64 protein-coding genes (2 of these 64 only partly in view) are annotated in these 54,217 nt (G+C 70.5%); 12 read left to right on the top strand and 52 right to left on the bottom strand.

The window, feature by feature from the left end; all coding sequences use genetic code 11:
• The 4 genes from ACYQ1K_RS02410 to ACYQ1K_RS02395 all read left to right on the top strand — a co-directional run.
• Positions 1-363, top strand: partial view of a class I SAM-dependent methyltransferase gene (locus ACYQ1K_RS02410; RefSeq protein WP_459981056.1) — the 3' end only. It extends 849 nt beyond the left edge of the window; the window shows 363 of its 1,212 coding nt (coding positions 850-1,212); its start codon lies beyond the left edge, outside the window; it ends in the stop codon at positions 361-363.
• A gap of 47 nt (positions 364-410) precedes the next feature.
• Positions 411-1,325, top strand: a complete 915-nt coding sequence (locus ACYQ1K_RS02405; RefSeq protein ID WP_459981054.1) for a hypothetical protein — start codon at positions 411-413, stop codon at positions 1,323-1,325.
• Positions 1,326-1,427: 102 nt separating this feature from the next.
• The gene (locus ACYQ1K_RS02400; RefSeq protein ID WP_459981052.1) at positions 1,428-1,991 is read left to right on the top strand and encodes a SigE family RNA polymerase sigma factor; all 564 of its coding nucleotides are present in this window, start codon (positions 1,428-1,430) and stop codon (positions 1,989-1,991) included.
• Positions 1,988-3,199, top strand: coding sequence for a hypothetical protein (locus ACYQ1K_RS02395; RefSeq protein WP_459981050.1), 1,212 nt, complete (start codon positions 1,988-1,990; stop codon positions 3,197-3,199). The genes ACYQ1K_RS02400 and ACYQ1K_RS02395 overlap by 4 nt, the downstream gene beginning before the upstream one ends.
• Before the next feature lie 212 nt (positions 3,200-3,411).
• On the opposite strand, the gene tsaD is transcribed toward ACYQ1K_RS02395, so the two are convergent.
• The 9 genes from tsaD to glmS form a co-directional block, all read right to left on the bottom strand.
• Positions 3,412-4,461 (bottom strand): tRNA (adenosine(37)-N6)-threonylcarbamoyltransferase complex transferase subunit TsaD, encoded by a 1,050-nt coding sequence (gene tsaD / locus ACYQ1K_RS02390; protein ID WP_459981048.1) that lies wholly within the window; start codon positions 4,459-4,461, stop codon positions 3,412-3,414.
• Between the two features lie 117 nt (positions 4,462-4,578).
• A complete protein-coding gene (gene rimI, locus ACYQ1K_RS02385) occupies positions 4,579-5,025 on the bottom strand; it encodes a ribosomal protein S18-alanine N-acetyltransferase (protein ID WP_459981046.1) in 447 nt (148 codons plus the stop codon).
• 10 nt (positions 5,026-5,035) lie between these two features.
• On the bottom strand, positions 5,036-5,659 hold the full coding sequence (gene tsaB, locus ACYQ1K_RS02380; protein ID WP_459981044.1) for a tRNA (adenosine(37)-N6)-threonylcarbamoyltransferase complex dimerization subunit type 1 TsaB: 624 nt from the start codon (positions 5,657-5,659) through the stop codon (positions 5,036-5,038).
• A gap of 157 nt (positions 5,660-5,816) precedes the next feature.
• The gene (gene tsaE / locus ACYQ1K_RS02375; protein ID WP_459981042.1) at positions 5,817-6,830 is read right to left on the bottom strand and encodes a tRNA (adenosine(37)-N6)-threonylcarbamoyltransferase complex ATPase subunit type 1 TsaE; all 1,014 of its coding nucleotides are present in this window, start codon (positions 6,828-6,830) and stop codon (positions 5,817-5,819) included.
• Complete coding sequence (locus ACYQ1K_RS02370; RefSeq protein WP_459981039.1) at positions 6,827-7,867, bottom strand: alpha/beta fold hydrolase; 1,041 nt, start codon at positions 7,865-7,867, stop codon at positions 6,827-6,829. Before ACYQ1K_RS02370 ends, tsaE begins: the two co-directional genes overlap by 4 nt.
• Positions 7,868-7,870: 3 nt before the next feature.
• On the bottom strand, positions 7,871-9,025 hold the full coding sequence (gene alr / locus ACYQ1K_RS02365; RefSeq protein ID WP_459981037.1) for an alanine racemase: 1,155 nt from the start codon (positions 9,023-9,025) through the stop codon (positions 7,871-7,873).
• Positions 9,022-11,043, bottom strand: coding sequence for an NAD(P)H-hydrate dehydratase (locus ACYQ1K_RS02360; protein WP_459981035.1), 2,022 nt, complete (start codon positions 11,041-11,043; stop codon positions 9,022-9,024). Before ACYQ1K_RS02360 ends, alr begins: the two co-directional genes overlap by 4 nt.
• 136 nt (positions 11,044-11,179) lie before the next feature.
• Positions 11,180-11,530, bottom strand: a complete 351-nt coding sequence (locus ACYQ1K_RS02355; protein ID WP_459981032.1) for a holo-ACP synthase — start codon at positions 11,528-11,530, stop codon at positions 11,180-11,182.
• Positions 11,527-13,371 (bottom strand): glutamine--fructose-6-phosphate transaminase (isomerizing), encoded by a 1,845-nt coding sequence (gene glmS / locus ACYQ1K_RS02350; RefSeq protein WP_459981029.1) that lies wholly within the window; start codon positions 13,369-13,371, stop codon positions 11,527-11,529. The genes ACYQ1K_RS02355 and glmS overlap by 4 nt, the downstream gene beginning before the upstream one ends.
• A 63-nt stretch (positions 13,372-13,434) precedes the next feature.
• Here glmS and coaA point away from each other — a divergent pair, with 63 nt between their 5' ends.
• Positions 13,435-14,430 (top strand): type I pantothenate kinase, encoded by a 996-nt coding sequence (gene coaA, locus ACYQ1K_RS02345; protein ID WP_459981027.1) that lies wholly within the window; start codon positions 13,435-13,437, stop codon positions 14,428-14,430.
• Positions 14,431-14,475: 45 nt separating this feature from the next.
• Here coaA and glmM read toward each other — a convergent pair whose 3' ends face one another.
• Genes glmM through rplM form a run of 3 tightly spaced genes read right to left on the bottom strand, consistent with a single transcriptional unit; the run spans position 14,476 to position 16,817 of the window.
• Positions 14,476-15,837 carry a phosphoglucosamine mutase gene (gene glmM, locus ACYQ1K_RS02340; RefSeq protein ID WP_459981025.1) on the bottom strand — a complete coding sequence of 454 codons (1,362 nt, stop codon included), beginning with the start codon at positions 15,835-15,837 and terminating at the stop codon, positions 14,476-14,478.
• Between the two features lie 12 nt (positions 15,838-15,849).
• Positions 15,850-16,350, bottom strand: a complete 501-nt coding sequence (gene rpsI / locus ACYQ1K_RS02335; protein WP_459981024.1) for a 30S ribosomal protein S9 — start codon at positions 16,348-16,350, stop codon at positions 15,850-15,852.
• Positions 16,351-16,373: 23 nt separating this feature from the next.
• Positions 16,374-16,817 (bottom strand): 50S ribosomal protein L13, encoded by a 444-nt coding sequence (gene rplM / locus ACYQ1K_RS02330; RefSeq protein ID WP_459981022.1) that lies wholly within the window; start codon positions 16,815-16,817, stop codon positions 16,374-16,376.
• A 294-nt stretch (positions 16,818-17,111) separates the two neighbouring features.
• Between rplM and ACYQ1K_RS02325 the strand changes: the two genes are divergently transcribed.
• Positions 17,112-18,401 (top strand): citrate synthase, encoded by a 1,290-nt coding sequence (locus tag ACYQ1K_RS02325; RefSeq protein ID WP_459981020.1) that lies wholly within the window; start codon positions 17,112-17,114, stop codon positions 18,399-18,401.
• Positions 18,402-18,495: 94 nt separating this feature from the next.
• Here ACYQ1K_RS02325 and ACYQ1K_RS02320 read toward each other — a convergent pair whose 3' ends face one another.
• The 3 genes from ACYQ1K_RS02320 to ACYQ1K_RS02310 all read right to left on the bottom strand — a co-directional run bounded on the left by ACYQ1K_RS02320 (position 18,496) and on the right by ACYQ1K_RS02310 (position 23,826).
• A complete protein-coding gene (locus ACYQ1K_RS02320) occupies positions 18,496-19,800 on the bottom strand; it encodes a M1 family metallopeptidase (RefSeq protein WP_459981018.1) in 1,305 nt (434 codons plus the stop codon).
• Positions 19,797-23,630, bottom strand: coding sequence for a Pls/PosA family non-ribosomal peptide synthetase (locus ACYQ1K_RS02315; protein ID WP_459981016.1), 3,834 nt, complete (start codon positions 23,628-23,630; stop codon positions 19,797-19,799). The genes ACYQ1K_RS02320 and ACYQ1K_RS02315 overlap by 4 nt, the downstream gene beginning before the upstream one ends.
• Positions 23,631-23,691: 61 nt before the next feature.
• On the bottom strand, positions 23,692-23,826 hold the full coding sequence (locus ACYQ1K_RS02310) for a hypothetical protein (RefSeq protein ID WP_459981014.1): 135 nt from the start codon (positions 23,824-23,826) through the stop codon (positions 23,692-23,694).
• A 117-nt stretch (positions 23,827-23,943) separates the two neighbouring features.
• Here ACYQ1K_RS02310 and ACYQ1K_RS02305 point away from each other — a divergent pair, with 117 nt between their 5' ends.
• Positions 23,944-25,395: a S1C family serine protease gene (locus tag ACYQ1K_RS02305; RefSeq protein ID WP_459981012.1), complete on the top strand. Its 1,452-nt coding sequence runs from the start codon at positions 23,944-23,946 to the stop codon at positions 25,393-25,395.
• A gap of 96 nt (positions 25,396-25,491) precedes the next feature.
• On the opposite strand, the gene ACYQ1K_RS02300 is transcribed toward ACYQ1K_RS02305, so the two are convergent.
• The gene (locus tag ACYQ1K_RS02300; RefSeq protein WP_459981010.1) at positions 25,492-26,508 is read right to left on the bottom strand and encodes a GNAT family N-acetyltransferase; all 1,017 of its coding nucleotides are present in this window, start codon (positions 26,506-26,508) and stop codon (positions 25,492-25,494) included.
• A complete protein-coding gene (locus ACYQ1K_RS02295; RefSeq protein WP_459981008.1) occupies positions 26,508-28,211 on the bottom strand; it encodes an ABC-F family ATP-binding cassette domain-containing protein in 1,704 nt (567 codons plus the stop codon). The genes ACYQ1K_RS02300 and ACYQ1K_RS02295 overlap by 1 nt, the downstream gene beginning before the upstream one ends.
• A gap of 414 nt (positions 28,212-28,625) precedes the next feature.
• Here ACYQ1K_RS02295 and ACYQ1K_RS02290 point away from each other — a divergent pair, with 414 nt between their 5' ends.
• Positions 28,626-29,924 carry a cytochrome P450 gene (locus tag ACYQ1K_RS02290; protein ID WP_459981006.1) on the top strand — a complete coding sequence of 433 codons (1,299 nt, stop codon included), beginning with the start codon at positions 28,626-28,628 and terminating at the stop codon, positions 29,922-29,924.
• Positions 29,925-29,970: 46 nt separating this feature from the next.
• Here ACYQ1K_RS02290 and ACYQ1K_RS02285 read toward each other — a convergent pair whose 3' ends face one another.
• Together ACYQ1K_RS02285 and truA are read right to left on the bottom strand one after the other, a co-directional pair.
• Positions 29,971-30,567 (bottom strand): class I SAM-dependent methyltransferase, encoded by a 597-nt coding sequence (locus tag ACYQ1K_RS02285; RefSeq protein WP_459981004.1) that lies wholly within the window; start codon positions 30,565-30,567, stop codon positions 29,971-29,973.
• Positions 30,560-31,405, bottom strand: a complete 846-nt coding sequence (truA, locus tag ACYQ1K_RS02280) for a tRNA pseudouridine(38-40) synthase TruA (protein WP_459981179.1) — start codon at positions 31,403-31,405, stop codon at positions 30,560-30,562. Before truA ends, ACYQ1K_RS02285 begins: the two co-directional genes overlap by 8 nt.
• A gap of 37 nt (positions 31,406-31,442) precedes the next feature.
• On the opposite strand from truA, the gene ACYQ1K_RS02275 reads away from it, so the two are divergent.
• Complete coding sequence (locus ACYQ1K_RS02275) at positions 31,443-32,174, top strand: DUF72 domain-containing protein (RefSeq protein ID WP_459981002.1); 732 nt, start codon at positions 31,443-31,445, stop codon at positions 32,172-32,174.
• A 55-nt stretch (positions 32,175-32,229) separates the two neighbouring features.
• On the opposite strand, the gene rplQ is transcribed toward ACYQ1K_RS02275, so the two are convergent.
• The 33 genes from rplQ to rpsJ all read right to left on the bottom strand — a co-directional run bounded on the left by rplQ (position 32,230) and on the right by rpsJ (position 50,784).
• Positions 32,230-32,847 carry a 50S ribosomal protein L17 gene (gene rplQ / locus ACYQ1K_RS02270; RefSeq protein ID WP_459981000.1) on the bottom strand — a complete coding sequence of 206 codons (618 nt, stop codon included), beginning with the start codon at positions 32,845-32,847 and terminating at the stop codon, positions 32,230-32,232.
• A gap of 135 nt (positions 32,848-32,982) precedes the next feature.
• On the bottom strand, positions 32,983-33,999 hold the full coding sequence (locus tag ACYQ1K_RS02265; RefSeq protein ID WP_459980999.1) for a DNA-directed RNA polymerase subunit alpha: 1,017 nt from the start codon (positions 33,997-33,999) through the stop codon (positions 32,983-32,985).
• A gap of 118 nt (positions 34,000-34,117) precedes the next feature.
• Positions 34,118-34,726 (bottom strand): 30S ribosomal protein S4, encoded by a 609-nt coding sequence (rpsD, locus tag ACYQ1K_RS02260; RefSeq protein WP_459980997.1) that lies wholly within the window; start codon positions 34,724-34,726, stop codon positions 34,118-34,120.
• A gap of 33 nt (positions 34,727-34,759) precedes the next feature.
• Complete coding sequence (rpsK, locus tag ACYQ1K_RS02255; RefSeq protein WP_325573739.1) at positions 34,760-35,167, bottom strand: 30S ribosomal protein S11; 408 nt, start codon at positions 35,165-35,167, stop codon at positions 34,760-34,762.
• 124 nt (positions 35,168-35,291) lie between these two features.
• Complete coding sequence (gene rpsM / locus ACYQ1K_RS02250; RefSeq protein WP_192679434.1) at positions 35,292-35,669, bottom strand: 30S ribosomal protein S13; 378 nt, start codon at positions 35,667-35,669, stop codon at positions 35,292-35,294.
• Between the two features lie 158 nt (positions 35,670-35,827).
• A complete protein-coding gene (rpmJ, locus tag ACYQ1K_RS02245) occupies positions 35,828-35,941 on the bottom strand; it encodes a 50S ribosomal protein L36 (protein WP_004008316.1) in 114 nt (37 codons plus the stop codon).
• A 57-nt stretch (positions 35,942-35,998) separates the two neighbouring features.
• Positions 35,999-36,220, bottom strand: coding sequence for a translation initiation factor IF-1 (infA, locus tag ACYQ1K_RS02240; RefSeq protein WP_011757309.1), 222 nt, complete (start codon positions 36,218-36,220; stop codon positions 35,999-36,001).
• Positions 36,221-36,451: 231 nt separating this feature from the next.
• The gene (locus tag ACYQ1K_RS02235; RefSeq protein WP_459980993.1) at positions 36,452-37,486 is read right to left on the bottom strand and encodes an LLM class flavin-dependent oxidoreductase; all 1,035 of its coding nucleotides are present in this window, start codon (positions 37,484-37,486) and stop codon (positions 36,452-36,454) included.
• Between the two features lie 67 nt (positions 37,487-37,553).
• Positions 37,554-38,186: a 4'-phosphopantetheinyl transferase family protein gene (locus ACYQ1K_RS02230; protein WP_459980991.1), complete on the bottom strand. Its 633-nt coding sequence runs from the start codon at positions 38,184-38,186 to the stop codon at positions 37,554-37,556.
• Positions 38,187-38,203: 17 nt separating this feature from the next.
• On the bottom strand, positions 38,204-39,037 hold the full coding sequence (gene map, locus ACYQ1K_RS02225; protein WP_459980989.1) for a type I methionyl aminopeptidase: 834 nt from the start codon (positions 39,035-39,037) through the stop codon (positions 38,204-38,206).
• Positions 39,038-39,055: 18 nt separating this feature from the next.
• On the bottom strand, positions 39,056-39,631 hold the full coding sequence (locus ACYQ1K_RS02220) for an adenylate kinase (protein WP_459980987.1): 576 nt from the start codon (positions 39,629-39,631) through the stop codon (positions 39,056-39,058).
• Positions 39,628-40,929, bottom strand: a complete 1,302-nt coding sequence (gene secY / locus ACYQ1K_RS02215; protein WP_459980984.1) for a preprotein translocase subunit SecY — start codon at positions 40,927-40,929, stop codon at positions 39,628-39,630. Before secY ends, ACYQ1K_RS02220 begins: the two co-directional genes overlap by 4 nt.
• A gap of 156 nt (positions 40,930-41,085) precedes the next feature.
• Positions 41,086-41,526, bottom strand: coding sequence for a 50S ribosomal protein L15 (gene rplO / locus ACYQ1K_RS02210; protein WP_459980982.1), 441 nt, complete (start codon positions 41,524-41,526; stop codon positions 41,086-41,088).
• 1 nt (position 41,527) lies between these two features.
• Positions 41,528-41,710, bottom strand: a complete 183-nt coding sequence (rpmD, locus tag ACYQ1K_RS02205; RefSeq protein WP_091125777.1) for a 50S ribosomal protein L30 — start codon at positions 41,708-41,710, stop codon at positions 41,528-41,530.
• Positions 41,710-42,330 carry a 30S ribosomal protein S5 gene (gene rpsE, locus ACYQ1K_RS02200; protein ID WP_459980978.1) on the bottom strand — a complete coding sequence of 207 codons (621 nt, stop codon included), beginning with the start codon at positions 42,328-42,330 and terminating at the stop codon, positions 41,710-41,712. The genes rpmD and rpsE overlap by 1 nt, the downstream gene beginning before the upstream one ends.
• Before the next feature lie 34 nt (positions 42,331-42,364).
• Positions 42,365-42,748: a 50S ribosomal protein L18 gene (gene rplR / locus ACYQ1K_RS02195; protein WP_459981178.1), complete on the bottom strand. Its 384-nt coding sequence runs from the start codon at positions 42,746-42,748 to the stop codon at positions 42,365-42,367.
• A 2-nt stretch (positions 42,749-42,750) separates the two neighbouring features.
• Entirely contained in the window at positions 42,751-43,293 is a 543-nt protein-coding gene (gene rplF / locus ACYQ1K_RS02190) for a 50S ribosomal protein L6 (protein WP_459981175.1), read from the bottom strand.
• A gap of 20 nt (positions 43,294-43,313) precedes the next feature.
• Positions 43,314-43,733, bottom strand: a complete 420-nt coding sequence (rpsH, locus tag ACYQ1K_RS02185) for a 30S ribosomal protein S8 (protein ID WP_459980976.1) — start codon at positions 43,731-43,733, stop codon at positions 43,314-43,316.
• Positions 43,734-43,801: 68 nt separating this feature from the next.
• Positions 43,802-43,987, bottom strand: a complete 186-nt coding sequence (locus ACYQ1K_RS02180) for a type Z 30S ribosomal protein S14 (RefSeq protein ID WP_008361020.1) — start codon at positions 43,985-43,987, stop codon at positions 43,802-43,804.
• A 1-nt stretch (position 43,988) separates the two neighbouring features.
• Complete coding sequence (gene rplE / locus ACYQ1K_RS02175; protein WP_459980972.1) at positions 43,989-44,570, bottom strand: 50S ribosomal protein L5; 582 nt, start codon at positions 44,568-44,570, stop codon at positions 43,989-43,991.
• A 1-nt stretch (position 44,571) separates the two neighbouring features.
• Positions 44,572-44,934: a 50S ribosomal protein L24 gene (gene rplX / locus ACYQ1K_RS02170; RefSeq protein WP_459980969.1), complete on the bottom strand. Its 363-nt coding sequence runs from the start codon at positions 44,932-44,934 to the stop codon at positions 44,572-44,574.
• Positions 44,934-45,302 carry a 50S ribosomal protein L14 gene (rplN, locus tag ACYQ1K_RS02165; protein ID WP_011757324.1) on the bottom strand — a complete coding sequence of 123 codons (369 nt, stop codon included), beginning with the start codon at positions 45,300-45,302 and terminating at the stop codon, positions 44,934-44,936. Before rplN ends, rplX begins: the two co-directional genes overlap by 1 nt.
• Positions 45,303-45,454: 152 nt before the next feature.
• Complete coding sequence (gene rpsQ / locus ACYQ1K_RS02160; protein ID WP_459980966.1) at positions 45,455-45,736, bottom strand: 30S ribosomal protein S17; 282 nt, start codon at positions 45,734-45,736, stop codon at positions 45,455-45,457.
• A gap of 2 nt (positions 45,737-45,738) precedes the next feature.
• On the bottom strand, positions 45,739-45,990 hold the full coding sequence (rpmC, locus tag ACYQ1K_RS02155) for a 50S ribosomal protein L29 (RefSeq protein ID WP_459980963.1): 252 nt from the start codon (positions 45,988-45,990) through the stop codon (positions 45,739-45,741).
• Complete coding sequence (gene rplP / locus ACYQ1K_RS02150) at positions 45,990-46,409, bottom strand: 50S ribosomal protein L16 (RefSeq protein ID WP_459980960.1); 420 nt, start codon at positions 46,407-46,409, stop codon at positions 45,990-45,992. Before rplP ends, rpmC begins: the two co-directional genes overlap by 1 nt.
• 3 nt (positions 46,410-46,412) lie before the next feature.
• A complete protein-coding gene (rpsC, locus tag ACYQ1K_RS02145) occupies positions 46,413-47,243 on the bottom strand; it encodes a 30S ribosomal protein S3 (protein WP_459980958.1) in 831 nt (276 codons plus the stop codon).
• A 3-nt stretch (positions 47,244-47,246) separates the two neighbouring features.
• A complete protein-coding gene (gene rplV / locus ACYQ1K_RS02140; RefSeq protein ID WP_459980956.1) occupies positions 47,247-47,669 on the bottom strand; it encodes a 50S ribosomal protein L22 in 423 nt (140 codons plus the stop codon).
• Between the two features lie 42 nt (positions 47,670-47,711).
• Positions 47,712-47,993, bottom strand: coding sequence for a 30S ribosomal protein S19 (gene rpsS / locus ACYQ1K_RS02135; RefSeq protein ID WP_192679450.1), 282 nt, complete (start codon positions 47,991-47,993; stop codon positions 47,712-47,714).
• A gap of 17 nt (positions 47,994-48,010) precedes the next feature.
• Complete coding sequence (gene rplB, locus ACYQ1K_RS02130) at positions 48,011-48,847, bottom strand: 50S ribosomal protein L2 (protein WP_459980952.1); 837 nt, start codon at positions 48,845-48,847, stop codon at positions 48,011-48,013.
• 26 nt (positions 48,848-48,873) lie between these two features.
• The gene (gene rplW / locus ACYQ1K_RS02125) at positions 48,874-49,179 is read right to left on the bottom strand and encodes a 50S ribosomal protein L23 (protein ID WP_459980950.1); all 306 of its coding nucleotides are present in this window, start codon (positions 49,177-49,179) and stop codon (positions 48,874-48,876) included.
• Positions 49,176-49,805, bottom strand: coding sequence for a 50S ribosomal protein L4 (gene rplD / locus ACYQ1K_RS02120; protein WP_459980949.1), 630 nt, complete (start codon positions 49,803-49,805; stop codon positions 49,176-49,178). The genes rplW and rplD overlap by 4 nt, the downstream gene beginning before the upstream one ends.
• A 2-nt stretch (positions 49,806-49,807) precedes the next feature.
• A complete protein-coding gene (rplC, locus tag ACYQ1K_RS02115) occupies positions 49,808-50,464 on the bottom strand; it encodes a 50S ribosomal protein L3 (protein ID WP_459980947.1) in 657 nt (218 codons plus the stop codon).
• Positions 50,465-50,475: 11 nt separating this feature from the next.
• Positions 50,476-50,784, bottom strand: a complete 309-nt coding sequence (gene rpsJ, locus ACYQ1K_RS02110; protein ID WP_008360994.1) for a 30S ribosomal protein S10 — start codon at positions 50,782-50,784, stop codon at positions 50,476-50,478.
• A gap of 739 nt (positions 50,785-51,523) precedes the next feature.
• Between rpsJ and ACYQ1K_RS02105 the strand changes: the two genes are divergently transcribed.
• The 3 genes from ACYQ1K_RS02105 to ACYQ1K_RS02095 all read left to right on the top strand — a co-directional run.
• Positions 51,524-52,906 carry an ABC transporter substrate-binding protein gene (locus ACYQ1K_RS02105; protein WP_459980945.1) on the top strand — a complete coding sequence of 461 codons (1,383 nt, stop codon included), beginning with the start codon at positions 51,524-51,526 and terminating at the stop codon, positions 52,904-52,906.
• 103 nt (positions 52,907-53,009) lie between these two features.
• The gene (locus ACYQ1K_RS02100; protein WP_459980943.1) at positions 53,010-53,951 is read left to right on the top strand and encodes a carbohydrate ABC transporter permease; all 942 of its coding nucleotides are present in this window, start codon (positions 53,010-53,012) and stop codon (positions 53,949-53,951) included.
• Between the two features lie 70 nt (positions 53,952-54,021).
• On the top strand, positions 54,022-54,217 hold the beginning of the coding sequence (locus ACYQ1K_RS02095) for a carbohydrate ABC transporter permease (RefSeq protein ID WP_459980941.1). 719 nt of this gene lie beyond the right edge of the window; only the first 196 of its 915 coding nucleotides appear in the window; its start codon is at positions 54,022-54,024; its stop codon lies off the right edge, out of view.

Raw genomic sequence — 54,217 nt, 5'->3', positions numbered from 1 at the left:
TACGAGCCCGACGGCGCCGTGATCCGCGCCGGACTCGTCACCGCGGTCGCGGCAGGGGTCGGCGGGGGCCTGCTCGACGAGCACATCGCCTACGTGACCTCCGACGAGGCGTTCCGCACCCCGTTCGCCAGCGGCTACGAGGTGGTGGAGGAGCTGCCCTACCGCGAGCGTGCCCTGCGGGCGGCGCTGCGCGAGCGCGGCGTGGGTCGGCTGACCATCAAGAAGCGCGGCGTCGCCGTCGTCCCCGAGCAGCTGCGTCGCGCACTCTCCCTTCAGGGCCCGAATGAGGCGACAATCGTGATGACACGGGTCGCCGGCGAGGGAGCCTGCCTGCTGGTGAGGCCCCTGCGGGAGGCACGCTGAGAGGCACGGAGAGAAGCACGACGACACACTGAGACAAGCCAGAGCCGATGACCGAGGAGCAGCTCGTCCTGGGACGCCCGCCACGCCCGCCGAGGCGAGGGCGCTGGGGCGGTCGTGCGCCGCGTCTCGTCCTGGCGTCCGCGCTTCTCGTGCTCGTCGGGTGGGCGCTGTGGCACGCCATCCTCGACCAGCCGGGCGCCACGCCGCACCCCTCCTCGACTCCGACGCCGTCCCTGCCGAGGGGCGGGGAGAGCGGCTACGTGGCCCACGAGCCGCCCGCCGTTCCCTACCTCCGGTCGGGCACCCTCGTCCCGCCCGACGGTGAGCCCCGCGGGATCCCCGACGGCTCCTGGACCGGCTTCAGCCTTCTCGCCGACGGTCGAGTCGTGCTGGTGCAGGACGGCAGCGTGGTCGTGCTCGGCCCTGGAACGCAGCGCCACGGCTATCCCGCCGTCGGCGACCTGTCCGCGCGGCCCGACGGCACGGCCGTGGCGTGGACCGGCGGCGACGGACACCTGCTCCGGCTCCGGACCGGCCGGGCGGAGCCCGAGCGCGTGGTCGGCGCCCGCCAGCTGAGGCCGGCGTGTCGTGGGATCCGGGTCGACGGCACCGCCTCAGCGGGCTGGGCGACCTGCGACCGGGACGGTCATCTGCTCAGCCCCGATGGCACCTACTTCGCCTCGATCGGGTCCGTCTCGGTGACGCTGGCGCCGCGCGCCGACATCACCGCCGGAGCCTCCGTCGCCTTCCTCGGCAGCATCGTCGACGCCGCGTGGGAGGACCCCTACCATCTGCTGGTCGTCATCGGGATCGCCGACGAGCTGCACCTCGAGCGGATCGGCGTCGGAGGGGAGTCTGAGGACCTCCTCGTGCTCCATGGCATCAACGACCGCCGGAGCCCGCCCTTGGTGCTTCCGGTGACCGCCGGCCCGAGCGGCACCACGATCACGATGCAACCCTGAGGGGCCGGTTCGCGTCCTGTTCTCGACAAGCACGACGCCGAAGCGGGCCCGCCCGTCGCGTCGGCCGCGAGATCCGTCGGTTCGGAGCAGCAGGAGGACACCATGGACCCCACGGCACTGGCCCACGGGATCGACCGGGGAGGAGGCAGGCGCTTGGCCGCTGACACGCGGGATGCCGACTTCGCGGCATACATGCGAGCCCGCCAGCCTGCGCTCCTGCGCACGGCCTACCTCCTGACCGGCGATGCGCACACCGCCGAGGACGTCGTCTCGACGGCGTTGGCCAAGCTCTACCTCGCCTGGGACAAGGTCCGTGAGCGTGAGTCGGTCGACGGCTACGTGCGGCGGATCATCGCGAACGAGACGACCTCCCTGTGGCGACGCCCGTGGCGACGGAGGGAGGTCGCCGCCGACGTGCTGCCCGACCGCGGACGCGCCGACAGCTACGACGACGGGCGTGCGGCGCTGCTGTGGCGGGCGGTGTCCTCGCTGCCCCCGCGCCAGCGAGCCGTCATCGTGCTGCGCTACTACGAGGAGCTCACAGAGGCCGAGATCGCCGACGTGCTCGGCATCTCCCCCGGCACCGTGAAGTCCCAGGCCAGCCGCGCGCTGGCCACCCTCCGCACGAACAACCCGACCCTCGCCTCAGGGCTGGAGGAGCGATGAACGCCATCAAGGACGCGCTCAGCAAGATCGCAGACGCCGGCGCTCCAGCACCGATCGGGCTCGACCAGGTACGCGGTCGGGCGCGGCAGATCCGCCGCCGCCGCGCGGCGACCGCCATCCTGGGCTCGGCTGCGGCCGTCGCGGCGATCGCCGGGCTCGGTGTGGCCGTGATGCCGTCCGGCTCGAACGACGACAGCCGCCCACCGATCGCCAAGACCCCGACCGCGCCGGTCTCGCCGACGCAGCCGACGCAGCCGGCCGGTGCGGACGAGGTGGGCCCGGTCCACCACGTGCGGCTCGACGTGGCCGCCGAGCAGACGTTCGGCGACGAGGCGCATGTGCCGTACTGGTCGGACGGCGCCATCATCGACGTCGACGGCACCGCCACGCCGCTTCGGGACCGGCCGTTCACGTTCGCGAAGGACCCCGAGAAGGGTGGCTGGGCCGTGGTGCGGCCGGGCGAGGCGCACGCCGAGCTGCTGCGGGTCAAGGCTGACGGTGCTGTCACCGACGGCCCCGTCCCGACCTTCCCCGAGGGTCTCGCGGTCGGCCCGCAAGGGCAGGTCGCCACGCTCTCCGACGCGGGTGCCGGCTGGTCGATGACATCCGGTGGCCGGAGCGTCTCGCTCGGCCGGAGCCTGGAGTGGGCGGCCATCGACGGCTTCGACCCGAACGGCGACGTCGTCGTGACGGTCGACGGCGCCGTGAAGGTCGTGGACGTCTTCTCCGGCGCCGTGACCGATCTGCACGGCGCCACGGCGGCCGTGCCCTCCGCCGTCCTGCCGCTGACCGCGATCGGCAAGGACGACGGCACCTGGCAGCTGGAGGACCGCAGCGGCGACGTGCGATGGAGCCTCGACTGGGCCGGTGTGAGCTCCTTCAGCCCCAACGGCAGGTACGTCGCGCTGACCGGTGACCGCGATCATCGCATCCCGGGCAGCGTCGACTGGGACAGCGAGCACGCGACGGGCACCATCTGGATCCGCACGTCGACCGACCTGCTGCCGGTCGCCGCCTTCACGGCGCCCGACAACGGCTACTTCGGTGGCTGGACCTGGGACGGCGACACCCTGCTCGCGACCGTCTACAGCCGCGACAGCGGACAGTGGTCGCTCGTGCGCCTCTCCGCCGACGGGTTCACCGTCGGCCGGGCCACCGGCAAGCCGGGCGGCGGGGAGGAGCCGGCGTACGTCTTCGCCGCGCAGTAGGCCGCGCCCGGCCCCGCCCCGGGCCCCGGGACGTCCGACGGGGTGGCTGCCTCGGCGACCAGGTCGCAGGACGTCCGCCCGACCCCGGGACGTCATGCGGGGTGGCTGCCTCGGCGACCAGGTCGCAGGACGTCCGCCCGACCCCGGGACGTCATGCGGGGTGGCTGCCTCGGCGACCAGCCCGCATGACGTCCGCCCGAACCGCGGGTCGGTCAGACGAGGACCTCGGTGATCGGCTGCGAGGAGTCGGCCGGCAGGTCGAGAGCCGAAGGGGTGCGCCCGCGGGCCACCATCTCGGCGCCGAGGGCCGCCACCATGGCGCCGTTGTCGGTGCACAGCTGGGGTCGGGGCACGCGCACGCGGATGCCCAGCCTGGCGGCGCGCTCCTCGGCCAGGACCCGCAGGCGGGAGTTCGCCGCGACGCCACCACCGATGACCAGGTCCTCGATGCTCTCCGACGAGGCTGCGTCGAGCGCCTTCCTGACCAGCACGTCGCAGACCGCCTCCTGGAACGACGCGGCGACGTCGGCCACGGGCACGGGCTCGCCGGACCGCTCGCGCGCCTCGACCCACCGGGCCACGGCGGTCTTCAGGCCGGAGAAGGAGAAGTCGAAGCGGTGGCGCTCCAGGTCGTGCCGGGCGGTGAGACCGCGCGGGAAGTCGATCGCGACCGACGACCCGGAGCGAGCCTCCCGGTCGATGACCGGGCCGCCGGGGAAGCCGAGCCCCAGCAGCCGGGCGACCTTGTCGAAGGCCTCCCCTGCCGCGTCGTCGATGGTGGCGCCCATCGGGTCGACGCCGGTCGTCACGTCGGTGACCCGCAGGAGCGAGGAGTGGCCACCGCTGACCAGCATGGCGATCGCCGGCTCGGGCAGCGGGCCGTGCTCGAGCTGGTCGACCGCGACGTGCGCGGCCAGGTGGTTGACGCCGTAGATCGGCTTCCCGAGCGCGAAGGCCAGCGCCTTGGCGGCGGCGACGCCGACGAGGAGGGCCCCGGCGAGACCGGGGCCGCTGGTGACGGCGATCGCATCGACGTCGTACGGCTTGATGCCCGCCGTCTCGCACGCCCGGTCGATCGTCGGGACCATCGCCTCCAGGTGTGCGCGGGACGCCACCTCCGGCACAACGCCACCGAAGCGGGCGTGCTCGTCGACGCTGCTCGCGATGGCGTCGGCGAGCAGCTCATGGCCGCGGACGATGCCGACGCCCGTCTCGTCACAGGAGGTCTCGATGCCGAGGACGAGGGGGGCGTCGGCGGTCATGGAGCCCATTGTGCCGTGACGCCACAGCGGGGTCGGGACCGGCGGCTCTCGCGACCGCCCACTGTCCCGGCGGAGGGGCGCGAGCGGCGGTGTCGCCTACGGCGCCAGCGGCAGCGCCTACGGCCCCAGCGGCAGCTCGAGCACGATCCCGTCGGTGCCGTCGCGGTAGTAGCGGGCTCGCCGGTCGATCTCGGCGAAGCCGGCGCTGGCGTAGAACGCGAGCGCGGGCGCGTTGGTCTCGCGGACCTCGAGCAGCAGGCGCTCGGCCCCCTCTGCGGCCGCCTGGTCGACCACCGTCGCCAGCAACGCACGCGCGTGCCCGTGCCGGCGGTACGACGAGCCGACGGCGATCCGCTGCAGCTCGGCGACCTCGAAGACGACGCTGAGGATCGCGTGTCCGACGATCTGCCCGCCGTGCTCGGCCACCAACAGCCGCACCGTGGGCAGCTCCCCCGTGACCGCGAGCCGCAGGTAGTCAGCCGTCCAGGCGTCGCCAGGGAAGCTGTCGAGCTCGAGCAGGGCGACCGCCTCGACGTCCTCGAGCGTCGCGGCGCGCACCGGCACGGGCGGCGGCCTAGGCCTGCCGCGCGACCGCGTCGGGCCGGCGCAGGTAGAGCGGCTCGGGATCGAGCAGTTCGGCCCGCTCCTCGGCGACCGTCCGCGCCAGCCAGCCGGCGCTGGGCCTGGCCGGCCCGACCGCGCGGGGGAAGTCAGCCGGATAGAGGAGCGCCCCCTCCCCCACGACCGGCTCGTCGGTGGCGAGTGAGGCCGGCTTGTCGACGACCGGGCCGGTCAGTCGCTCGCCTGCGGAGGTGTAGGTCGCGTGGTAGACCTCCTTGCGGCGGGCGTCCGTCGCGACGACGAACGGCCCGGTGACAGCGCCGGTCTCGACCGCCTCGATGGCCAGCACGTCGAGGGTGCAGACGGCGTAGACGGGAATCTGCAGCGCATATCCGAGCGTCCGTGCCGTCACGAGCCCGACGCGCAGACCGGTGAACGGACCTGGGCCGGCGCCGACCGCCACGGCGGACACGTCGTGCCGCTCCGCCTCGGCATCGCGCAGCACGCGCTCGATGAGGGGCGCGAGCTGCTCGCCGTGGCTCATGGTCCGCTCGGAGACCCGCTCGGCGACGACGTCGGTCTCGTCGTAGAGCGCGACGGTCACCTGCGGGGTGGCGGTGTCGAAGGCGAGCAGCATGGTCGATGTCTCCTTACTTCTCGCCGTCGCGAGCGGCGTCCAGCCCGTGCGCTGCCAAGGCGGAGGGGGCCGTGGCGGAGCCACGGCGACTGACGACGACGCAGCCAGCGTGCGTGATGGGCGCCGCGCAGCAGGCGATGGAGGAAGGAGACATGGCCTAGTGGGTGGCTCCCTCATGGCGCAGACCGGCGTCGACGGCCGGCCAGTCGACGTCGTGCCAGCGCGGGCCGACGGGCGTGATCTCCACGCGGCGCGGGTCGAGGTCGTCGGTGAGCTCGTCCACGGTCAGCGCCCGCAGGATCCGCACCTCCAGGCGCGACTCGGCGAGCCCCTCGGCGAGCCCCTCACCCCACTCCACGACGGTGACCGCGCGGTCGAGCTCGGCGTCGAGGTCGAGGTCGTCGAGCTCGGCCCGCGGGTCCCCACCACGAGATCCGGCGACGCCCAGCCGGTAGGCGTCGACGTGCACGAGGTCGGGACCGCCCACCTGCGAGGGGTGGACCCGCGCGATGACGAAGGTCGGCGACGTGACGGCGCCGCGGACGCCCAGGCCGGCGCCGAGCCCTTGGGTGAAGGTCGTCTTGCCCGCCCCCAGCTCGCCGGTGAGCACCAGCAGGTCGCCGGCCTGCAGCTGCGCAGCCAGCCGTTCACCGAGACCTCGCATGTCGTCCGGCTGCGGCACTTCCACGACGTGGGTGCGCAGCGGACGCCGCAGCTCGATGTTGGGACGACGACGGGCGATCTCGTGGAAGCCCTGGCGCTGCCAGAACCGCACGTTGCTCGGCAGCTCCTCGCGGGCGATGACGGTGAGATCGGCGAACTCCCCGTCGCGCCCGGCATGCTCGACCGCGGCGGCCACCATCGCGTGGGCGACACCGTGTCGCTGCACCTGGGGGCGGACGGCGAAGCGCCGCAGGTAGACCGTCCGTCCGACCGGGTCCATCACCAGCGTGCCCACCGGCCGGCCGTCCACGCTCGCGAGGAGGCCGCCGTACGGCGCGAGCCTGGCCGCCATCGTCTCCTCGGTCTCCGCCAGCGCGTCCGCCGGCGGATCGAGGGCCGGGCGTGCCCCGAACGCCTCCCGCACGATGTCGAGGACCGTGGGCGCCTCCTCCGGTCCGATCCGCCGGACGGTGACCGTCCCGAGGTCGGTCCCGACGTCGGCGCTCATCGGGTGCCCGCCGCGGAGGACGCCGCCGCGAGCAGCTGGTCGAGCGCGGCGTTGACCTGACCGTGGCGCTCCAGGAGGACCATGTGGCCGGCCCCCTCGCACTCCACGAGGGTCGAGCCCGGGATGCGGCTGTTCAGCTTGCGGCTGTGGCCGATCGAGGTCAGCCGGTCCGCCGTGCCGCAGATGATCGTCGTCGGCACCCTGCCCAGGATCTCGACGTGGTCGAACTTGTCGAACTCGCGGAACCCGGGGAAGAACTCCGCGACCACCTGGAACGGGGTCGCCGAGAGCATGTCGTCGACGAACTCGACGTAGCCCGCCGGCACCTCGTCGCCGAACGCGAACGCGTCGGTCAGCACCGTGGCGATCGATCGGCCTGCTCGGCGTACGCCGTCGACGGCCCGGTGCCCGCGGGCGAGCGTCCGGATGGTGCTGCCGGTGAGGCCGGCGCCGATCCGGCGCGGCACCACGGGGAAGAACAGGCGCGAAGGGTCGAGACCGCCGGCCGTGGTGGCGATGAGGGCGACGCCGGCGACCTTGCTCCCGAAGAGCTCGGGGTGCTGCTCGGCGAGGGCGACGATGGTCATGCCGCCCATCGAGTGGCCGACCAGCACGACCGGCCCGTCGGGGACGACGGCGTCGATGACGCTCTTGAGGTCGCAGGCGAGCTGGTCGATCGTGCCCTCGGCGATGGTGTCGCGACCGGAGCGACCGTGGGAGCGCAGGTCGTAGAAGACGGTGCGGACCAGACCGCGGAATGCGGCCCGCTGGAAGTGCCAGCAGTCGAGGTTCAGCGCGTAGCCGTGCACGAAGACGACCGTCAGCGCCGAGTCGGCCTCGTCGACCTCGACGTGCAGGGGCACGCCGTCATCCGCGATCACGGTGTGCGCTGGCGCGTGCAGGGACCCGAACGGCGCCGACTCCCCGTCGCGCCTCTCGATCACCCGGCGTCGCTGCGCCACCCTGATCGCAGCGCCTGCCGCCGCCAGTCCGGCCGCGCCGGCGACGGTGCCCGCGATGCGTGCGGTCACTCCCATGCGCTAGATCTCCCTCGTGCCGCCGACGCCGGGCTCGACGTCGCTGTCGACGGTTCGGCGGACCAGGCGTCCTCCGACACGGGTGACGATCTCGTAGCTGATCGTCCCGGTCGCCTCCGCCCAGTCCTGCGCGGTCGGCTCGCCCGCGGTCCCCGGCCCGAAGAGCACGACGGGGTCCCCGGGCTCCGGCTCGTCGCCGTCGAGGTCCACGACCACCTGGTCCATGCAGACGTTGCCCCGGATCGGTCGGCGCCGGCCCCCGACGAGGACCTCGCCGCGGTTCGCCGCGCTGCGGAGGATCCCATCGGCATAGCCCACCGGGACCAAGCCGAGCGTCGTGGGCTCCGGAGCCACCCAGAGCCCGTTGTAGGACACGGCGGCGCCCGCCTCGACGTGCTTGACGAGCGCTAGGTCGGCGCGGACCGTCATGGCCGGGCGCAGGTCGAGCTCGGGCGGGGTCAGCCCGGGGGCCGGGTCGAGACCGTACGACGCGATGCCGCACCTGACGAGGTCGAACCGGGAGCTCGGACGCAGGATCGCCGCGGCGCTGTTGGCGAGGTGACGGACCTCGGGGCGCAGGCCCGCCTCGTCGGTGACGTCGAGCGCCTCGCGGAAGAGCTTCTCCTGTGCCTCGTTGGCCGGGTCCTCGGGCACCTCGCTGCTGGCGAAGTGCGACCAGATGCCCGTGACGGTCCAGGCTCCGTCCTCCTCGCCTGCGCGAGCCCGGGCCACCAGCGCCGGCCAGTCGGCGGCGGTGGACCCGCCGCGGGACAGACCGGTGTCGATCTTGAGCTGCACCCGGGCGCGGCGCCCGGCGCGGGCCGCGGCCTCGGCGATCCGGTCGAGCTCGGTGACGGTGTAGGCGGTGATGTCGACCCCGCGGACGACCGCCGGCATGAGGTCGTCGCCGGGGACGGTGAGCCAGCACAGCAGCAGGCCGGCGTCGCCGTCGTCGCGCAGGGCGAGCGCCTCGTCGAGCGTCGCGACGCCCAGCCAGGGCGCACCTGCCTCCCGCGCGGCGCGGGCGCAGGCCAGCATGCCGTGGCCATAGCCGTCTGCCTTGACGACGACCATGACCGGCGTCGCGGTGAGGTCCCCGAGCCTGCGGACGTTGTGGCGGACCGCGGCGACGTCGACGACGATCTCCGCGCGGCTCATGTCCTCCAGTGTCTCACCGCGAGGCCGCGCACCACCGCGGGGATCGCGCGCGCCACGTCGGTCGCGGTGATCGGTCCGCCCTCGGCCGCCAGGGTGGCGGCGGCACCGTGGAGCCAGGAGCCGACGCTCGCGGCGTCGTACGGCGACAGCCCGGCCGCCAACAGGGAGCCGATGAGCCCGGACAGCACGTCGCCCGCGCCCGCGGTGGCCAGCCAGGAGGTGCCGGCCGTCGTGATGCGCACGCGTGGGCCGGCGACCACCGTGTGGCGGCCCTTGAGCAGCACGACGCATCCGTAGCGTTCTGCCGCCTCCCGCGCGTGCCGAAGCGGGGCCGCCTCGATCTGGCTCCGCTCGAGGCCGAGCATGGCGGCGAGCTCGCCGGCGTGCGGAGTCAGCACGGCCTGCGGGAGTGGGCCCGACACGTGGGCGAGGGCGTCGGCGTCGACGACGAGGGGGACGTCGTCCGCGACCGCCTCCTCCAGGTGCCGCGCAGCCTCGTCGCCTCCGCCGGGTCCGACGACCCACGCCTGCACCCGACCAGCGCCGACGACCTCCGGATGGTGCTGCTTGACGATCTCGGCCGCGCTGCCGAGGTAGCGGACCATGCCGGCCAGACCCGTGTTGGCGCCGGCGACGGCGAGCAGGGCCGCGCCCGGGTATGTCGTGCTGCCCGCGCGGACCCCGACCACGCCGCGGGTGTACTTCTGCGCGTCCGGACTCGGTCGCGGGAGAAGGCGCGCGACCTCGGCCTCTCCGAGAGCCTCGACCGGCGGGGGCGGCAGCTCGAGTCCGATGTCGACGAGCTCGACGACACCGCACGCCTGCGCGGCGGGATCGGCCAGGTGCGCGATCTTGTGGGTCCCGAACGTCACCGTGACGTCGGCGCGCAGGTGCATCCCGGCGCGCTCGCCCGTGTCGACGTCGAGGCCGCTCGGGACGTCGACCGCGACGAAGGGGATGGACTGGTTGATGGGGATGACCGCCTCCGCCACCCTCGACGGCAGCCCCGGTCGGCCCCCGATGCCGAGGACGCCGTCGACGACGAGATCGACCGACCCGGCCGACAGTGGCCGGGGCGCAGTGACGGTGCCGCCGGCACGGCGCAGGGCGGCGAGACCGGCCTCGTGGCAACGGTCGGCCAGCAACCAGGCCTCTACGGCCGCGCCGCGCCTGGCCAGCCGCGCGCCGGCGTACAGCGCGTCGCCGCCGTTGTCGCCGGGTCCGACCAGCAGGACGATCCGGCGACCGTAGACGCCGCCGAGGAAGTCGGCGATCACGGTGGCGAGCCCGGCCGCCGCGCGCTGCATCAGCGCACCGTGCGGCGAGGTCGCCATCAGGGCGGCCTCGGCCGTCCGCACCTGCTCGACGGTGTGCGCTGATCTCACGGGGGCCACGCTAGTGGTCGTCTCCGGGAGTTCGGCGGGCGTGGGCCGTGCTCCGCGTGCGTGCCTCGCAAGGCGGAGGAGCGAAGGCGGGCCGGCGGCCCGTCGAGCCTCCGACAACGAAGCGAGGTGCGTGCGCGGGGTGCGGGACACCCGGCGAACTCCCGGAGACGACCACTGACGATGGGCCCGGCCGGCGCCGGTGAAGGACTCCTCGTCGGTCACCTCGCGGACGACCTCCAGCCAGCTCGGGGGGTCGTCGGGCCGCTCGTCGCCGCCGTCGATCTCGGCCACGAGCGAGCCGTCGGGGAACGCGTCGACCGCAAGCGCGATCCCGCCCCTCTCGACGTGGTGACGACGCTTGCGGAGCGTCCGGCCAGGGAGCGCGCTCAGCGCCGCCCACTCGCCGTCGTCGAGGTAGAGCGTCGTGTGCGCGACCGTCCCCGGGCCGTCGCCGACCCGGATCTTCTGCCCGAGCTTGCGCACCGTCACGCCGTCGGTCGTCATTTCGCGCAGACGCAGGCGGGTGCCGTCGAGATAGCGGTCGACGATGTCCGAGACGCGGACGACGCCGTCAGGGATCGCCTCGACCAGGAACCGTCGCTCGCTCTCCAGCCGCGCGTACTTCGAGCTCATCCTCCGACCCTCTCAGACTCGGCCTGGCGGGGTAGTCCGGGACGTTTCCGACTATTACCGGCGAGTAGACCGTGGGGAACGTCCCGAACTACCCCCGGCTGACTCCCACAGGTCCGACCACCAGCCCTGACCGACGTCAGCCCTCGAGGACGACCATCGCGGACGCGATCCCGGCGTCATGGGAGAGCGAGAGGTGCACGCTGGTCACACCCAGCTCCTCCGCGCGCTCCTGCACGGTGCCACGCAGCTCGAAGCGGGGGCGCCCCGAGGCCTCGGAGACGACCTCGGCGTCGTGCCAGGCCAGTCCTGTCGGTGCACCGAGCGCCTTCGCGAGCGCCTCCTTCGCGGCGAACCGGGCCGCCAGCGAAGCCGGCGGGCGTGCCGCCTCGGCGGCGGTGAAGAGGCGCTCCCGGAGCCCCGGCGTGCGCTCGAGCGAGGTCGCGAACCGGTCGAGATCGCAGACGTCGATGCCGACGCCCACGATCATTCGACGGTCACCGACTTCGCGAGGTTGCGGGGCTGGTCGACGTCATGGCCCATCGCGGAGGCGAGCTCGCAGGCGAAGAGCTGCAGCGGGATGACGGCGACGAGCGGCTGGAGCAGCACCGGCACGCGGGGCAAGGTGATGAGGTCGTCGGCGTACGGCGCGATGCGCTCGTCGCCCTCCTCGGCCAGCACGATGGTGTGCGCGCCGCGGGCGCGCACCTCCTGGATGCCGGACAGCATCTTGTCGTGCAGCTGGTCGCGTCCCTGCGGGGGCACGATGCACAGCACCGGCAGGCCGGCCTCGACCAGCGCGATCGGCCCGTGCTTGAGCTCGCCGGCGGCGAACCCCTCGGCGTGGAGGTAGGCGAGCTCCTTGAGCTTGAGCGCACCCTCGAGCGCGACCGGGTATCCGGCGTGCCGACCCAGGAAGAGGAACGAACGGCTGTCGACGTGGTGTCGGGCGAGCGCGTAGATGTGGTCGGCCTTGGCGAGCACCTTCTCGATCTGGACCGGGATAGACTCGAGCTGCTCGACGACCTGGGTGATCTCGTCTCCGTACCGGGTGCCCTTCACCTGGGCGAGGTAGAGCGCGAGCAGGTAGCAGGCCACGAGCTGGGTGACGTAGCCCTTCGTCGAGGCGACACCGATCTCCGGGCCCGCGTGCATGTAGATGACGGCGTCGGACTCCCGCGGGATCGTCGAGCCGTTGGTGTTGCAGATGGCCAGCACCTTCGACCGCTGGGCGCGGGCGTGGCGGATGGCCTGGAGCGTGTCGGCGGTCTCGCCGGACTGCGAGATCGCGACGACCAGCGTCGAGTAGTCGACGATCGGGTCGCGGTAGCGGAACTCCGAGGAGAGCTCGACCTCGACGGGGATGCGGCACCAGTGCTCGATGGCGTACTTCGCGACCATCCCGGCGTAGAACGACGTCCCGGCGGCGATGATGATGATCTTGTCGATGTCGCGCAGCTCCTGGTCGGAGAGGCGCATCTCGTCGAGCTGCAGCCGGCCGTCCACGCCCCGGCGGCCCAGCAGCGCGTCGGCGACGGCCCGGGGCTGCTCGAAGATCTCCTTGCGCATGAACCAGTCGTGGCCGTCCTTCTGCGCCGCCGAGAGGTCCCAGTCGACGTGGTAGCGCCGGCCCTCGCTCGGCGTCCCGTCGAAGCCGGTGACCGCCACCGTCTCGGCGGTGATGGTGACGACCTGGTCCTGCCCCAGCTCGAGCGCGTCGCGCGTGTGCTCGATGAACGCGGCGACGTCGGAGCCGAGGAAGCTCTCGCCCTCCCCGATGCCGACGACGAGTGGGCTGTTGCGGCGCGCGCCCACGATGCGTGAGGGGTCGTGGGCGTCGACCGCCACGAACGTGAAGGCGCCCTCGAGCCGGCGGCAGACCTCCTGCATCGCGGTCGTGAGGTCAGCACCTGCCTCGACAGCGGCCTCGAGCAGGTGGGCGGCGACCTCGGTGTCGGTCTCCGAGAGCAGGACGTGGCCGGCCTGCTCGAGCTCGGCGCGCAGCTCGGCGAAGTTCTCGATGATGCCGTTGTGGACGAGGGCCACCCGGCCCGACGGGCCGAGGTGGGGGTGGGCGTTGTCGTCCGTCGGCCCACCGTGCGTGGCCCAGCGTGTGTGCCCGATGCCGGTCGTCGATGCGGGCAGCGGCTCGTCGGCCAGGGCCTTGTCGAGGTTGGCGAGCTTGCCAGCGCGCTTGCGGACGTCCAGCGCGCCGTCGGCGACGACGGCGATCCCGGCGGAGTCGTAGCCGCGGTACTCCATCCTGCGCAGTCCCTCGATGACGGTGCCCTCGGACTGCTGCTTCCCGACGTAGCCGACGATCCCGCACATGGTGGGCGAGTCTACGGGGGCCCTGGCACGCCTCCCGGACCCCGACTGGAACAATGGCGTCCCATGACCTCGACGGAGGCCCGGCTCGGAGACGCGCCGAACGGCCACGGCAGCAACGAGGGTGAGGCGTCGCCCTATCTCGAGCTGAGCCGGGAGGCCTGGGCCGAGCTGGGCAACGAGACGGTGAGCCCGCTGTCGGCCGAGGAGCTGGAGCGGCTGCGCGGTCTCGGCGACAACATCGACCTGACCGAGGTCGAGCAGGTCTACCTGCCGCTGTCCCGGCTGCTGTCGCTCTACGTGTCCTCCGCCGGCGCACTGCACCGCGAGCAGGAGGAGTTCCTGCACCGGCGCACGCCGCCGCGCACCCCCTTCGTGATCGGACTCGCCGGCTCGGTCGCCGTCGGCAAGTCCACGACCGCCCGCGTGCTGCAGCAGATGCTGGCCCACTGGCCCGAGCACCCCAACGTCTCGCTCATCACCACCGACGGCTTCCTCTACCCCAACGCCGAGCTCGAGCGCCGCGGGCTGATGCAGCGCAAGGGCTTCCCGGAGTCCTACGACCGCCGCGCCCTGCTGAAGTTCGTCGTCGACATCAAGTCGGGCAAGGAGGAGGTCGAGGCGCCGACGTACTCCCACCTCGTCTACGACGTCGTCCCCGACGAGAAGGTCGTCATCAAGTCTCCGGACATCGTCATCATCGAGGGCCTCAACGTGCTCCAGCCCGCCGGTGTGCGTGAGGACGGCCGCACCGGCCTCGGTCTGTCGGACTTCTTCGACTTCTCCGTGTACGTCGACGCCGGGACCGCGCACATCCGCGAGTGGTACGTCGAGCGGTTCCTGCGCCTGCGCGAGACGGCGTTCCGCGACCCGCACTCCTACTTCCGCAAGTACGCCGCGCTCAGCCGTGACGAGGCCGTCGCCGAGGCGATGCGGATCTGGGACTCCATCAACGGCCCGAACCTGCAGCAGAACGTGCTCCCCACGCGCTCACGCGCGACCCTGGTCCTGCGCAAGGACAAGGACCACTCCGTGCGCTACGTGCGGCTGCGCAAGCTCTGAGCTCGCCTTGTGAGTGTGACAGTGACCCAGGGGTCACTCTCCCACTCACAAGGCGAGGCGGTCCCGTACGACGCCCGCGAGCCGCTCGGCGACGGTGCTGGCGACCTCGGCGGTGGGCGCTTCGACCATCACTCGCACCAGCGGCTCGGTGCCGGACGGACGGAGCAGCACGCGGCCGGTCTCACCCAGCCGCGCCTCCTCGGCCGCGACCGCGGCGAGCAGCTCGACGTCGTCGCAGCGGGACTTGTCGACGTCGGGCACGTTGACGAGCACCTGGGGGAAGCGCGTGACGACCGAGGCCAGCTCGGCGAGGCTGGCGCCGGTAGCGGTCATCCGTGCGGCGACGTGCAGCGCGGTGAGGATGCCGTCCCCGGTGGTGGCGTGCTCGCTCATGATGACGTGGCCCGACTGCTCACCGCCGAGCGAGTAGCCACCGGCGCGCATCTCCTCGAGCACGTAGCGGTCGCCGACCGCCGTGGTGCGCAGATCGATGCCCGCCGCGCCCATCGCCTGACGCAGGCCGAGGTTGCTCATCACGGTGGCCACGAGCGTCGACGACGCCAGCCGGCCCTTCTCGCGCATCGCGAGAGCCAGGATGGCCATGATCTGGTCGCCGTCGACCAGCGTGCCGGACGCGTCGACGGCCAGGCAGCGGTCAGCGTCCCCATCGAACGCGAAGCCGGCGTCGGCCCCGTGCTCGAGGACCGCCTTCTGCAGCTGCTCGGGGTGGGTCGAGCCACAGCCGTCGTTGATGTCGTCGCCCTGAGGCGTGTTGTTGATCGCGATCACCGTGGCGCCGAGCTCCTCGAAGGCACGAGGGCCGGCCACGGACGCGGCCCCCTGCGCGCAGTCCAGGACGACCGTCAGCCCGGCGAGCGTGCCCTCCCCCGACATCGGGCCCAGCGTGGCGGCCAGGTGGTCGGCGTACTCCTCGACGGCGCTCTCCCGCCCGCTGATCCGCCCGACGGCGGCCCCGATCGGATGGTCGAAGGGCTGCCCGAGCCGCGCCTCGATGGCGTCCTCGACGGCGTCGTCGAGCTTGTGCCCGCCGCGCGCGAGGAACTTGATGCCGTTGTCGGGCATCGGGTTGTGGGAGGCGGTGATGACGACGCCGAGGTCGGCGCCCAGCTCGGCGGTCAGGTAGGCGATGCCGGGCGTCGGGATCACCCCGAGGTCGACGACGTCGACGCCGGCCGAGGCCAGCCCGGCCGCGACGGCGGCCTGGAGGAACTGCCCCGAGAGGCGCGGGTCGCGTCCGACGACCGCGAAGGGCCGGTGCCCCTCGAACTGGCCGGCGTCGGCGAGCACCTGCGCCGCAGAAACAGCGAGGTCCAGGGCCAGCGAAGCGGTGAGGGTGTCACCGTTCGCCAGGCCCCGGACCCCGTCGGTGCCGAAAAGGCGAGCCATGCAGACCGAAGATCAGCGCTTGCTGAACTGCGAGGCCTTGCGGGCCTTCTTGAGCCCGGCCTTCTTGCGCTCGACGACGCGGGCGTCGCGGGTGAGCAGGCCTGCCTTCTTGAGGGTCGGGCGGTTGGCCTCGACATCGACGGCGTTCAGCGCACGCGCCACGCCCAGGCGCAGCGCACCGGCCTGACCGGTGATGCCGCCGCCGTGGATGCGGGCGATCACGTCGAAGCGGCCCTCGAGCTGGAGCGCGGCGAACGGCTCGGCAGCGACCTGGCGGTGCAGCGCGTTCGGGAAGTACTCCTCGAGCGCACGGCCGTTGATGGTCCACACGCCGGTGCCCGGCACGATGCGGACGCGGGCGACGGCCTCCTTGCGGCGGCCGGTGGCGCCGGCGGGCGCGATGGTCGCCGGACGGGCCGGGGTGTCGGCGGACGGGGCGCTCTCCGAGGTGTAGGCGACGCCCTGCTCGTCGGTCTCGTAGGTCTCCTCGACCTCAGTGGTGTTCTCAGACACGAAAGTTCCTTAAGCCTCGACGATTACTGGGAGATCTGCTTGATCTCGAACGGGACGGCCTTCTGAGCCTGGTGGGGGTGCGTCGGGCCGGAGTAGACCTTGAGCTTCTTCAGCATCTGCCGACCGAGCTTGTTCTTCGGGAGCATGCCCCACACGGCCTTCTCGATCGCCTTGCGAGCATCCGTGTCGAGGATCTCGCCGATCGGGGTGGCCGTCAGACCGCCCGGGTAACCGGAGTGGCGGTAGGCGAACTTCGTGGTCCGCTTCGTGCCGGAGAGGGAGACCTTCTCGGCGTTGATGACGATGACGAAGTCACCGGTGTCCGCGTTGGGGGCGAAGATCGCCTTGTGCTTGCCGCGGAGCAGGTTCGCGACCTGCACCGACAGACGGCCGAGACGGACGTCGGTCGCGTCGATCACGTGCCAGGCGCGCTCGATGTCGCCCGGCTTCGGAGCATAGGTGCCCACGATGTGCCTCATTCGTTCGTTGGGCCTCCCCGACGGCTGTCGCGGAGGTGTGCCCGCCTCTCGACGGAGCGCTCGTGACTTCTGACGAACACGGCCCGGCTCAGCGTCAAGCTGTCCGGGACTGCCCCTCGACCGTGGGTGGCCGGGAAGCGGCAGGAGTCACGACCGAACAAGGTTACGGGCCGCTCACACAGCCGGTCAAAACGGCGTACGCCGCGCTGCCGCCACCCCAGTCCTCTCACGTGACGGGCACCCGCTTACAGCATCGCGACGGCTGAGGCTAAGTTTGAGGCCGTGACTGATTCTCTCACCGTCCGCGACAACCGCACCGGACAGGAGTACGACGTTCCGATCGTCGACGGCGCCATCAAGGCCGCCGACATCGGCAAGATCAAGGCCGGCGAGGACGAGCCGGGCCTGGCCGTCTACGACCCCGGTTTCGTCAACACCGCCTCCTGCCGCAGCTCGGTGACCTACATCGACGGTGACAAGGGCGTGCTGGAGTACCGCGGGTACCCCATCGAGCAGCTCGCCGAGCAGTCGAACTTCCTCGAGGTCGCCTACCTGCTGATCCACGGCTCGCTGCCGTCCAAGGACGAGTACGACCTGTGGGTGCACAACATCACCTACCACACGTTCGTGCACGAGAACGTGAAGGGCTTCATGGAGGGCTTCCGCTACGACGCGCATCCCATGGGGATGCTGATGGCGTCGGTGGGGGCCCTCTCGACGTTCTACCCCGAGTCGCGCAACATCGGTGACGCCGACAACCGTGCTATCCAGATCATCCGCATGATCGCCAAGATGCCGACCCTCGGCGCCTGGTCCTTCCGCCACGCCCAGGGCAAGCCGTATGTCTACCCCGACAACTCGCTGACCTACACCGAGAACTTCCTCTCGATGCTGTTCAAGATGAGCGAGCCCCGCTACGAGGCCGACCAGCGCCTGGTCAAGGCCCTCGACACCCTCTTCATCCTCCACGCCGACCACGAGCAGAACGCCTCGGCCAACGCCGTGCGCTCGGTCGGCTCGACCCAGGTCGACCCCTACTCCGCCGTGGCCGCCGGTGTCGGCGCCCTCTACGGTCCACTGCACGGCGGCGCCAACGAGGCCGTCCTGCGGATGCTCAAGCGGATCGGCAGCAAGTCCGAGATCCCCGCCTTCATCGAGGGTGTGAAGAACGGCAACGAGAAGCTGATGGGCTTCGGCCACCGGGTCTACAAGAACTACGACCCGCGCGCCAAGATCATCAAGAAGGCCTGCGACGACGTCTTCGAGGTCACCGGGGTCAACCCGCTCCTCGAGATCGCCCAGGAGCTGGAGAAGATCGCCCTCGAGGACGAGTACTTCGTCAAGCGACGCCTCTACCCCAACGTCGACTTCTACTCCGGCCTGATCTATGAGGCCTTCCAGTTCCCGCCGGAGATGTTCACCGTCCTCTTCGCCATCGGACGCACCCCCGGCTGGCTCGCGCAGTGGCTCGAGCTGACGCAGGACAAGGAGCAGAAGATCGCCCGCCCGAAGCAGATCTACACGGGTGCTCGTCAGCTGACCTACACCCCCGCAGAGCAGCGCTGGGCCTGACCCGGACGCCGAACGGACGCAGATGAGGGCGGGGGCGGGTGACGAGTCGCGACTCGTCACCCGCCCCCGCGGTCATCTGCGTCCGTTCGGCGTCTCAGAGGTCCGGCAGGTCCGTCTTCCGCAGCCAGGCGTCGAAGAGCTGTGACAGGTCCTCGCCGGCGATGTCGGCCGCCAGCGCCTCGAAGTCGGCCGTGGTGACCGAGCCGGCCCGGTGCCGGGCGACCCACTCGCGCAGCAGCGTGAAGAACGCCCCGTCGCCGATGCGCGACCGCAGCACGTGCAGCGTCAGCGCGCCGCGCTTGTAGACGCGGTCGTCGAACATCAGCTCAGGCCCGGGGTTGGCCAGCAGCAGGTCCTCGGGGAGCTTGCGGAGGCGGCCGTGATGGTCGCGGGCGAGCTCGTCGGTCGTGCGCAGACCGGCCGCCTGCGACCACAGCCACTCGGCATAGCAGGCGAAGCCCTCGTGCAGCCAGATGTCCTTCCACTCCCGCAGCGTCAGCGTGTTGCCGAACCACTGGTGGGCCAGCTCGTGGGCGACGAGCCGGTTCGTGTGCCAGTCGGGGTCCAGGTAGTTGCGCCCGAACGTCGACAGCGACTGCGACTCCAGCGGGATCTCCAGGTCGTCGTCGGTCACCACGGCGGTGTAGGTCGGAAAGGGATAGGGCCCGAAAAGCTCGACGTACGTCGCCATCATCTCGGCCTGCCGCCCGAACGCCGGCTCCCAGTCGGCGCCCGGGGGCACCGCCAGGATGATCGGCACGCCCGCCGGTCCCGCCTCTGGGCGGACCAGCTCGTAGCGGCCGATCTGGACGGTCGCGAGGTAGGTCGCCATCGGCTCGAGCTGCTCGTAGCGCCAGGTCTCCCCGCTCCCGCGCCGTGTCCGTGAGACGAGCGTGCCGTTGCTGACGACCGTGTAGTTGGTCGCGGTCGTCACCGTGATCACGTACGACGCCTTGTCGGAGGGCCGGTCGTTGCAGGGGAACCAGGTGGGTGCCCCGTGAGGCTGCCCGGCGACGATGACGCCGTCGGCGAGCTCCTCCCATCCGGCATCGCCGTGATGGCGCACGACGAGCGGCTTCGGCCGGCCTGCGTACTTCACACTGAGGGTGAAGCTCTGACCCGGCTCGAGCGGGCGGCGCAGGGTGAGGATGAGTCGGTGGTCGCGGTGGGCCCAGCGCGCCGGAGGCCTGCCGTCGACGGTGACCTTCTGCACCTGCAGGTAGGCGAGGTCGAGGACGAGGCGGGAGGTCTCCTGCTCGGCGACCCCGCGCACGACGGCGGTGCCGGAGATCCGGTTGCCGACGAGGTCGTAGGCGAGGTCGAGGTCGTAGTGCTCGGCGCTCCAGGAGAGGTCGCCGTGACCCGGCAGGTAGGGGTCGGCCGTGGGATGAGCGGTCATCCCTCGACCCACGGGCCGATCGGGTTGCCGATCCAGCTGGTCCCGTCCGGCACCGACTCGCCCCTCATCACCAACGACACGGGTCCGACCGTAGCGTGACGACCGAGCGTCGCTGCGGGAAGGATGACGCTGTTGGGTCCGAGTGTCGCGCCCCGACGCAGCGTGACGGTGTCGAGCGAGAGCAGCCGGTCGTGGAAGAGATGGGTCTGCACGACGGTGCCGGAGTTGACCGTCGCACCGTCGCCGAGACTGACCAGGTCGGTCTCGGGCAGCCAGTAGCTCTCGCACCACACCCCGCGTCCGATCGATGCGCCCATCGCCCGGAACCACCACGTGATCAGCGGACTGCCCGCGGCGCGGCGCGCGAACCACGGTGCCGCGAGCACCTCGACGAAGGTGTCGGCGAGCTCGTTGCGCCAGACGAACGAGCTCCACAGCGGGTGGCCACCGGGCCGGATGCGGCCGACCAGCAGCCACTTCGCCACCACCGTGACGGCCGCCGCGAGGACGCCGGCGACGGCCAGGATCGGGCCCCCGAGGAGCAGCGAGACCCACCAGGCGCTCTTGTCCGCGAGAGAAAGGAGCGTGATCCCGACCGCCGCGTAGAGCGCGACCGCGAGGCTCGCCGGGACGAGGCGGCACAGCTCGATGAGGGCCCGCGCCACCCGCAGAGTCGCCGGCGGAGCATAGGTGCGGTCGGCGTCCTGCGCCTCCACGGTGCGACGCAAGGGCGCCGGCGGGCTGCCGAGCCAGGACTCTCCGGCGTGTGCCTTCTTGCGGCGCGGGGCGGCGCTGAGCACCGCGACGAGCGAGGCCTTCGGGACCTTGCGCCCGGGCGCGGCCATGCCGGAGTTGCCGACGAAGGCCCGCTTGCCGATCTTGACGCGCTCGACGCGCACCCAGCCGCCGCCGAGCTCGTAGCCTCCGATGAGGGTGTCGTCGGCGAGGAACGACTCGTCGTTGACCTGCGTGAGACTCGGGACCAGGAGCACGGTCGAGGCCTCGACGTGCTTGCCGATCCGCGCGCCGAGCAGCCGCAGCCACAGCGGCGTGAGCAGGGAGGAGTAGAGCCCGAAGAGCCACGTGCGAGCATCGTCGAGCACCCGCACGGTCGCCCAGATCGCGATCCCCGCCAGGCTCCGCACCGGGTGGACGCCCGGCCGGATCATGATGCCGGCGACCCGGACCACGACCAGGATCGCCGCCGCGAGGAACGCGTAGCCGGCGAGCAGGCCGAGCCAGGACCACCACAGGAGGGCGAACGCCTCGGGCCAGGAGCCGGGGCGCCCAGCGGCCCCGAGGACGGCGACGGCACCCACGCCGACGGCCAGCACGGGCAGGAGGCCCAGCACGACGGCCACGGCGACGTACGCCGCCACCCACCAGCGCGACCTCTCGACCCGGTCCCGCCAGGGTCCACGCGCGTCTCCCGAGAGCCGGGCGGCCGGCGAGCCCGACCAGTACTCACCGGGCGGCACCTCGCCGAAGACGGCCGAGCCCGGGGCGATCTCGGCGTCGGCTCCGACGTCGGCCCCCGGACAGAGCATCGACCGAGCTCCGATCCGCGCGCGGGCGCCGACGCGGACCGGCCCCACCCGGACCGTGTCCCCGTCGATCCAGTAGCCCGACAGGTCGACCTCAGGCTCGACCGAGCAGCCGCGCCCGAGCGTCAGCAGGCCGGTCACCGGCGGGATCGAGTGCAGGTCGACGTCGCGCCCGACCGTCGCGCCGAGGAGCCGGGCGTACCACGTCGTGAACGGCGCACCGGCGAGGCCGGTCGCGCCGAGCTCGTCCGCGGCGTGGCCGGCGAGCCACAGGCGCAGGTGGACCTTGCCGCCGCGGGGGTAGTCACCAGGTCCGACGCCGCGCAGCAGCGACCGCGCGACGGCGGCGGCCAGCAGCATGCGACCCGGTGGCAGGAGGAACACGAGCGCCCCGACGAGGACGGCCCCCAGCGCCGGCTGCGGCAGCAGGTCGATGCCGGCGGCATGCCCCACCAGCGACGCGATCGCGATCCACGTCAGCCAGCGCGGCACCGCCAGGCTCCGGAGCAGCAGACCCGCCGCGACCTGGGCGGCCTGGGTCTTGCGCGGGACCGCCGGCACCTCCCGATCGCTGGCCGGCCCGGCCTCGGTGAGCTGGTCGAGGAAGTCGCCCAGGCGGCCGACGGTCGGCTGCTCGTAGATGTCGCCCATGGCGACCTCCGGGAAGCGCGTCCGCAGGCGCGAGACCATCTGCGCCGCGGTGAGGCTGCCGCCGCCCAGGTCGAAGAAGTCGTCGCCCAGCCCCTTGACCTCGGCGCCGAGGATGTCGAGCCACAGCTCGGCGATCCAGCCCGCCGTGCCGCCCAGCCCGCTCTCGCTGCTCGAGCGGGGCAGCGGCCACGGCAGGGCGTCCCGGTCCACCTTGCCGCTGGTGCGGGTCGGCATGGTCTCGACGACGGCCAGGCGAGGCACCAGCGCCGCCGGCAGCTCCTCGCGCAGCAGGGCGACGGCCTTGCCCGGGTCGAACCCGCCCTCGACCGTCACATAGCCCACCAGCAGCTGGTTCCCCGCAGACGTCCGTCGCACTGCTGCGGCGGCGCTCTGCACGCCGTTTAGCTGCAGCAGGGCGCTGTCGATCTCGCCGAGCTCGATGCGGCGCCCGCCGAGCTTGACCTGGTCGTCGGCGCGGCCGCCGAAGAGCAGCCCGACCGGGTCGCGCACCACGAGGTCGCCCGACCGGTAGGCCCGGTCCCATCCCAGGGTCGGCATGGGCGCGTACTTCTCGGCGTCCTTCGCCGGGTCGAGGTAGCGCGCCAGGCCGACGCCGCCGATGATCAGCTCGCCGGTCTCGCCGTCGGCGACCGGCATCTGGGTGCGCGGGTCGACGACCGCCAGGTCCCAGCCGTCGAGCGGGAGGCCGATGCGCACCATCCCCTCGCCAGTCATCAGCGCCCCGCAGGCCACCACGGTCGCCTCGGTCGGCCCGTAGGTGTTCCACACCTCCCGTCCGGGCGCCTGGAGCCGCGCGGCGAGCTCCGGCGGGCAGGCCTCGCCGCCCATGATGAGCAGCCGCACCCGCTCCAGTGCCTCCGGCGGCCACAGGGCGACCAGCGTCGGCACCGTCGAGACGATCGTGATCTGGTTGGCGACCAGCCACGGCCCGACGTCGACGCCGCTGCGCACCAGCGCCCGGGGAGCCGGCACCAGGCAGGCGCCGTACCGCCAGGCGAGCCAGATCTCCTCGCAGCTGGCGTCGAAGGCCACCGACAGGCCCGCCATCACCCGGTCCCCCACGCCGACCGGTGCGTCCCGCAGGAAGAGCGCGGACTCCGCGTCGACGAAGGCGGCGCCGCTGCGGTGCGTCACGGCGACGCCTTTGGGGGTGCCGGTGGAGCCGGAGGTGAAGATCACCCAGCAGTCGTCGTCGGGCGTCGGGTCCTGCGGCTCGCGAGCGGCTCGCGGGCGGCGTACGTCGACCGCCAGCTCGTTGCCGATGACGGCCGCGACGTCGGCCTCGCCGAAGACCAGCCGGGCCCTCTCGTCGGGGTCGTCCGCGTCGACCGGCACATAGGCGGCGCCCGCCAGCAGGATGCCCAGGATCGCGACGTAGAGGTCGGTCGTCCCGCTACTGACCCGGACGCCGACCTTGTCGCCGGGGCCCACACCGACGGCGTTCAGCTCGGCCGCGAGCCCGTCGGCGGCCTCCTCGAGCTCGCCGTAGGTGAGGACCCCGTTGCCCGCATCGACCGCGGGCTCGTCCGCCGCCTGCTCGACGGTCGAGCGGAAGATGTCGACGAGCGTGCGGGGCGGCGGGGCCCACGCGGATCGCAGCAGCGGGTCGGTCACGCAACGACCCTTTCGAAGTCAGGTGAACAGGCGATGTCCTGACACGCGGTCACGGCTCACCTCACGACGAGCGCAGCTCACGCTCGATGATCTTGCCGGTCGGGTTGCGCGCCAGCGCATCGAGCACGACCACCGAGGTCGGGCACGTGCCGTGGGCGAGGCGGTCGTCAACGAACGTCAGGGCGGGGGCTCCCATGGCCTGAGTGTGACGTAGCGCACTTAGCGCTACAAGGACCGGTCGGCAACCCGACTCTTCACGATCACCTAGTGAGGTCTCAGCGTGGTCACAGACTCAGCCCGCACAGTTGATGACATGAGCCACGACCCTGAGCAGCCGGCGGGCACGCCCGACCGCGAGCCGACGCAGCAGTTCACCCAGCCCTACCCCACCTCGTCCTCGACCGGTGGATACCCCGGCCCGGCCGGTCCGCCGCCGGCGGGCAACCCGTGGCTCTTCGGCGACGACACCGCGACCTCACCGGCGGCGACCACCTCCCCGACGGCAGCGCCGACCGCGGCGCCGGCCAACGGACGGCGTCGGGGCCGTGCCGGCCTGGTCGGCGGCCTGGCCGCGCTCGCGCTGGTCGTCGGCGGCGGTGCGGGCTACGGCGGCGCGGCGCTGTGGAACGGCACGCACGACGACAACACCAGCACCATCTTCTCCGGCGCCAGCAGCGCGGGCACGTCCACCGCGACCTCCGCCCCCTCCGGCAGCGTCCAGGCGGTCGCGCAGTCGGTGCTGCCCTCGGTCGTGAAGATCGAGGTGGCCGGCTCCCAGGAGGCGGGCTCGGGCTCGGGCATCATCCTGACCAGCGACGGCACCATCCTGACCAACAACCATGTGGTCGAGGTCGCAGGCGACAGCGGTCAGATCCGGGTCGACTTCAACGACGGCAGCACGGCCAAGGCCAAGATCGTCGGCACCGACCCGCTCACCGACACCGCCGTGATCAAGGCGGAGGGCGTCTCCAACCTCAAGCCGGCCTCCATCGGCAGGTCCCACGACCTGGCCGTCGGTCAGAGCGTCGTCGCCATCGGCTCGCCGTTCGGTCTCGACTCCACGGTGACCTCGGGCATCGTCAGCGCCCTCGAACGGCCGGTCAACGTGGGGACGGACAGCTCGGGCAACGCGACCGTCTATCCCGCGATCCAGACCGACGCGGCGATCAACCCCGGCAACTCGGGCGGCGCGCTGGTCGACATGAGCGGCAAGGTCGTCGGCATCAACGCCTCCATCCGGACGACCTCCTCCTCGTCGTCCTCCGAGGCCGGCTCGATCGGGCTCGGGTTCGCGATCCCGATCGACGAGGTCAAGCCGGTCATCCAGCAGATGATCAAGGGCCAGACCCCGACCCACGCCCGCCTGGGCATCTCCGTGCAGGACGTCGGCGCATCGCAGCAGAGCCAGCAGCAGCCTGACCAGGGCAACCCGTTCGACCCGTTCGGCCAGGGCCAGGGCGACGGCCAGGGTGGCCAGGGTGGCCAGGGCAGCCAGGGTCAGGGCCAGAGCACGTCGCCGTTCAGCAGCAACGGTGCCCAGGTCCGCCAGGTCGGGACCGGCTCGACCGCCGCCAAGGCGGGCATCAAGGTCGGCGACATCATCACCAAGGTCGACAACCACCTGATCTCCGGGTCCGACTCGCTCGTGGCGACCGTCCGCTCCTACCGGCCCGGCGACAAGGTGACGATCACCTTCAGCCGTGACGGCAAGACGCACACCGCCACCGTGACCCTCGACTCCGACGAGGGGTCCACGAAGTCCTGAGACTTCCACTCCCCTCGTCGCCAGAGGCGTGACCCCGCGGCCTGACCCCTGACCCCAGCCGCGGGGTCCCGCCTTGCCTCGGGGGACTCGGCGGGGCTACAGGCGCTTCTGGAACTCCCCGGCCCACTCGACCGCTCGATAGCCGAGCCGGTCGTTGACGCCGACCATGTGCTCGTTCGAGGCGGCGTTGTAGGTGACCAGCTCATCGACGTGCCCGAGCCCTGCCTCCTGCAGGAGGCGCAGGTTGGCGACCTTGACGGCCAGGCCGAGCCGATGACCGCGGTGGTCCGCCCGCACGAGGGTGCCCTCCTGGTAGGCCCTGCCCGTGCCGTCGCTGCCCACGAGGATCTGGGTGTAGGCCACCACCTCGCCATCGGGGTCGAGAGCCACGGTGGCGTACGACGTCCGCTCCTGCGCCACGAGAAGCTCCTCGCCCTCACGCACCTTCGCGATTGCGGCAGCACGCGGCTCGAGATCGAGCCCACCGGTGGGGGCCTCGGTCTCCAGGCTGGCATCCAGCTCAGCCCAGCCGGCGACGTGCTCCTCGGGCACCGGGCCGACCCAGCTGCGCAGGCGGTAGCCGGTGCCGCGCTCCGCCGCCTCGGCTGTGAGAGTGTCGAGCACCCCGGCAGCGACCGGAAGCGGCAGGCGACGCTGCACGTCGAGCAGCACCTGCTCGTAGCCATGGCGTCGCAGGAACTCCGGACCGGGACAACCGGCGCCCTCGGGGCCGGCGGCGGGCGGCCAGTCCGCCTCCGACCCCATCACGGTGCGCCCCTCCGCCTTCGCGATGCTCGCCAGGCGCTCGAGAAGCGCCGAGCCGATGCCGCGGCGGCGATGTCCGGGCAGCACCGCGACGAAGAGCTCCGCACGATGGAGGTTGTCCTGCAGCGACAGCGCCAGCCAGGCGGCAGCCACGACGTCGTCGCCGTCGCGCGCCAGGACGGGGAGCCGACGCCAGTACGCCGATTCCTGCCGCATCTCGGCCCGCACCTCGTCGAGTGACCAGGTGTCGGCGACCTCGGCGCGGTCAGCCTGGTCGACGGCGTCGAGCACGCCGTGCCACGCGACGAGCAGCCGGTCGTCCAGCGGGTCGATCACCAAGATCTCCATCAGCGGACGCGCTCCACGCGGCCCTCGTCCCAGACGGGCTCGGGCGACTCGTAGACCTCCCCGTCCGCGCCGTAGACGAGGAAGCGGTCGAAGTCACGAGCGAACCAGCGGTCGTGGGTGACGGCCACGACGGTGCCCTCGAAGGCGCGCAGGCCGTCCTCGAGCGCCTCGGCGGACTGGACGTCGAGGTTGTCGGTCGGCTCGTCGAGCAGCAGGAGCGTCGCGCCCGACAGCTCGAGCAGGAGGATCTGGAAGCGCGCCTGCTGACCTCCCGAGAGCGACTCGAAGCGCTGCTCGGCGCTCGCGGACAGCTCGTAGCGGTCGAGGACACGGCTGGCCTGCTCGCGGCCCATGCCGGCGCGTCCGGTGCCGTCCGCCCGGCCGTCGCCGCGGTGCAGGATCTCCAGCAGCGTGCGCCCGACGAGCTCCGGGTGCTCGTGGGTCTGGACGAACCAGCCCGGTCGGACGCGCGCCCCCAGCTTGGCCAGCCCCCGGTGTGCGACCGGCTCGATCACGTGCCCGTCGTCGGGACCCCGCACCGGCTCGTGCTCCTTGTCGGGCCGCGTCCCGCCCGCGGCCAGCAGGCGCAGGAAGTGGGACTTGCCTGAGCCGTTGCTGCCGAGCACGGCCACCCGCTCGCCGTACCAGACCTCCAGGTCGAACGGCTTCATCAGCCCGAGGAGCTCGAGCCGCTCGCAGACGACGGCACGCTTGCCCGTGCGGCCTCCGCGCAGTCTCATGGTGACCTGCTGCTCCCGCGGCTGCTCGGTGGGCGGACCGGCCTCCTCGAACTTGCGCAGCCGAGTCTGGGCGGCCTGGTACTGGGAGGCCAGGCCGTCGTTGTAGGCCGCCTTGGTCTTGTAGCGCAGCACGAGAGCCTTGAGCTTCGCGTGCTCCTCGTCCCAGCGGCGTCGCATCTCCTCGAAGCGAGCGAAGCGATCGCGCCGGGCCTCGTGATAGCTGGCGAACCCACCCGGGTGCGTCCACACGAGGTTGCCCGCGTGGCCGAGCTCGACGGTCACGACGCGGGTCGCCGTGTTGGCGAGCAGCTCCCGGTCGTGGCTGATGAAGAGGATCGTCTTCGCCGACTCGCGGATCCGCTCCTCTAACCAGATCTTGCCGGGCACGTCGAGGTAGTTGTCGGGCTCGTCCAGGAGGAGCACCTCGTCGGGGCCCCGCAGGAGGTACTCGAGGACCACCCGCTTCTGCTCGCCGCCCGACAGCGTGCTCAGCGCGCGGTAGCGGGCACGGTCGAAGGGCAGGCCGAGCGCGGCCATCGTGCACACGTCCCAGGTGACCTCCAGGTCGTAGCCGCCGGCGTCGGCATACTCGCTGAGGGCCGAGGCATAGCGCAGCTGGGTCGCCTCGTCGTCGACCTCCATCAGCGCGAGCTCGCAGGCATCGACCTCGGCCGCCGCCTGCCGGACGCGGTCCGGCGCCACGCTCATGAGCAGCTCCGCCACGGTGGTGGCGCTCTCGCCGACCTTCTGGCGCATGACGCCCAGCCCGCCGGACCGGGTCACCGCGCCAGCGGCAGGGACGACCTCGCCGGTCACGATGCGCAGCAGCGTCGTCTTGCCGGCGCCGTTGGCGCCGACGAGCGCGACCTTGGCACCCTCACCGACCCGGAAAGAGACGTCATCGAGAAGGACCCGGCCGTCCGGAAGCTCGTAGCGCACGTTCGCGACGTCGACATGTCCCACAACGGGTCATCCTCCCCCGCCGGCGCCTCGCGGGCACCGGGTTTTCACACCGGGCACGCAGGACCGGCGCAGCGGAGGCGCAAGACGGCACCGCCGCGGCGCCGGTCTTGCCTGGACGCAGCGCAGCGAGCGAGGAACGAGCGAGCGCAGCGGAGGAAGGCAAGGCCCGGAAGGCGCCGCGGCACGCGCCGAAGCGAAGCGGAGGCGCAAGACGGCACCGCCCGACGCCGCCCTCGCCTGGACTGACCAGAGCGAGGGAGGAACGACCGAGCGTCGGGAGGGAAGGCGAGGGTGACGAGGCGTCGGGCACGCGCCAAAGCGAAGCGGAGGCGCAAGACGGCACCGCAGCGGAGGCGCAAGACAACACACGCCCCCTGATGGCAGATTCTCAGACGCGTCCCGCACACTACTGCCATGACCACGATCTCGTGGATGCCTGCTCCGATCCGTCGTCGGGTCCTCCGGTTCGCCATGCGCCGGCAGGCCTCGCCGCTGCCGGACATCACCACGCTGGAGAAGGTGCCCGAGCACCTGACCTTCCCGCTGCGCCGCAATGCGGTCGACCCGGTGCCGCAACTGGCCGAGCAGCGGGCCGAGGATCCGGTCACCCTGTTGGGCAACGTGCTGGGTCTCGACATCTTCCTGGTCACCGGACACGAGGAGTCCAAGCAGGTCCTCGCGGACTCGACGGCGTACTCCAACGACATGCGGCACCTGCTCGGCTCGCGTCCTCGCACGGATGCCGAGGGCATCGGCGGCCTCGGCATGACCGACCCGCCCGACCACACGAGGCTGCGCGGCCTGTTGACGCCGGAGTTCACGATGCGCCGGCTCCGGCGGCTCGAGGAGATGATCGACGGCATCGTCACCGAGGCGCTCGACGGCATGGAGGCGGCCGGACCGGTCGTCGACCTGGTCCAGCGGTTCGGCTTCGAGATCCCGTTCCGGGTGATCTGTGAGCTGCTCGGCATGCCCGAGGAGGTGCGCGACGAGTTCCACGACCTCGGCGTCGCCCGCTTCGACGTCAGCCAGGGCGGGGCTTCGGTCTTCGGCGCCGCGACGGAGACGCGGACCTTCCTCATCGAGACGGTGCGACGTCAGCGGTCGAACCCCGGCGAGGGCCTCATCGGGGAGCTCATCCGCACCAAGGGCCACGAGTACGACGACGTCGAGCTCGGCGGCCTGGCCGACGGCGTCTTCCTGGGCGGCTACGAGACGTCCGCGTCGATGCTGTCGATGGGCGCCTACGTGCTGATGCAGCACCCTGAGGCCTACGCGGCCCTGCGGTCGGGTGACCGGGACCAGGTCGACGCCGTCGTCGAGGAGATGCTGCGCTACCTGTGCCCGGTGCAGATCGCCTTTCCGCGGTTCGCCCGCGCGGACCACGACCTCTTCGGTCACCGCGTGAGCAAGGGGTCGGTCGTCATCGTCTCCCTGACCGGTGCGAACCGCGACCCGAAGGCCATTCCGCACCCCGAGCAGTTCGACCTGCGCAACGCCGACACCCAGCACTTCGCCTTCGGCCACGGCCTGCACCGCTGCGTCGGCGCGGAGCTGGCCCGGATGGAGCTGCGGGCCGCCCTGACGGGGCTCTCGACCCGCTTCCCCGACCTGTCGATGGCGACTGACGACATCTCCGAGCTCGGGTTCCGGGACCTCTCGATCGTCTACAGCCTCGACAAGCTGCCCGTCAGACTCCGCCCCGACGCGTGAGAGCCCCCTTGTGAAGCTCACCGTGACCCAGAGGTCACGCTGAGGTTCACGAGGTGCGGGTCTCCAGCACTCGGAAGCCCTTGGCGCTCGCGAGGCGCGTCGTCGGGTAGCCCTGCCCGGTCAGCCACCGCTGCAGGCTGTCGCCCCCGAGGTTCTTGCCGACGACCATGACCGCCCGACCACCCGGCACCAGCCGTGGCAGCCAGGTCAGGAGGAGCTCGTGCAGCGCCTGCTTGCCGATGCGGATCGGCGGGTTGCTCCAGATCTCGTCGTACTCCCCCGTCGCGCCCTCCGGCGTCACGGCGCGGTAGTTGTCGAGGCGCAGCGACGCCGCATTCTCGTTGGCGAGCAGGACGGCCCGCTCGTTGACGTCGACACCCGTGACGACGGCACCGGGCACGGCGGCGGCCACCGCGAGCCCGATGACGCCGTAGCCGCAGCCCAGGTCGAGGATCCGGCCCGGCGAGGGCGGCTCCGTCTCGCGGAAGAGCACGCTCGTGCCGATGTCGACCCGTCCCTGGGCGAAGACGCCGCTGCCACTGACCAGCTCGAGCTCGTGGCCCCAGACCTCGGCGGTCAACCCGATGCGCTCGAACGGCACGGACGGGTCAGCGGTGAAGTAGTGCTCCTGCTCGTCACCCATCGATGGCCTCCCGCTTCGCCCTCGTCTGGACCGCGCGTGCCTCGAGCTCCGTGTCGGGCGGGTAGCCGACCTCTTCGAGGGTGAGCCCGCGCGGCGAGGCGGCGTGCACAGCGGAGGTTCGGACCGAGTGCCCGAGGACCTCCGTCGCCCAGCCGATCTCCTTGCGCCCCTCCCCGATGGCGACGAGGCAGCCCACGAGCGCGCGCACCATCCCGTGGCAGAACGCGTCGGCCACCACGCGCGCGACCGCCACGCCGGTCTCGTCGCGCTCCCAGACCAGCGTCCGGATCGTCCGGATCGTCGTGGCGCCCTCACGGGCCTTGCAGAACCCCGCGAAGTCGTGCAGCCCGACCAGGTCGGTGGCCGCGACGTTCATCAGGGACAGGTCCAGCGGCCGGGGCCAGTGGAGCACGTGGTGGCGGCGCAACGGGTCGTAGGTCGCCGGAGTGTCCGCGATCCGGTAGGCGTAGCGCCGCCACAGCGCTGAGAATCGGGCGTCGAAGCCGGGCGCCGCCTCGCTCGCCCGATGGATGCGGATGTCGGCCGGCAGCATGCCGTTGAGCCGCCGCACGAGGGCGTCCAGCGGCGGCTGCTGGGAGCGGCCGGCGCTGGCGGCGACCGCCGCGTCCTCGACGTCGACGTGGACCACCTGGCCGCGCGCGTGGACGCCGGTGTCGGTGCGACCGGCGCACGTCACCCACGGGCGCTCCTCCTCCGGCAGCCGGAACGCCGTCCCCAGCGCGGCCTGCAGCTCCCCCTGCACCGTCCGCAGACCCGGCTGCGCGGCCCAGCCGTGGAAGTCGGTGCCGTCGTAGGCGAGGTCGATCCGGATCCGCACGGCGGTCATCCTCCCATCAGGTGGATACAGGTGCGGCATGGACGACGTGCACATCGGGACGTCGGGGTGGACCTATGCCCATTGGGCCGGCAGGTTCTACCCCGACGGGCTCGGCCGTGCCCGCTGGCGGGACTTCTACGCGGAGCGCTTCGACACCGTCGAGCTCAATGCGTCGTTCTACCGCTGGCCCGGTCTGCGGCCCTTCCAGGGCTGGGCGACGTCACTCCCGGACGGCTTCACGATGTCGGTGAAGGCGTCGAGGTGGATCAGCCACGGGCGCCGGCTCAACGACCCCGACGGCGCCTGGGCCGACCGGCTGGCGGCCGCGATGGAGGCGCTGGGGCCACGGGCCGGCTGCGTGCTGGTGCAGCTGCCCGGTGACTTCGAGCGCGACGACGAGCGGCTCGACGCCTTCCTGACCCGCCTCCCCGACGGTCTGCGCGTCGCGATGGAGCTGCGCCACCCGTCCTGGGACGACGATGCGGTCGCCGCCATGCTCGAGAAGCACCGGGCGGCGTACGTCGTCACCCACGGCACCGGCCTGCACACCGTCCTGCGCACGACCGCGCCGTTCGTCTACTGCCGCTGGCACGGGCCGACGGACCGGCCGTTGTACGCCGGCCGGTACTCGGCCGACGAGCTCCATCAGTGGGCCGAGCGGATCCGCGGCTGGCGGGAGGAGGGCCGCGCCGTCTTCGGCTACTTCGACAACGACGGATCGGGCTACGCCCCGGAGAACGCCCGCGAGCTGCTCGACCTACTCGGCTGAGAGCACGAGGGCCCGCCACCTCACGGTGGCGGGCCCTCGTCGGAGTGGACCAGGCTCAGGCCTGCTCCTCCTCCGTGGTCTCCTCGGTCGCCTCGGCGGCCGGGGCCTCCTCAGCGGCGGCCTCAGCCTCGACGGCCTCGGTCCCCTCAGCCGGCGCCTCGGCCTGGACGACCTCGGTCTCGGCGACCTCGGTCTCGGCGACCTCGGTCTCCTCAGCCTCGGTCACCTCGGCGGTGTCCTCGGCCGGCGCCTCCTCGACCGGAGCGGCCGGAGCGACCTTGGCGGCGCCCTTCGACGCGGCCGGCTTCGGCTGGTACGCCTCGGTCACGAGCTCGATGACCGCCATGGGGGCGTTGTCGCCCTTGCGCGGACCGATCTTGGTGATCCGGGTGTAGCCGCCCGGACGCTCGGTGAACGTCTCGGCGATCTCGGTGAAGAGCTTGTGGACGACGCCCTTGTCACGGATGGTCTTGAGGACCTCGCGACGGTTGTGCAGGTCGCCCTTCTTCGCCTTGGTGATCAGCTTCTCCGCGACGGGACGCAGCGTCCGCGCCTTGGCCTCGGTGGTCGTGATCCGGCCGTGCTCGAAGAGCTGAGTGGCCAGGTTCGACAGAATCAGCTTCTGGTGCGCGGGGCTGCCGCCGAGACGGGCGCCCTTCTTGGGAGTAGGCATCTGCCACTTCCTTCCTCTCCGGCCGTGTCAGGTACCGGGGTAGACGACCCGCCGGGTGCAGGTCGGTTTCTGTTGCTGGGACGTCATACGGCCTGGCTGCCAGAGCGACCAGCTCGTATGACGTCCCGGGGTGGATCAGTACTGCTCGTCCTCGACGAAGGCGTCGTCATCATCGTCGCCGTAGGCGGCGAGGGCGGCGGTCGGGTCGAAGCCCGGCGCGCTGTCCTTGAGGGAGAGGCCCATCTCGTGGAGCTTGGCCTTCACCTCGTCGATCGACTTGGCGCCGAAGTTGCGGATGTCCAGCAGGTCCTGCTCGGAGCGGCTGATGAGCTCACCCACGGTGTGGATGCCCTCGCGCTTGAGGCAGTTGTAGGACCGGACGGTCAGCTGCAGGTCCTCGACCGGCAGGGCCAGGTCGGCGGCGAGCTGCTCGTCGACCGGGGACGGGCCGATGTCGATGCCCTCGGCCTCGACGTTGAGCTCGCGGGCGAGACCGAAGAGCTCGACCAGCGTCTTGCCGGCCGACGCGATGGCGTCGCGCGGCTTGATCGACGGCTTGGTCTCGACGTCGATGACGAGCTTGTCGAAGTCGGTGCGCTGCTCGACTCGGGTCGCCTCGACCTTGTACGAGACCTTGAGCACGGGCGAGTAGATCGAGTCGACCGGGATCCGGCCGATCTCGTTGTCGGCGCCCTTGTTCTGCACCGCCGAGACGTAGCCGCGGCCACGCTCGACGACCAGCTCGAGCTCGATCTTGCCCTTGTCGGACAGGGTCGCGATCTTCAGGTCGGGGTTGTGCACCTCGACACCGGCCGGCGGGGCGATGTCGGCGGCGGTGACGTCACCGGCGCCGGACTTGCGCAGATACATCGTGACGGGCTCGTCGTGCTCGGAGGAGACGACCAGGCCCTTGAGGTTGAGGATCACCTCGGTCACGTCCTCCTTGACGCCCTCGATGGTCGAGAACTCGTGGAGGACGCCGTCGATCTTGATGCTGGTGACCGCGGCACCGGGGATCGAGGACAGGAGCGTCCGACGCAGGCTGTTCCCGAGCGTGTAGCCGAAGCCGGGCTCCAGCGGCTCGATCACGAACCGCGAGCGGAACTCGTCGACGGTCTCTTCCGACAGGGTGGGGCGCTGTGCAATAAGCACTGGTTCTTTCCTTTCCGGGCCTACCCGCTATATGACAGGCCCGAACTCCAGGGTAGTGACGGAAGTGAAACGGGCCGGCACTCCGTCCCCGGAACAGGTCCGGAGTGCCGGGCGGAGATCACAGCTTCGAGTAGTACTCGACGATGAGCTGCTCCTCGACCGGAAGGTCGATCTGGGCCCGGGTCGGGAGCTGGTGGACGAAGATCCGCATGCGGCCGGGGATGGCCTCGAGCCAGGCGGGCACGACGCGCTCGCCGTGGGTCTCACGGGCGACGATGAACGGGGTCATCTCCAGCGACTTCTCCCGGACGTCGATGACGTCGTGAGCGGAGACCTGGTACGACGGGACGTTGACCTTCTTGCCGTTGACCAGGAAGTGGCCGTGGACGACCAGCTGGCGGGCGTGACGGCGGGTCCGGGCGAAGCCGGCACGGTAGACGACGTTGTCCAAGCGGCACTCGAGCAGCTGGAGCAGGTTGTCACCGGTCTTGCCGGCACGACGGTGCGCCTCGGCGTAGTAGTTCGCGAACTGCTTCTCGAGCACGCCGTAGGTGAAGCGGGCCTTCTGCTTCTCCTGGAGCTGCGAGCGGTACTCGCTCTCCTTGATGCGCGCACGGCCGTGCTGGCCGGGAGGGTAGGGACGCTTCTCGAAGGCGGAGTCGCCGCCGACCAGGTCGACACCGAGACGGCGCGACTTGCGGGTCATGGGGCCGGTGTAGCGGGCCATGTTCTAATCGTCTCTCTTTCAGTCTCGGGTCGGTCAGACGCGGCGGCGCTTGGGCGGGCGGCAGCCGTTGTGCGGGGTCGGCGTGACGTCCTGGATGGTGCCGACCTCGAGGCCGATGGCGCCGAGCGAGCGGATCGCGGTCTCGCGACCCGAGCCCGGGCCCTTGACGAAGACGTCGATCTTCTTCATGCCGTGGTCCATCGCCCGCCGGCCGGCGGCCTCGGCGGCCATCTGGGCGGCGAACGGGGTGGACTTGCGCGAGCCCTTGAAGCCGACGGTGCCGGCGCTGGCCCACGAGATCACCGCACCGGTCGGGTCGGTGATCGTGACGATCGTGTTGTTGAACGTGCTCTTGATGTGAGCCTCGCCCTGGGCGACGTTCTTCTTCTCCTTGCGGCGGACCTTGGTCTTCGCCGCAGCCTGACGGCTCTTGGGAGGCATGCAGTTTCCTTTTCTCAGGTCATTCCTGGGCTAGGCCCGGAGACCCGTGGTCAAGTCTCGTGAGATCGGATCGGTGGCGTCAGTAATCCGGGGGCTCACGGGGGCGGAGCCCCCGTGGGTGCGGTTACTTGGCCTTCTTCTTGCCGGCGACGGTGCGCTTCGGGCCCTTCCGGGTCCGCGCGTTGGTCTTGGTGCGCTGGCCGCGGACCGGGAGGCCCATGCGGTGACGGCGACCTTGGTAGCTGCCGATCTCGATCTTGCGGCGGATGTCGCCCTGCACCTCACGACGGAGGTCGCCCTCGATCGTCAGGTTGCGGGTCTCGATCTCGCGCGCGAGCTTGACCAGCTCGTCCTCGGAGAGTGCGTGGACGCGGGTGTTCGGGTCGACGCCCGTCGCGGCCAGCAGCTGCTGGGAGGTGGTACGGCCGATGCCGTAGATGTAGGTGAGTGCGATCTCGACGCGCTTCTCACGCGGGAGGTCGACACCGACGAGTCGTGCCATGGTGGTTCCTTCGGTTTCAGCCACAGGTGTCAGTCGACGTACGTCTCAGGTTGGCGCCTGAGCTCTGGCCTGAGGCTCCAGAGGTGGTTCCCCGCAGCGGTGCCGCGAGTAGTGCGTCGAGGTGGATGTTCAGTTGTGTGGTCGGTCCGCTGGGCGGATCAGCCCTGGCGCTGCTTGTGGCGCGGGTTCTCGCAGATCACCATGACGCGGCCGTGGCGACGGATCACCTTGCACTTGTCACAGATCGGCTTGACGCTGGGGTTGACCTTCATGGTCAGCCTCTTTCTTCGCTAGTCGGCTGTTGCGTGTCTACAAGCGGGCCCGACGGCTCACTTGTATCGGTAGACGATGCGACCCCGGGTGAGGTCGTACGGCGAGAGCTCCACCACCACACGGTCCTCGGGGAGGATCCGGATGTAGTGCTGGCGCATCTTGCCGCTGATGTGGGCGAGAACCTTGTGCCCGTTGCTCAGCTCGACGCGGAACATGGCATTCGGCAGGGCCTCCACAACGGTGCCCTCGATCTCGATCACGCCTTCTTTCTTCGGCATGTCCTCACTAACTGCTCGTGGTGTCGTCTACCGTTTCGGTGCACCGGAGTCCGTCCACCAGGACGGTCCGGGTGGCCCGGGAACCTCTCACCAACCACGTGAGTGGACCTCGTGAAGCCGTTCGGTGCGCCTCTTCCCTCGACGGATCTCGGGCAGCCGCGAGGCGCGACAGAACAGACCCACGTTGGGCCGACATGCCAGTCTAGGCGCCTGCGGATGCGGCGCCCAAATTCAGGCGAGCAGCCGCAGCGTCTCCTCGCGGCCCGGCGCGGTGCGCGGGTCGACCCCGACATGGGCTCCCGAGACCGGGTTCACCATGACCTCGTCGACCCCGAACTCGGCCGCGAGGTCGGCGATCCGCTTGCGGGCGTACGACGGGTCGCCGATCACCCACCTGTCGCGCATCGCGTCCAGGAGCCCCCGGTGCGCCTCCGCCACGGGGGTTCGCTCCGCGTCCTCCACCAGCCGCTGAGCCGCGAGCGGCTGCCCGGTGCGCAGCGCCAGCATGGTGAGCAGCTGCGGGAGCGCCAGGCGGTCGGCCTCGTCGGAGGTCTCGGCGACGACGGCGTTGACCGTCAGGAAGGTCCGCGGCTCCGCCAGCTCGGGCGAGGGGCGGAACGTCGAGCGGTAGAGGTCCAGCGCCTCCTGCGTGCCCTGCCCCGAGAAGTGGTGCGCGAAGACGTAGGGCATCCCCTTCTCCGCGGCCAGGCGCGCCGAGTAGTCGGAGGACCCGAGCAGCCAGATCGTGGGCACGGCCGTCGCGGCCGGCGTCGCGTGCAGCACGTGACGCCGCCCGGCCACCGAGACCGAGACGCCGCCCGTGTCCATCATGGCCAGCACGTTGTCGACGTACTCGTCGAAACGGTTGACGGTCTCCTCGGCGTCCGCCGGTCCTCCGTGCCGCAGCGCCCACGCGGTCACCTGGTCGGTGCCCGGAGCGCGACCGATGCCGAGGTCGATCCGGCCCGGGAAGGCCGCCTCGAGGAGCGCGAACTGCTCCGCGACCACCAGCGGCGCATGGTTGGGCAGCATCACGCCGCCCGACCCGACGCGGATGCGGTCGGTCGCGCCGGCGAGCAGGCTGATCAGGACAGGCGGGTTCGTCGCCGCGACGGCAGGCATGTTGTGGTGCTCGGCGACCCAGTAGCGCGTATAGCCCAGCTCGTCGGCCACCTTCGCGAGCGACACCGACGCGGCGATCGCGTCCCCGCTGCTCTGGTCAGTGCGGACCGGGACGAGGTCGAGGACGGAGAGCGCGAGAGTCACCTGGGGTCAACCTCTCGCGGGGCGTTCTTGTTCCGGCTCGATGGCTGGTGGTCGAGCGGCCGCGGCCTCACGCGGGCGCGCGCGTCGCGGACGCCCAGACGGCCGCCGGACCGGCCCGGCCGGCAGGCCCGGCGCCGTCGACGGCGTGGACGAGGCCGTCGGTCAGCCGGAACAGTCCGTACGACGACGCCGGGGCATCCTCGCCGACGACGTCGATCTCCCCCACACGGTCGAGGTCGACCACGCCGGCCTTCACGAGGGCCTCCTTGCGGACCCAGAGGCGCGTGAAGGCAGCCGCCGGGTCGCCTTGGGCGCGGATCCACTCAGCCTCGAGAGGGCCGAGGGTGTGCCAGGCGACCTCGCGCGCGACGGTCTCGACGTCGATCCCGCAGGGGGCGTGGTCGGCGACGGCCGCCGCGACCCCGCGCGCGTGACTGAGGCTCACATGGAGGTCGGGGCGACCGACGACGTACGGCGGCCCGTGGTCGGCGCCGCCACAGCGGGCGCACCGCTGGGCGACCTCCACCTCCGAGACGGGCGTGCCGGTCAGCGTCGCGACGCACGCGCGCACGAGGACGTGTGCGGCGACGTACGCCGCCCTGTCGCGGGCGTCGACGAGCCGGTCGTGACGAGCGCGCTCGGCCGTCGACAGCGACGCGAGGTCGTGGCGCTCCCCCACGACCGTGACGACCCGGGCCACCGGGCCGCGGGAGCCGCTCAGTCCCGCCCGCCGTAGGGCACGCCGAGCTCCGCGAGCTTCGCGCGGCCGCCGTCGAGCGCGGTGAGGACCCACGTGCCCTCGGGGGTCAGGGTGAACGTGTGCTCGAAGTGTGCGGCCCAGCTGCCGTCGGTCGTCACGACGGTCCAGTCGTCGTCGAGGAGGTCGGTCTCCTTCGTGCCCAGCGTCACCATCGGCTCGACGGCGAGCGCCAGGCCCTCGACGAGCTTGGTGCCCTTGCCGCGCCGTCCGTAGTTCGGCACGTCGGGCGCCTGGTGCATCTCCGAGCCGATGCCGTGCCCCGTGTAGTCCTCGAGGATGCCGTAGCGCCCTGCACCGCGCACGTGCCCCTCGACCGCGTGGGAGATGTCGCTGACGCGACCCCCGAGCCGGGCAGCCGCGATGCCGCGCCACATGGCCTCCTCGGTGACCGCCATCAGGGTGGTCAGCTCATCGGAGACTTCTCCGATGGCGACGGTGATCGCCGCATCGCCGTGCCAGCCGCGACCTGACTCGTCCATCACGATCGCGCCGCAGTCGATCGAGACGAGGTCGCCCTCGGCCAGCACGCGGCCGTCGGGGATGCCGTGCACGACCTCGTCGTTGACGGACGCGCAGATGGACGCGGGGAAGCCCTGGTAGCCGAGGAACGACGGAGTCGCTCCGGCCGAGCGGATCGAGTCCTCCGCGATCGCGTCGAGCTCGGCGGTCGTCACGCCGGCGCGGACCGACGTCCGCAGCAGCTCGAGGGTGCGGCCGACCACCAGCCCCGCCTGCCGCATCCGGTCGATCTGCGTCGGGGTCTTGATCTCGACACGCTCGAAGAGCCCCACCTCACGTCTCCTGGCGGGTCAGGACTCGGGAACCACGTCCAGGGCGTCGAAGACCCGCTTGGTGACGTCCTCCACCTCGCCCAGACCGTCGACCTCGATGAGGATGCCGCGACCCTTGTAGACCGAGATCAGCGGCTCGGTCTGCTCGAGGTAGACCTCCTGCCGGCGACGGATGACGTCCTCGGTGTCATCGGCGCGGCCCTCGATCTGGGCGCGCTGCAGGAGCCGCGCGACGACCTCGTCCTTGTCGACTACGAGGCTCAGGACGGCGTCGAGCTGGTGCCCGGTGAACTTGATCATCCCGTCGAGCTCCTCGACCTGCGCGACCGTGCGCGGGTAGCCGTCGAGGAGGAAGCCCTGCGCGGCGTCGGGCTCGTCGATCCGGTTGCGGACCATCCGGTTGGTGATCTCGTCCGGGACATACTCCCCGGCGTCCATGTAGCGCTTCGCCTCGATGCCCAGCGGCGTGCCCTGGGAGACGTTCGCGCGGAAGATGTCCCCGGTGGAGATGGCGGGGATGCCGAAGTGCTCGGCGATGAACCTCGCCTGGGTGCCTTTGCCGGCCCCGGGCGGGCCCATGATGATCAACCTCAACGCAGGAATCCTTCGTAGTTGCGCTGCTGCAGCTGGCTCTCGATCTGCTTCACCGTGTCGAGAGCGACGCCGACCATGATGAGGATGGACGTGCCGCCGAACGGGAAGTTGTTGTTCGCGTTGATCAGCGCGAGCGCGATCAGCGGGATCAGCGCGATCAGGCCGAGGTAGAGCGAGCCGGGCAGCGTGATGCGGGAAAGGACGTAGGACAGGTAGTCCTCGGTCGGCTTGCCCGCCCGGATCCCGGGGATGAAGCCGCCGTACTTCTTCATGTTGTCCGCCACCTCCTTCGGGTTGAAGGTGATGGAGACGTAGAAGTAGGTGAAGAAGACGATGAGCAGGAAGAACGCCGCCATGTAGAGCGGGTGGTCTCCGCGCACGAAGTAGGTGTTGATCCAGTCGACCCACGCCGCGCCGCTGTTCTGGTTGAACTGCGCCGCCATCGCGGGCAGGTAGAGCAGCGAGCTGGCGAAGATGACGGGGATGACGCCGGCCTGGTTGACCTTGAGCGGGATGTAGGTCGACGAGCCGCCGAACATCTTGCGGCCGACCATGCGTCGCGCGTACTGAACAGGGATGCGCCGCTGGGCCTGCTCGATGAAGATGACCGCCGCGACGAGCGCCAGTCCGATCGCGAGCACCACGGCGAACGTCGGCCAGCCGTGCTGCTGGCGCACCGCCCACAGCGTCGCCGGGAAGGTCGCGATGACCTGGGTGAAGATCAGGATCGACATGCCGTTGCCGATCCCGCGCTCGGTGATGAGCTCACCGAGCCACATGATCACCGCGGTGCCGGCGGTCATCGTGACGACCATGACGAGGAACGTGCCGGTGCTGTCGCTGTAGAGCAGGTTCTGGTTGCACTGCAGCAGGTTGCCCGAGCGGGCCAGCGCGACGATCCCGGTCGCCTGCAGGAGCGCGAGGCCGAGCGTCAGGTAGCGCGTGTACTGCGTGATCTTCGCCTGGCCGGACTGGCCCTCGTTCTTGAGGGCCTCCAGCCGTGGGATCACGACCACGAGGAGCTGCAGGATGATGCTCGCCGTGATGTAGGGCATGATCCCGAGGGCGAAGATCGTCAGCTGGAGCAGCGCTCCGCCTGAGAACAGGTTGACCATGTTGTACAGCCCGGCGCCCGAGCCGTTCTTGGTCAGGTTGATGCAGTCCTGGACGTTGGCGACGTTCACGCCAGGGGCCGGGATCTGTGAGCCCGCCCGGAAGATCACGATGATCATCAGGACGAACAGCAGCTTGCGACGCAGATCCGGTGTCCGGAATGCGTTCGCGAACGCGCCTAGCACGAGTAGATCCCTCTTCTCACACAACCAGATGGGAGCGGGTGCCGACCGAGCCCGGCCGCCAGCCCCGCGAAGCCTAACAGGGGCGCTGAACCACGAACGCGGTCAGGGTCGCCGGTGGGCGACCCTGACCGCGTGTGCTCAGCCGAGGTGCGGACCTCAGGACTCGGTGACGCTGCCACCGGCGTTCTCGATCGCGGCCTTCGCCGAGGCGGAGAACTTGTCGGCGGTGACGTCGACCTTCACCGTCAGCTCACCGTTGCCGAGGACCTTCACGGGCTGGCCCTTGCGGACGGCGCCCTTCGCGACCAGGTCGGCCACGGTGACGGTGCCACCCTCGGGGAACAGCTCGCTGATCTTGTCCAGGTTCACGACCTGGAACTCGACCTTGAACGGGTTCTTGAAGCCCTTGAGCTTCGGGAGCCGCATGTGGATCGGCATCTGGCCACCCTCGAACGCCACCGGAACCTGGTAGCGCGCCTTGGTGCCCTTCGTGCCGCGCCCCGCGGTCTTGCCCTTCGAGCCCTCTCCGCGACCCACGCGGGTCTTGGCCTTCTTGGCCCCCGGGGCGGGAGCCAGGTTGTGCAGCTTGAGCGTCATGTCAGTCGACCTCCTCGACCGTCACCAGGTGACGGACGGTGTGGACCATCCCCCGGATCTCCGGGCGGTCCTCCTTGACGACCACGTCGCCGATCCGCTTGAGCCCCAGCGAGCGCAGCGTGTCGCGCTGGTTCTGCTTCAGTCCGACGAGGCCCTTGTTCTGGCGAACCTTGAGCTGTGCCATCAGGCCGACACCTCCGCCGGGGCGGCGGCGGTGGCCGCAGCCTCCTCGCGCGCCTTGAGCAGAGCGGCCGGGGCGACATCCTCGACGGGGAGGCCGCGACGGGCCGCCACCGACTCGGGCTGCTCGAGCTGACGCAGCGCCTCGACCGTCGCGTGGACGATGTTGATCTGGTTGGACGAGCCGAGCGACTTGCTCAGCACGTCGTGGATGCCCGCGCACTCGAGGACGGCACGCACCGGGCCGCCGGCGATGACACCGGTACCGGGGGCTGCCGGACGCAGGAGCACGACGCCCGCGGCCTTCTCGCCCTGCACCGGGTGCGGGATCGTGCCCTGGATGCGGGGGACGCGGAAGAAGTGCTTCTTCGCCTCCTCGACACCCTTGGCGATCGCCGCCGGGACTTCCTTCGCCTTGCCGTAGCCGACGCCGACGAGACCCTCGCCGTCACCCACGATCACGAGGGCGGTGAAGCTGAAGCGACGACCACCCTTCACGACCTTGGCGACTCGGTTGATCGCGACGACGCGCTCGATGTAGGCGGTCTTCTCAGCAGCCTGGCCGCGACGATCGTCGCGTCCACGGCGCTCGCCACCACGCGATCCGCGCTGGGCTCCGCTCATGAGACTTTCCTCTTCCTCTAGCTAGCTGTCGCGATCAGAACTGCAGGCCGCCCTCGCGGGCGCCGTCAGCCAGGGCCGCGATGCGGCCGGTGTACTTGTTGCCGGCGCGGTCGAAGACCACGCCCTCGATCCCCGCCGCCTTGGCGCGCTCGGCGACCAGCTGGCCGACGGCCTTGGCCTTGTCGGTCTTCGCCCCTTCGCCGGCGCGCAAGTCCGCCTCGAGGGTGGACGCCGAGACCAGCGTCTTGCCGACGGTGTCGTCGACGACCTGGGCGATCATGTGCCGGGCCGACTTGGTGACGACCAGGCGCGGACGCTCGGCAGTCCCGTTGACCTTCTTGCGGCCGCGGACCTGACGCTTGAGGCGCGCCTTGACCTTGGCAGCGGTGTGCTTGTTGTTGGACAGCGAGATGGCCATCGTCACTTACCAGCCTTTCCGACCTTGCGGCGGACGTTCTCGCCGGCGTAGCGAACGCCCTTGCCCTTGTACGGCTCGGGCTTGCGCAGCTTGCGGATGTTGGCCGCGACCTCACCGACCTGCTGCTTGTCGATGCCGACGACGCCGAGCCTGGTCGGGCCATCGACGGTGAAGGTGATGCCCTCGGGTGCGTCGAAGATGATCGGGTGGCTGTAGCCGAGCTGGAACTCCAGCTGCGTCGGGCCCTTGGACAGGACGCGGTAGCCGACGCCGACGATCTCGAGCTTCTTCTCGTAGCCCTCGGTCACGCCGATCACCATGTTGTTGATGAGCGTGCGGGACAGGCCGTGGAGCGACTTCGACTGACGCTCGTCGTCGGGGCGCTTGACGTCGAGGACGCCGTCGTCACCCTTCTCGACGGTGATCGGGGCGGCGACCACGTGCGACAGGGTGCCCTTCGGCCCCTTGACCGTGACCGCCTGGCCCTCGATCGAGACGTCGACGCCGCTGGGAACCAGGACGGGGAGCTTGCCAATACGCGACATGTTCTTCTCTCCTTCCCTGATCACCAGACGTAGGCGAGGACTTCCCCACCCACGCCCTTCTGGTTGGCCTGACGGTCGGTCAGCAGGCCCTGGCTCGTCGAGATGATCGCGATGCCGAGGCCACCCAGCACGCGGGGCAGACCCGTGTGCTTGGCGTACACCCGGAGACCGGGCTTGCTGATGCGGCGCACGCCGGCGATCGAACGCTCGCGGCTGCGGCCGTACTTGAGGGTGATGGTCAGCGTCTTGCCCACGGCGGGGGTGCCGTCGGCAGCGAGGTTGTCCTTCACCTCGAAGGAGGTGATGTAGCCCTCCTGCTTGAGGATCTCCGCGACTCCAGCCTTGATCTTGCTGTGAGGCATCGAGACCGAGTCGTGGTACGCCTGGTTGGCGTTGCGCAGACGCGTGAGCATGTCTGCGATCGGGTCAGTCATCGTCATGATGTGTTCTTTCTCGAAGCGGTTTCGCCCCACTCACGAGTGAGGCGACCTTCAACGGGTCGAGGTGATTACCAGCTGGACTTGGTCACGCCGGGGAGCTCGCCGCGGTGGGCCATCTCCCGCAGGCAGATCCGGCACAGGCCGAACTTGCGGAACACGGCCTTCGGGCGGCCACAGCGCTGGCAGCGGGTGTAGGCGCGGACGGCGTACTTCGGCTTGCGCGCGGCCTTGACCTTGAGCGCGGTCTTCGCCATGTCAGTTCTCCTTGAACGGGAAGCCGAGGGCCTTCAGCAGCGCCCGACCCTGGTCGTCGTTGGTGGCAGTGGTCACGATGGTGATGTCCATGCCTCGCGACCGGTCGATCCTGTCCTGGTCGATCTCGTGGAACATGACCTGCTCGGTGAGACCGAAGGTGTAGTTGCCACGGCCGTCGAACTGGTTGCCGTTGAGACCGCGGAAGTCGCGGATGCGCGGGAGCGCGAGCGACAGGAGCCGGTCGAGGAACTCCCACATGCGGTCGCCGCGCAGCGTGGTGTGCGCACCGATCGGCATGCCCTCGCGCAGCTTGAACTGCGCGATCGACTTGCGGGCCTTGGTGACGAGCGGCTTCTGGCCGGTGATCGCGGTCAGGTCGCGGACCGCGCCCTCGATGAGCTTGGAGTCACGAGCCGCCTCGCCGACACCCATGTTGACCACGATCTTGACCAGACCGGGGATCTGCATGACGTTGGCGATCTCGAACTGCTGCTGCAGCGCGGGAGCGATCTCCTCGCGGTAGCGGGTCTTCAGACGCGGCTGCGTGCGGGGAGTCGTCTCTGAGGGGAGGGTCTCGGTCATCTCAGATCTCCTTGCCGGTCTTGCGCGAGATGCGGACGCTGCGCTCGGCCGCGTACGTCGAGCCGTCCGGGCGACGCTTGGTCACCGAGTCGCGGCGGAAGCCGACGCGGACCGTCTGCCCGTCCTCGAGCAGCATCACGTTCGACACGTGGATCGGGGCCTCGGTGGTGACGATGCCGCCGGTCGTGCCGGCGCGGCCGCCCTGGTCCTGGACCTTGGTGTGCCGCTTGACCAGGTTGACGCCCTCGACGACGACGCGGTCCTCGTCACGCAGGACGCGGATGACCTTGCCCTCGGCGCCCTTGTCCTTGCCGGCGATCACCTTGACGGTGTCGCCCTTCTTGATGTTGAAGCTCTTCGCCATCACAGCACCTCCGGAGCCAGCGAGATGATCTTCATGAACTTCTTCTCGCGCAGCTCGCGGCCGACGGGGCCGAAGATGCGGGTGCCTCGCGGCTCGCCGTCGTTCTTGAGGATGACGGCGGCGTTCTCGTCGAAGCGGATGTAGGAGCCGTCGGGACGACGACGCTCCTTCACCGTGCGCACGACGACGGCCTTGACGACGTCACCCTTCTTCACGTTGCCACCCGGGATCGCGTCCTTGACGGTGGCGACGATGACATCACCGATGCCGGCGTAGCGACGCCCAGAGCCACCGAGAACGCGGATGCAGAGGATCTCCTTGGCACCCGTGTTGTCGGCGACCTTGAGTCGCGACTCCTGCTGGATCATTACTTCTCCTTGTCGAGCTGGTTCTCAGCCGCTGCGGGGCGGATGAGCCTGGCCGAACTCCGTAGGTTGTTCCGCGCAAGTGCCGGGGAACGGTCTAGTCTCCCCGGCACCAGCACAGATGGTCAAAATGGCGACCCCTCGCGGGGCCTGTGTCACTTGGCCTTTTCGAGGACCTCGACGAGGCGCCACCGCTTCGTGGCGCTCAGCGGCCGGGTCTCCATGAGGAGGACGCGGTCGCCGATGCCGGCGGTGTTCTGCTCGTCGTGGGCCTTGAGCTTGCTCGTGCGCCGCATGACCTTGCCGTAGAGCGGGTGCTTCACGCGGTCCTCGACCTCGACGACGATGGTCTTGTCCATCTTGTCGCTCACGACGAGGCCCTCGCGGACCTTGCGGCGGTTGCGCTCGGTGGTCTCCACCTCAGACTGTGCAGCCATGGTCAGGCCTCCTCGGTGCTGTTGGCGTTGCTCGCACCCGGGGCGACCCTGATGCCGAGCTCGCGCTCACGCACCACGGTGTAGATCCGGGCGATGTCCTTCTTGACGGTGCGGAGACGGCCGTGGCTCTCCAGCTGGCCGGTGGCCGCCTGGAAGCGGAGGTTGAACAGCTCCTCCTTGGCCTCGCGCAGCTTCGCCTCGAGGTCGACGTCGTTGAGGTCGTCGAGCTCGTGCGCCTTGGTGGCGTTGCTCATCAGAACTCACCGGCCTCTCGGGTGATGAAACGGCACTTCATGGGCAGCTTGTGGATCGCGCGGCGCATCGCCTCGCGGGCCACCTCCTCCGGCACGCCGGAGAGCTCGAACATGACGCGGCCCGGCTTGACGTTGGCGATCCACCACTCGGGCGAGCCCTTGCCGGAGCCCATGCGGGTCTCGGCGGGCTTCTTGGTGAGCGGGCGGTCCGGGTAGATGTTGATCCACACCTTGCCGCCACGCTTGATGTGGCGGGTCATGGCGATACGGGCCGACTCGATCTGACGGTTGGTCACGTAGTGACCCTCGATCGCCTGGATGCCGAAGTCGCCGAACGCGAGCTTCGTGCCACCCTTGGCCGCACCGCTCCGCGTGGGGTGGTGCTGCTTGCGGTGCTTGACGCGACGGGGCATCAGCATGGGTCAGCCCTCCTGGGTCTGCGCGGGGGTGGCGGGCGTCGAGGCCAGCGCGGTGTCGCCACCGGCAGGAGCCTCGGTCGCAGCAGGGGCGTCGCCGCCACGGCCGCCGCGCGAGCCACGGCTCGGACGCTCGCCACCACGGGTCGGACGGCCACCACGACCGGGGACACCGGCGCGGGCGGCCTGCTGGGCCTGACGCTCGGCACGGGTGCCGGCGACCTCGCCCTTGTAGATCCAGACCTTCACGCCGATGCGGCCGAAGGTCGTGCGGGCCTCGTAGAAGCCGTAGTCGATGTCGGCGCGCAGCGTGTGCAGCGGGACGCGGCCCTCGCGGTAGAACTCGGTGCGCGACATCTCGGCGCCGTTGAGCCGGCCCGAGCACTGGATCCGGATGCCCTTGGCACCCGAGCGCATCGTGGTCTGCATCGCCTTGCGCATCGCGCGACGGAACTGCACGCGACCGCTGAGCTGCTCGGCCACACCCTGGGCGACCAGCTGGGCGTCGACCTCGGGGTTCTTGACCTCGAGGATGTTCAGCTGGACCTGCTTGCCGGTGAGCTTCTCGAGCTCGCCGCGGATGCGGTCGGCCTCGGCGCCGCGGCGGCCGATGACGATGCCGGGACGCGCGGTGTGGATGTCCACCCGGACGCGGTCACGCGTGCGCTCGATCTCGACCTTGGCGATGCCGGCCCGCTCCATGCCCTTGCTGAGCAGCTTGCGGATGGCGACGTCCTCGCCGACGTAGGACTTGTACAGCTTGTCGGCGTACCAACGCGACTTGTGGTCGGTCGAGATGCCGAGGCGGAAGCCGTTCGGGTTGATCTTCTGGCCCATGACTTACTTGCCACCCTTCTTGGCCTTGAGGACATCGGCCGGCTGGACGACCAGCGTGATGTGGCTCGTGCGCTTGTTGATGCGGGTCGCACGGCCCTGGGCACGCGGACGCCAGCGCTTCATGGTCGGACCCTCGTCCACCTGGGCCACGGAGACGACCAGGTCGCCGCGGTCGAGACCCTCAGTGGTCTCGGCGTTGGCGATGGCGCTCTCCAGCACCTTGTAGACGGTCTCCGAGGCGGCCTGCGGCGCGAAGGCCAGCAGGGACAGCGCGTCGTCGACGGGCAGGCCGCGGACCAGGTCGACGACCCGGCGCGCCTTCAGCGGGGTGATCCGCACGTAGCGGGCACTCGCGAAGGCACCCGGCTGGTCGCCGAGCAGCGACTCGCGACGGGCGCTGACGCGCCGGCGCTCGGTAACGCTCATAGCTCGTTCTCTCCAGTTCCTAGGTCGAAAGGAGCCCCCGCCTCAGCGGCGGCGACCCTTCCGGTCTTCCTTCACGTGACCCTTGTACGTGCGGGTCGGGGCGAACTCGCCCAGCTTGTGGCCGACCATGGAGTCGGACACGAAGACCGGGACGTGCTTGCGGCCGTCGTGGACGGCGATCGTGTGGCCGATCATCGACGGCACGATCATCGAACGGCGCGACCAGGTCTTGATGACGTTGTGCGAGCCCTTCTCGTTCTCGGCGTCCACCTTCTTCTGCAGGTGGTCGTCGACGAAGGGCCCCTTCTTCAGGCTGCGAGGCATCTGGCTCTATCTCCTGGTCAGCGCTTGTTCTTGCCGGACTTGCGGCGACGGATGATCTGGGAGTCGCTGGCCTTGCGCTTGCGCGTGCGACCCTCGGGCTTCCCCCACGGCGAGACCGGGTGGCGACCACCGGAGGTCTTGCCCTCACCACCACCGTGCGGGTGGTCGACCGGGTTCATGACGACACCACGGACGGTCGGGCGCACGCCCTTCCAGCGCATGCGGCCGGCCTTGCCCCAGTTGATGTTCGACTGCTCGGCGTTGCCGACCTCGCCGACCGTCGCGCGGCAGCGCACGTCGACGTAGCGCATCTCGCCGGACGGCATGCGCAGCGTGGCACGGCTGCCCTCACGGGCGACCAGCTGGGCGCTGATGCCGGCGGAGCGGGCGATCTTCGCCCCGCCGCCCGGCCGCAGCTCCACGGCGTGGATCGTCGTGCCGACCGGGATGTTGCGCAGCGGCAGGTTGTTGCCGGTCTTGATGTCGGCCGTCGGGCCCGACTCGACCACGGTGCCCTGCTTGAGGTCCTTCGGCGCGAGGATGTAGCGCTTCTCGCCGTCGGCGTAGTGCAGCAGCGCGATCCGGGCGGTGCGGTTCGGGTCGTACTCGATGTGAGCGACCTTGGCCGGCACGCCGTCCTTGTCGTAGCGCTTGAAGTCGACGATGCGGTAGGCACGCTTGTGACCGCCACCCTTGTGCCGGGTGGTGATCCGGCCCTGGTTGTTGCGGCCGCCCGTCTTGGGCAGCGGACGCGTCAGCGACTTCTCCGGCGTGGTCCGGGTGATCTCGACGAAGTCGGCCACCGAGGCGCCGCGGCGGCCCGGGGTGGTCGGCTTGTACTTGCGGATAGCCATGTCTCTTCAGTCCTTAATCAGCCCGGTCAGGAGACCGGACCTCCGAAGATGTCGATGCGGTGACCGTCGGCCAGGCTGACGATGGCGCGCTTGGTGTCCTTGCGCTTGCCGAGCCCATTGCGGGTACGGCGCGTCTTGCCCGGTCGGTTGATCGTGTTGACCGAGGTGACCTTGACGTTGAAGACCTTCTCAACGGCGATCTTGATCTCGGTCTTGTTGGCGTCCGTGCGCACCAGGAACGTGTACTTGTTCTGGTCGAGGAGGCCGTAGCTCTTCTCGGACACGACCGGCGCGAGCAGGATGTCGCGGTGGTCCTTGTGCAGGGTGCTCACTTGGCAGCCTCCTCGGCGTTCGTCTTGGCGCCCGCGGCGTTCACCAGGCTGTCGTACGCGCCCTTGGTGAAGACCACGTCGTCGCTGGCCAGCACGTCGTAGGTGTTGAGCTGGTCGACCGCCACGATGTGCACCTCGGGGGCGTTGCGCAGCGAGAGCCAGGTGACGACGTCGGCGCGCTCGAGGACCACCAGGTACTTGCTGCGGTCGGTCAGCGTGCGCAGACCGGCGAGCGCGTCCTTGGTCGACGGCTTCTCCCCCAGGCCGAAGCCCTCGACCACGTGGACGCGGCCGTTCTGGGCCCGGTCGGAGAGGGCCCCGCGCAGGGCGGCGGCCTTCATCTTCTTGGGGGTGCGCTGACTGTAGTCACGCGGCTGCGGACCGTGGACGACGCCACCGCCGGCGAACTGCGGCGCGCGGGTCGAGCCCTGGCGGGCGCGGCCGGTGCCCTTCTGCTTGTAGGGCTTGCGGCCACCGCCGCGGACCTCGCCGCGGGTCTTGGTGGCGTGGGTGCCCTGGCGCGCGGCGGCCTGCTGCGCGACGACGACCTGGTGGATCAGCGGGACGTTGACGGCAACGTCGAAGATCTCGGCGGGCAGGTCGACCTTGACAGTGGTGAGAGCCATGGTCAGTTCTCCGTCCTCTTCGCGGCGGAGCGAAGGACGAGCAGGCCACCCTTGGGGCCGGGAACGGCGCCCTTGAGGAGGATGAGGCCCTTCTCCGCATCGACAGCGTGCACGGTGAGGTTCTGGGTGGTGACGGTGTCGGTGCCCATGTGGCCGGCCATGCGGACGCCCTTGAACACGCGACCCGGGGTGGCGCACGCGCCGATCGAGCCCGGCTTGCGGTGGTTGCGGTGGGCGCCGTGCGAGGCCGAGACGCCGGCGAAGCCGTGACGCTTCATCGTGCCGGCGAAGCCCTTGCCCTTGCTGGTGCCGGTCACGTCGATGACCTCGCCGGCGGCGAAGGTGTCGACCGCCAGCTCCTGGCCCACGGTGTACGACGCCGCGTCGGCGGTGCGGATCTCGACGAGGTGCTTGCGCGGCGTGGTGCCGGCCTTGGCGAACTGGCCGGCGACCGGCTTGGTGACCTTGCGGCCCGCGATCTCACCGAACCCGACCTGGATGGCGTTGTAGCCGTCGGTCTCGGGCTGGCGGATCTGCGTGACGACGTTGGTCGCAGCGGCGACGACGGTCACGGGGACGACGCGGTTGTTCTCGTCCCAGACCTGGGTCATGCCGAGCTTGGTGCCCAGCAGACCCTTCACGTTGCGTTCGAAAGTCATCTTGGGCAACCTCAGAGCTTGATCTCGATGTCGACACCGGCCGGCAGGTCCAGGCGCATCAGCGAGTCGACGGTCTTCGGGGTGGGGTCGATGATGTCGATGAGGCGCTTGTGGGTGCGCATCTCGAAGTGCTCGCGGGAGTCCTTGTACTTGTGGGGCGAGCGGATGACGCAGTACACGTTCTTCTCGGTCGGCAGCGGCACCGGGCCGGCGACCTTGGCACCCGTGCGGGTGACCGTGTCCACGATCTTGCGCGCCGAGGTGTCGATCACCTCGTGGTCATAGGCCTTGAGCCTGATGCGGATCTTCTGTCCCGCCATCTGTCTCTCTCGTCCTTCTGGTCAGCGTTGCCGCGTGCGTTCCGGGGCGTCCTCGGGTTTGAGTCGGTCCCGCCCTGCTGCCCACCACCCCCGGCCGGCTCCGACCCCCGCGGTCGGGCGTGTCGCGAGTCTCGCTTCGCGCACGACCCACCATCGGCGGGATCTGCCTGCTCGGTTGTTCGGTGGCACCTGGCGGTTCGCCAGGCTGATCGGGTCTCCAGGTTCGGTGCGGACGCACGGCGATCACCGAACACGACCGGGCCGGGGCCCGGGAGACGCGATTCAGTAGTCAAGATGTGCCGCACCCCGGCGACCCGCCGGAGCAACCCGAGAATCTTGTCAGATCTGCGAGCAACGGCCAAATCGACCCGGCACCGTCGCCCCGGCCGCGGGACGCAGACCGGTCAGGTAGGCGACGGACCGCCGCCGACCCGGCCTCCTCATCATGCCATTCGCCCGGCGGTGAGCCAGCAACCGAACGGCGTCGTACGTCGGTGCATGGCTGACCGCCGCCGCGAGGCCCAGCCAGAACGCGAGGTGGTGCAGATCGGAACGAAGGGCGCGCTGGTGCTCGACAGTGGGAGCGTTCCCACCTAATGTGACCCACGTTACGCAACCGTTATCGCGAATGGTTGACCATGCCTATGCGTAAGCGCTTGCATCACCCATGGAGGAGGACAACGGCGTCGGACTCACCCCGTCCGTCGCCGTGCTCTCACACAGAGGAGAGGAAGACGACGTGATCCGATCACGCAACGCACGACGGGGCATGGCCGCCACGGCTGCCCTGGTGACCGCGGGCCTCGTGCTGGCCGGCTGCGGCGGCAGCGACGGCGGCAGCAACAAGGCCAGCGGCAAGTCGCCCGGCGAAGGCAAGGCCGAGTGCGCGCAGCTGACCCAGTTCGGCGACCTGACCGGCAAGAAGGTCCACGTCTACACCACGATCGTGGCTCCCGAGGACAAGGCCCAGAAGGACAGCTACAAGCTCTTCACCGACTGCACCGGCGCCACCGTGCAGTACGAGGGCTCCAAGGAGATGGAGGCCCAGATCCTCGTCCGGGCCCAGAGCGGCAACCTGCCCGACATCGCCTACATCCCGCAGCCGGGCCTGCTCAACACGCTGGTCACCCAGACCGGGACCGTCAAGGAGGCTCCGAAGGGCGTCGCCGACAACGTCGACAAGTTCTGGAGCAAGGACTGGAAGGGCTATGGCACCGTCGACGGCAAGCTCTACGCGGCGCCGCTCGGCGCGAACGTGAAGTCCTTCGTCTGGTACTCCCCCAAGATGTTCAAGGACAACGGCTGGACCGTCCCGCAGACCTGGGACGACCTGATGAAGCTGTCCGACCAGATCGCCGCCAAGGGGATCAAGCCGTGGTGCGCCGGCTTCGAGTCCGGCGAGGCCACCGGCTGGCCGGGCACCGACTGGCTCGAGGACATGCTGCTGCGCACCGCGGGCGCCGACGTCTACGACAAGTGGGTCAGCCACGGGATCCCGTTCAACGACCCGCAGGTCGCCGACGCCCTCGACAAGGTCGGCGCGATCCTGAAGAACCCGAAGTACGTCAACGGCGGCATCGGCGACGTCAAGTCGATCGCGACCACGGCGTTCCAGCAGGGTGGCCTGCCGATCCTCAAGGGGAAGTGCGCGATGCACCGCCAGGCGTCGTTCTACGCCGCCAACTGGCCGACCGGCACCAAGGTCGCCGAGGACGGAGACGTCTTCGCCTTCTACCTGCCGCCGGTCGACCCGAGCAAGGGCAAGCCCGTCCTCGGTGGTGGCGAGTTCGTCGCCGCCTTCAACTCCAACCCCGCGACCGTCGCCTTCCAGACCTACCTCTCCAGCGACGTCTGGGCCAACGAGAAGGCCAAGGCCACCCCGGGCGGCGGCTGGGTGAGCGCCAACAAGGGCCTCGACCCGAACAACCTGGTCAGCCCCATCGACAAGCTGTCGGCCCAGATCCTCGCTGACCCGAACGCGGTGTTCCGCTTCGACGGCTCGGACGCGATGCCGGCCGCCGTGGGCGCGAACAGCTTCTGGAAGCAGATGGTGGCCTGGATCACCGGGCAGGACACCAAGACGACCCTCGACAACATCGAGAAGTCCTGGCCGAAGAGCTGACCCACCTCCGAGCAGCCGGGCCGGCCCACGCCGGCCCGGCTGCCCTGAGACCTCCGCCGGCGCCTCGCCGGCTCGTCCCATCTCCTCGTCCTTGGGAGGGCACATGTCGACAGGCGAGAAGCTGATCCAGGCGGTGATCATCGTCGCCCTGTTCTTCGCCGTGGTGGCCGTGATCCTGCTGCTGACGTCCAAGCTGCGGTCCCGAGTCGGTGAGCTCGTCCAGTCCGCGGCGTTCCTCCTGCCGACCTTCGTCCTGCTCGGCGTCGGCCTGCTCTTCCCGGCGGTCTCGACCATCCGGCTGTCGTTCCGCAACAACTTCGACAAGCTGTGGGTCGGGCTCGACAACTACCGGACGATCTTCACCGACTCCGACCTCATCAGGGTCCTCGTCAACACCGCGCTGTGGGTGATCATCACGCCGATCCTGGCGACCTTCGTCGGGCTCGTCTACGCAGTGCTCGTCGACCGGTCCCGCTTCGAGAAGGCCGCGAAGGCCCTCATCTTCCTTCCGATGGCGATCTCGCTGGTCGGCGCGTCGCTGATCTGGAAGTTCGTCTACGACGACAACGTGGGCATCCTCAACGCGGTCACGGACGCGCTCGGGCTCGGCCGCCACCACTGGCTCCTGAACCCGCCCGGCAACACGTTCTTCCTGATCATCATCCTCGTCTGGGTCCAGGCGGGCTTCGCCACCGTGGTGCTCTCGGCCTCGATCAAGGCGATCCCGACCGACATCGTGGAGGCGGCACGGCTCGACGGGGTCGGCGGCTTCAAGATGTTCCGCTACATCACCGTGCCGAGCATCCGGCCGACGCTGATCGTCGTGCTGACCGCCATCACGATCGTCACGCTCAAGGTCTTCGACATCGTCCGCACCACCACGGGCGGCAACTTCAAGACCAGCGTCCTGGCCTATGAGTTCTACGTGCAGAGCTTCCGGTCCGCCAACCGCGGCCTCGGCGCCGCGCTCGCGGTCCTGATCTTCGCGCTGGTGCTGCCGGTGGTCATCTACAACGTCCGTCAGATGAGGAAGGTGGCACGATGATCCACCCCACGAAGTTCTGCCCTCCACTCGCTGCGCTCCCTCCGGCCACAACTTCGAGGGGACCCCGGAAATGACCGTCATCGACGTCCCACTCGAGAAGATCGAGGCGGCAGCCGAGTCCAGCCGCAAGGATCTCAGCAACCGGTGGGCCTCCATGGCCGCGCTCCTCATCGCGGTCCTGTGGACGATCCCGACCGCGGGCCTCCTCGTCACGTCCTTCCGGCCGGAGAACGACATCAACACCTCGGGCTGGTGGACGGTCGTCA

It is taken from the genome of Nocardioides sp. AN3, from assembly GCF_054653495.1.
Note: the sequence above shows the minus strand (reverse complement) of the source record. Positions and strands in the feature narration are given on the sequence as shown.

Coding starts and splice junctions, on each gene's coding strand:
- ACYQ1K_RS02405 (WP_459981054.1), top strand. CDS start 411: ATGACCGAGGAGCAGCTCGTCCTGGGACGCCCGCCACGCCCGCCGAGG.
- ACYQ1K_RS02400 (WP_459981052.1), top strand. CDS start 1,428: ATGGACCCCACGGCACTGGCCCACGGGATCGACCGGGGAGGAGGCAGG.
- ACYQ1K_RS02395 (WP_459981050.1), top strand. CDS start 1,988: ATGAACGCCATCAAGGACGCGCTCAGCAAGATCGCAGACGCCGGCGCT.
- tsaD (WP_459981048.1), bottom strand. CDS start 4,461: ATGACCGCCGACGCCCCCCTCGTCCTCGGCATCGAGACCTCCTGTGAC.
- tsaB (WP_459981044.1), bottom strand. CDS start 5,659: ATGCTGCTCGCCTTCGACACCGCCACCCCGCAGGTGACCGTCGCGCTC.
- tsaE (WP_459981042.1), bottom strand. CDS start 6,830: ATGAGCGCCGACGTCGGGACCGACCTCGGGACGGTCACCGTCCGGCGG.
- ACYQ1K_RS02370 (WP_459981039.1), bottom strand. CDS start 7,867: ATGGGAGTGACCGCACGCATCGCGGGCACCGTCGCCGGCGCGGCCGGA.
- alr (WP_459981037.1), bottom strand. CDS start 9,025: ATGAGCCGCGCGGAGATCGTCGTCGACGTCGCCGCGGTCCGCCACAAC.
- ACYQ1K_RS02360 (WP_459981035.1), bottom strand. CDS start 11,043: ATGAGCTCGAAGTACGCGCGGCTGGAGAGCGAGCGACGGTTCCTGGTC.
- ACYQ1K_RS02355 (WP_459981032.1), bottom strand. CDS start 11,530: ATGATCGTGGGCGTCGGCATCGACGTCTGCGATCTCGACCGGTTCGCG.
- glmS (WP_459981029.1), bottom strand. CDS start 13,371: ATGTGCGGGATCGTCGGCTACGTCGGGAAGCAGCAGTCCGAGGGCACC.
- coaA (WP_459981027.1), top strand. CDS start 13,435: ATGACCTCGACGGAGGCCCGGCTCGGAGACGCGCCGAACGGCCACGGC.
- glmM (WP_459981025.1), bottom strand. CDS start 15,837: ATGGCTCGCCTTTTCGGCACCGACGGGGTCCGGGGCCTGGCGAACGGT.
- ACYQ1K_RS02320 (WP_459981018.1), bottom strand. CDS start 19,800: ATGACCGCTCATCCCACGGCCGACCCCTACCTGCCGGGTCACGGCGAC.
- ACYQ1K_RS02310 (WP_459981014.1), bottom strand. CDS start 23,826: ATGGGAGCCCCCGCCCTGACGTTCGTTGACGACCGCCTCGCCCACGGC.
- ACYQ1K_RS02305 (WP_459981012.1), top strand. CDS start 23,944: ATGAGCCACGACCCTGAGCAGCCGGCGGGCACGCCCGACCGCGAGCCG.
- ACYQ1K_RS02300 (WP_459981010.1), bottom strand. CDS start 26,508: ATGGAGATCTTGGTGATCGACCCGCTGGACGACCGGCTGCTCGTCGCG.
- ACYQ1K_RS02290 (WP_459981006.1), top strand. CDS start 28,626: ATGACCACGATCTCGTGGATGCCTGCTCCGATCCGTCGTCGGGTCCTC.
- ACYQ1K_RS02285 (WP_459981004.1), bottom strand. CDS start 30,567: ATGGGTGACGAGCAGGAGCACTACTTCACCGCTGACCCGTCCGTGCCG.
- ACYQ1K_RS02275 (WP_459981002.1), top strand. CDS start 31,443: ATGGACGACGTGCACATCGGGACGTCGGGGTGGACCTATGCCCATTGG.
- rplQ (WP_459981000.1), bottom strand. CDS start 32,847: ATGCCTACTCCCAAGAAGGGCGCCCGTCTCGGCGGCAGCCCCGCGCAC.
- rpsD (WP_459980997.1), bottom strand. CDS start 34,726: ATGGCCCGCTACACCGGCCCCATGACCCGCAAGTCGCGCCGTCTCGGT.
- rpsK (WP_325573739.1), bottom strand. CDS start 35,167: ATGCCTCCCAAGAGCCGTCAGGCTGCGGCGAAGACCAAGGTCCGCCGC.
- rpsM (WP_192679434.1), bottom strand. CDS start 35,669: ATGGCACGACTCGTCGGTGTCGACCTCCCGCGTGAGAAGCGCGTCGAG.
- rpmJ (WP_004008316.1), bottom strand. CDS start 35,941: ATGAAGGTCAACCCCAGCGTCAAGCCGATCTGTGACAAGTGCAAGGTG.
- infA (WP_011757309.1), bottom strand. CDS start 36,220: ATGCCGAAGAAAGAAGGCGTGATCGAGATCGAGGGCACCGTTGTGGAG.
- rplO (WP_459980982.1), bottom strand. CDS start 41,526: ATGACGCTCAAGCTGCACAACCTGGCTCCCGCCCCGGGGGCCAAGAAG.
- rpmD (WP_091125777.1), bottom strand. CDS start 41,710: ATGGCACAGCTCAAGGTTCGCCAGAACAAGGGCCTCGTCGGACTGAAG.
- rpsE (WP_459980978.1), bottom strand. CDS start 42,330: ATGAGCGGAGCCCAGCGCGGATCGCGTGGTGGCGAGCGCCGTGGACGC.
- rplR (WP_459981178.1), bottom strand. CDS start 42,748: ATGGCCATCTCGCTGTCCAACAACAAGCACACCGCTGCCAAGGTCAAG.
- rplF (WP_459981175.1), bottom strand. CDS start 43,293: ATGTCGCGTATTGGCAAGCTCCCCGTCCTGGTTCCCAGCGGCGTCGAC.
- rpsH (WP_459980976.1), bottom strand. CDS start 43,733: ATGACGATGACTGACCCGATCGCAGACATGCTCACGCGTCTGCGCAAC.
- ACYQ1K_RS02180 (WP_008361020.1), bottom strand. CDS start 43,987: ATGGCGAAGACCGCGCTCAAGGTCAAGGCCGCGCGCAAGCCGAAGTAC.
- rplE (WP_459980972.1), bottom strand. CDS start 44,570: ATGACCGAGACCCTCCCCTCAGAGACGACTCCCCGCACGCAGCCGCGT.
- rplX (WP_459980969.1), bottom strand. CDS start 44,934: ATGGCGAAGAGCTTCAACATCAAGAAGGGCGACACCGTCAAGGTGATC.
- rplN (WP_011757324.1), bottom strand. CDS start 45,302: ATGATCCAGCAGGAGTCGCGACTCAAGGTCGCCGACAACACGGGTGCC.
- rpsQ (WP_459980966.1), bottom strand. CDS start 45,736: ATGGCTGCACAGTCTGAGGTGGAGACCACCGAGCGCAACCGCCGCAAG.
- rpmC (WP_459980963.1), bottom strand. CDS start 45,990: ATGAGCAACGCCACCAAGGCGCACGAGCTCGACGACCTCAACGACGTC.
- rplP (WP_459980960.1), bottom strand. CDS start 46,409: ATGCTGATGCCCCGTCGCGTCAAGCACCGCAAGCAGCACCACCCCACG.
- rpsC (WP_459980958.1), bottom strand. CDS start 47,243: ATGGGCCAGAAGATCAACCCGAACGGCTTCCGCCTCGGCATCTCGACC.
- rplV (WP_459980956.1), bottom strand. CDS start 47,669: ATGAGCGTTACCGAGCGCCGGCGCGTCAGCGCCCGTCGCGAGTCGCTG.
- rpsS (WP_192679450.1), bottom strand. CDS start 47,993: ATGCCTCGCAGCCTGAAGAAGGGGCCCTTCGTCGACGACCACCTGCAG.
- rplB (WP_459980952.1), bottom strand. CDS start 48,847: ATGGCTATCCGCAAGTACAAGCCGACCACCCCGGGCCGCCGCGGCGCC.
- rplD (WP_459980949.1), bottom strand. CDS start 49,805: ATGGCTCTCACCACTGTCAAGGTCGACCTGCCCGCCGAGATCTTCGAC.
- rplC (WP_459980947.1), bottom strand. CDS start 50,464: ATGACTTTCGAACGCAACGTGAAGGGTCTGCTGGGCACCAAGCTCGGC.
- rpsJ (WP_008360994.1), bottom strand. CDS start 50,784: ATGGCGGGACAGAAGATCCGCATCAGGCTCAAGGCCTATGACCACGAG.
- ACYQ1K_RS02100 (WP_459980943.1), top strand. CDS start 53,010: ATGTCGACAGGCGAGAAGCTGATCCAGGCGGTGATCATCGTCGCCCTG.